We start from the raw sequence: 56,437 nt of genomic DNA on the forward strand, positions 1-56,437 counted from the left end.
CTGCCGGTGGAGCGGTTCGCGTCGTTCAACCTGCTGCACCGCAACTCGCTGCTGGAGAACGAGCCGCCCGCCCACACGCGGCTGCGGCGGGTGATCGCGGGCGCGTTCGGGCGCGGGCACGTCCAGCGGCTGCGGCCGATGGTCGCCGAGCTCGCGGACGGCATGGTCGCCCGCCTCGCCGCCGAGATCGCCGAAACCGGCTCGGCCGACCTGCTGGCGCATCTCGCGCAGCCGCTGCCGGTCGCGGTCATCGCGGAGCTGCTCGGCGTCCCGGTCGAGGACGGCCCGCGCATGGTGACCCTCTCGAACCACATCGTGAAGATGTACGAATACGGGCTCGCCGAGGAGAAGCGCGACGCCGCCGAGGCCGCGGCCTCGGAGTTCGTCGAATACCTGCGTGGCGTCGCGAAGCAGCGCGCGAACTCCCCCGGCGACGACATCGTCAGCGATCTTCTGCGCAGTGAGCTCACCGAGGACGAACTGGTCGCGACCGCCGTCCTGCTCCTGATGGCCGGGCACGAGGCGACGGTGAACGTCATCGGGAACGGCGTCAACGCGCTGCTGACCCACCGCGACCAGTGGGAGCGGCTGCTGGACTCCCCTGATCTGCTGGACCCGTGCGTCGAGGAGCTGATCCGCTTCGACGCGCCGCTCCAGCTCTTCGAGCGGACCGCGACCGCCGACGTCGAGATCGCCGGATTCCCGGTGGCCGAGGGCGAGAAGATCGGCGCGCTCCTCGGCGCCGCCGCACGGGACCCGAAGGTCTTCGACCGGCCCGGCACCCTCGACATCGGCCGCACACCGAACGCGCACCTCGGCTTCGGCATGGGCATCCACTACTGCGTCGGCGCCCCGCTCGCGCGCGTGGAGATCGCGGCCGCGCTGAGCTCCCTCGCCTCGAAGCTGCCGGGACTGGAACTCGCCGAAACCCCGGAGCGGCGGCCCGAATTCGTGATCCGGGGGCTGCGCTCGCTCCGGGTCACCACGCGCTAGGCCGTGTCCTGTAAGTCTGTCCGATGGGCTTCGTGATCCAGGTGGTTCCTGGCGGTTCGGCCTCGTACCGGGTTTGTACTCGGCTGAGCCGCCCGTGCCGTCAGGGGACGCCTGGGCACGAAGACCGCGGGCAGACTTGCAGGACACGGCCTAGGGGTACTCGACGACCACTTCGTAGAGCGCGGCGTTGGGCGTCGCGACCTCCGCCGCGCGTTCGGTCGACGCCTGGAACACCTGGTTCTTGCCTGCCGCCTCCCAGGCTTCCTTGCTGTCGTAGTGCGTGACGTTGACCAACTGGAAGCGTGAATCCGGCAGCAGAGCCCGATGGAGCTTGGCATCGCGGAAACCGGGCGCGTCCCGCATCAGCTTCGCGCGCTCTCGCCACGTCTCGACGAACTCGTCCACACGGTCCGCGGGGATCTCGAAGACATTGATGAAGGTGACGCCGTCGTCGCTCATGAGCGCAGTCTCGAACCTCCAGCGAGCTGGAGGTCAACGGTGACCTGGCTCACCCGGCGGCGACGGCAGCAAAGGTCCCTTGCTCTCTTTCGGCAGGTCAGCGCGCGGTTTCGGGCACCGGCGAGCCCTCGGACTGTCCACAAGGGACGTTTTTCGGCGATCGAATGTCCCTTGACGCTGGTATGTGCGGTTCGGCGCGGGGGTCGTGAGTGATAAAGAGCGTTAGAACGACCTTTATCACTCACGACCACCTCGAGAAGCCGTACAAACTGCCCAGATCAGGCGCTACCGGCTCGGAAACTGCCCCTTATGGACAGTCGAGCAGACCCGCAGGTCAGCGCACTGAAGAGGCCGGGCGCTCCCGCCGGTCCGGATCCGGCGCCCCCTCCACCTTCAGCACGCGAAGCAGCCGAAGGCGCTTCTCCGCCACAGGCGCGAGCAGGCCCGACATGCGCTTCACGAGCAGCGCCGTCACCACCGCCAGCCCGGCCGCGGCCAGGTCGGTCAGCGCGACCAGGACGACCCCGTCGGCCAAGGCCTGGACGCCGTCACGGAACCGCCAGACGATGACGAGCCCGAGCAGCACCCAGTTCAGCATCCAGACGCCCCACCAGATCAGCACGAGCCGCGACGGCTTCGGCCTGGTGTCCCGTGTCCGGCGCAGGACGGCGTGTTCGAGTTCGGCGACGATCGGCAGCACCATGATCAGGTTCACCACCGGCACCAGCACGAACGCCAGCACATGCCACTGCCGCCTCGGCGGCACCTCGTCGCGGGCGTCGGCGGCGGCGCGCCTGGCCACGAGCAGCCACCAAACGGTGAGCCCCGACGGCAGCAGCGAAAGGATCGTCGTGAGCAGGCCTGCGGTGATCACGAAGCTGTCGGACACCGAGACGACGGACGTCGACAACGCGGAGTCGCGGCTCTGCACGAGCAGGACGTAGCGCCAGATTTCGGCGGCCGAGGCGACGACGGCGAGAGCGGCGAAGGTCCACAGCACCGGCAGGAGGCTTCGCGTGATCACCCGCAGCCGTTCCCCAGCGGTGACCTCGCCGGAGGCCGTCCCGGGGACCGCGGTCGGCCGCCGCCAGACCAGGTTCGGGAAGCCCCAACGCGGCGGGACCGGATAGGACGGCGGACCGGAGTAGCGCTCGGCCACGGGATTGCGCCGCTGCGGCAAGGCGCCGGGCGGCGGCGACGCGACCCAGCGGACGCGATGACGCGTCGGCTGCCGCATCGGCGCGGGGCGCACCGGCGGCATCGGTGCTCTCGGCGGGTAGTGGCCTGGCTGCACGGTTACAGCACTTCGGGTTCGACGCCGGGATGATCGCCGACCATCGGGCGCCCCTCCTGCTTCCAGGAGCCCATCCCGCCGGCGACGTTCACCGCGTCCCAGCCGCTCGCGTTGAGCCACGCGGCGGCGCGCGCGGACCGGCCGCCGCTGCGGCAGATCACGTAGACCGGCTGGTCGTCGGGCAGGTCGTCGAGTTCGGCGACGCGCGCGGGCAGCTCACCCATCGGGATGTGCTTGGCACCCGGGGCATGCCCGGCGGCCCACTCGTCGTCCTCGCGGACGTCGAGTAGCGCGACACCGTCCTTCGGCAGGTCACGGACGGCGACGGTCGGGATGTCAGCAGGGCTCACCACAGTCCCATCCTCGCATCCCGTCCCGTTGCGCGCGCGTGAAGAGGCACTCAATGCCGGACGGCCTTTTCCGCACCGGCGCCGGTGAGCGAGCGGACCTCCATCTCGGCGTACTTCTTCTGGTCGTGCTCCTTGGACAGCACGGTGCCGAGCCAGCCGAGGAAGAAGGCGACCGGGATCGAGACGAGGCCCGGGTTGTCCAGCGGGAACCAGTGGAAGTCGACGCCCTGGATCATCGAGGCGCTCTTCCCGGTCTTCGGGTCGACGGGCTTACCCGAGACCGCCGGCGAGAAGACGATCAGGACGACGCACACGCTCAGGCCGCCGTAGATGCTCCACAGCGCGCCCTGGGTGTTGAACCGCTTCCAGAACAGCGAGTACAGGATCGTCGGCAGGTTCGCCGACGCCGCCACCGCGAACGCGAGCGCCACGAGGAACGCCACGTTCTGGTTTTTCGCGAGGATCCCGCCGACGATCGCGACCGCCCCGATCACCAGCGCGGTGATCCGCGCGACGCGGACCTCGCTGTCCGGGGCGGTCTTGCCCTTCTTGAGCACGTTGGCGTAGACGTCGTGCGCGAACGACGCCGACGCCGTGATCGTCAGGCCCGCGACGACCGCGAGGATCGTCGCGAACGCCACCGCCGCGATGAACCCGAGCAGGATCGGGCCGCCCAGTTCGAGCGCCAGCAGCGGGGCCGCCGAGTTGGTCGTCCCCGGCGCCTTCGCGATCACGTCCGGGCCGACGAGCGCGCCCGCCCCGTAGCCGAGCACGAGCGTGAACAGGTAGAAGATGCCGATCAGCGCGATCGCCCAGACCACCGAACGGCGCGCGTCCTTCGCGGTCGGCACCGTGTAGAAGCGCATGAGCACGTGCGGCAGGCCCGCGGTACCGAGCACCAGCGCGATACCCAGCGACAGGAAGTCGAGCTTCGTCGTGCCGGTCTTGCCGTACTGCTTGCCCGGCCCGAGCAGCGCTTCCCCGGTCTGCCCGCCCTTGTCGACGGCGGCTTGGAACAGGCTGGACAGGTTGAAGCCGTACTTCCCGAGCACCCACAACGTCATCGCGAACGTGCCGGCGATGAGCAGGACGGCCTTGATGATCTGGACCCAGGTGGTGCCCTTCATCCCGCCGATCAGCACGTACAGGATCATGATCACGCCGACGACGGCGATCACCAGGTCCTGGCCGAGATTCCCTTCGATGCCGAGCAACAGGTTCACCAGGCCGCCCGCCCCCGCCATCTGCGCGAGCAGGTAGAAGAACGAGACGGCCAGCGTGGAGATCGCGGCCGCCGCGCGGACCGGGCGCTGCTTCATCCGGAACGCCAGCACGTCTCCCATGGTGAACTTGCCGGTGTTGCGCAGCAGTTCCGCGACCAGCAGCAACGCCACCAGCCACGCGACGAGGAACCCGATCGAGTAGAGGAAACCGTCGTAACCGTTGATCGCGATCGCACCGGCGATACCCAGGAACGACGCCGCGGACAGATAGTCGCCCGAGATCGCGATACCGTTCTGCGGACCGGTGAACGCGCGGCCCGCAGCGTAGTAGTCGGACGCGGTCTTCGTATTCCGGCTCGCCCGGAAAACGATCACGAGCGTGATCGCGACGAAGATCGCGAAAATGGTGATGTTGAGCGCCGGATTGCTCCCCTGTACGCCCGCTGCCAGCATATTCACCGTTCAGTCCCTTCGACCTCGTGCCGGATCTTGTCGGCGAGCGGATCGAGTTTCCGGTTCGCGTACCGGACGTAGAGGCCGGTGATCACGAAGGTGGACACGAACTGCAGCAGGCCGAAGACCAGGCCGACGGTGATGTTGCCGAAGAGCTTGGTGCTCATGAACTCGGTCGCGTAGTCGGCGAGGAGCACGTAGAGCAGATACCAGAGGAGGAACAGGGCCGAGACCGGGAAAACGAATACCCGGAGCCTTCGTCGCAACTCGGCGAATTCGGGGCTCGCCTGCATTTTTTCCCAGTCGGATTCCGGATCGGACCCGAGACCTTGATCGGTATCGCTCACATCGGACCTCCCGTCTGCCGCGACCATTCGATGACTTCGTTGCCACGAAAGATCATGCCCCTCTTAGGGCGCGAAAGGAGCAATCCATTTGAGTGAACGGTACGACTCTGTGTAGACGCTCGCGACTCGAAAGAGTGACTTACTTCCGGTGGCGGCCTTTGCCGGTGGTCCGTGGCTTCTCTGTCTTCTCTTCGGCCTGCCCGAACCGGGCGACCGCACGATCACGCATGAACCCGAGCGGATCGGGCGCGTGCAGCCGCAGCATGACGCCGTGGACGTCGTCCGGCCGCCCGTATCCGGTCGCGCGGCTCACCACGTAGGTGGTCAGGAACGCCGCCGGCACGGTGATCAGCGCGGGCTGGTTCGAGAACCACGGCGCCCAGCCACCGCTGTACTTGCTGACGATGTTGACCACCAGCGCGGTCAGCACCAGCCCGCCGCCGACGAGCATCCCGGCCAGCGCGCCGGGCCAGCTGAGCTTGCGCCACCAGACCCCGAGCAGCAGCAGCGGGCTGAACGTCGACGCGGCCAGCGCGAACGACATCCCGACCGAAAGCGACAGGTCCTCCGCGGGCAGCAGAAGAGCCAGCCCGAACGGGATGGCCGCGACGATCGCCGTCGCGACCCGGAAATCGCGAACGCGGCCGGGCAGGACGTCGGTGGACACCACCCCGGACACGCTCACCAGCAGCCCGGAAGAACTCGACAGGAACGCGGCGAAGGCGCCTGCCGCCGTCACCGCGCCGAGGATCTGACCCCAGAGCCCGGGGAGAACGGCGGACGGCAGCAGCAGGACGGCGGCGTCGGTCTTGCCGGTCACCAGCAGTTCCGGGACGTACATCCGCGAGAGCGCGCCCAGCAGCGTCGGGAACAGGTAGAACAGCCCGAGCAGCAGCAGGACGTGCACCGTCGTGCGGCGCGCGGCCTTCCCGTCGGGGTTGGTGTAGAAGCGGACCAGGACGTGCGGCAGGCCCATGGTGCCGAGGAACGTCGCGAGGATCAGCGAATAGACCTGCAGCAGATCGGTGAGGCTGCCGGAACCGGGCCGGAGCCAGTCCCCATTGGACGTGGGCGCGTCGCTGACCACCGGCACCGGGGTGCCCGCGGTGAACTTCAACGTCGTGCCTTTGGCGACCTTGTGCCCGGCCTCCGGCGCCCACACCGCGAAACCGTTGGCACGCGCGCCTTCCACCTGTCCGTACGCCTCGAGCACGGTCACCGACGTGACCTTCAGCGTGACGTCGGCCTGCACCGAAACCGTGGTGTTCTCCGGGAACGTCGGCGGGGCGGGCTGCCCCAGCGGGCGCGCGCTGCCCGGCCCTCCGGAACCGAGGAACACGATGCACAGGATGAACGTCGGCACCGCGAGGGCGAACAGTTTCAGCCAGTACTGGAAGGCCTGGACGACGGTGATGGCGCGCATCCCGCCCGCGATCACGTTGAAGCCGACGACAAAGGTCACCAGGATCGCGCCGGCCCACGCGGGCACGGGCAGGATGGTCGCCAGCGTCAGGCCCGCGCCCTGCAGCTGCGGGACCATGTAGAGGATCCCGATGAACACCACGAACGCCGTCGAGACCCGGCGCAGCATCGTCGAACCCAGCCGCATCTCGACGAAGTCCGGCAGCGTGTACGCGCCGGACCGCCGCAGCGGCGCGGCGACGAACAGCATGAGCGCGAGATAGCCCGCGGTGAAGCCGATCGGGAACCACAGGGCGTCGGCGCCGTCCTTGAGCACGATGCCGGCGACGCCCATGAACGACGCGGCGGACAGGTACTCACCGGAGATCGCGGCCGCGTTGCGCCGGGACCGCACGGTGCGCCGGGCGACGAGGAAATCGTGCGTGCTGACGGCCGACCTCGAGGAGCGATGTCCGAGGTAGAAGGTCAGGACCGCTACCAGCACGATGCCGGCCATGGCCCACGGATTCAGCTGCACGGTGTGGATCCTCGCATGTGCAGCTCCGCGGTCAGTTCTCGATCATGTCGACGAAGTCGCGTTCATGCCGTTCGGCGAGCCGGTTGTACCAGAGGCCGATGCCGAACAGGAACGGGAAAGGCGCCACGCCGAGGATCAGCCAGGGCACCGGGATGCCGACGACGGTCACTCTGCCGAATGACGGGATCAGGTAGAAGAGCACCGGAAGCGAACAGAGGGTGACCATCACCAGCAGCGCCAGCAGGGAGGCCGTCCGCAACTGGATCTTCACCAGATCCCGGACCAGGAGTTTTCCCCAGCTGGTCTGTTCTTCGAGTTCGACCCTGGCCCGCAGGGTGCTGGTGGCCTGCCGCGGGTCGGCGAGGATCACCCGCTGCCGCTTGGGTTTCGCGTGATGTTCGGGTTTGGCCTGCTCGTGCTTCGGACCGGACGGCGCGCCGGGAACGGGTTCGACGGCGGCGCCCTCGGGCACCGCCGGTTTCCTGCTCTTGCCGAGCGTCGGGTCCGGTTCGCGGACGCCGTTGACGCGGCGGTAGTAGTCGTCGGTCACGTCGACCGGTTGGCGCCGACCAGCCTGTCCTTGAGGGCGCGCGTGTGGCGGCGGCTCACCGGCAGCACCTTCTCCTCGTTACCGATCACGACCTGATAGCCGCCCTGCCCCATGCGCAGCTCGGTGATCAGTGGCAGCGAGACCAGGAACGACCGGTGGATGCGGACGAAACCCGCCTTCTCCCAGCGTTCTTCGAGCTGGGCGAGCGGGATGCGGACCAGGTGGCTGCCGTCGGTGGTGAACAACCGGGCGTAGTCGCCTTGGGCCTCGACCCAGCGGACCGAAGACCGCGGGATGAGCTTCGTGGTGCCCGCGAGCTCCACCGGGATGACTTCGTCGTCGTTCTTGACCTGTCCAAGCCCGCCTTCCGGGCCGTACTTCGGCGCGGCGTTGGCGGCGAGTTTGTCCCTCACGCGCGTGATGGCGCGGTCGAGACGATCCTGCTGGTACGGCTTGAGCACGTAGTCGAGCGCGCCGAGGTCGAAGGCGTTGACGGCCTCTTCCGCGTGTCCTGTCACGAACACCAGCGCCGGCGACGGGCGCAGCGCGGCGAACACCCGCGACATCTCCATGCCGGACAGACCGGGCATGTCGATGTCGGCGAACACCGCGTCCACGATCGGCAGCCCGCGGGCCTTGCGGTCGGCCAGCCTCGGGTCGTCCGCGGACAGCAGGCGCAGCGCCTCCGAAGCGTCGATCGCCGGGTAGACCAGGGCGACGTGCGGGCTGTTGCGGAGACAGTGGACGAGTTCGTCTAGCCCTTTGGGCTCGTCGTCCACCGCCAGGACGATGAGCTTCCGGGTGTCATCGTGAGCACTCACAGTGAGACGCATCCTGCCCATTGCCGCGTTCCTTGTCCAGCCCGCTTCACGAAAGTCGAACGAAAAGGACGGCACCGGCACCCCCGCGCCTGGGGTGACCGGTGCCGTCATCTTTTCCGGTGACACGAACCGCCTCGCCGTGCCACATCTATCCCTTCACGATGTGAAGGTGAACCAGTTGACGCTCACGAAATCGGCGGGCTGTCCGCTCGTGAAGGTCAGGTAGACGTCGTGTTCGCCGGTGACGCCGCTGATATTCGCCGGGATGGTCCGCCAGCTCTGCCAGCCGCCGGTGTTCGCGACGGCGAAGCTGCCGACGGGCGGGTTGGAGCGGCTGTCGAGCCGGACTTCGACGAGTCCGCTGACGCCGCCCGCCGCTCCGGACGCGACGCGCGCCTGGAACTGTCCGGCCGTTCGCGTCCCGAAGTCGATGCCCGGATACAACGCCCAGTCACCGTTGCCCGCGGGGCCGATGTTCTGCCCACCGCCGGAATCGGACGTGGCCTGTTTGGCGATCCCGGCCGCCTGGCCGTACGACTCCGCCTGGATCGTGCCGTACGCGCTGCCACCGCCGGGACTTCCCGTGGTGGTCGTGGGCGTGGTGGGGGTCGTGCCGCCGCCGCGGGTCAGGACGGTGACGTAGTCGACGAGCATCGGGTGTCCCGGCACGATCCCCGGCCCCGGCGTGGTGGTGCCGGAGTTGTTATTCGGGAACGCGCCGCCGATGGCGACGTTCAGCAGCACGAAGTAGCCGGCGTGGTTCGTCATGTTGGCCCACGTCGTGGCGTCGACCTGGTTCTGGCTGACCGAATGGAACTGCTGGCCGTCCACCAGCCAGCGGAACACGTTGGGGCTGACGCTCGTGTCCCATTCGAAGGTGTAGGTGTGGAACGCGCTCTGACAGCTCGCGCCGGGGCAAGTGCGGCTGCCGACCAGTCCGGTGGTCTCGTTGCAGGGGCCGCCGGGGTTGACGCCGCAGTGCAGCACGCCCCAGACCGTGTTGATCCCGTTGACGTTCTCCATGATGTCGAACTCGCCGACGGCGGGCCAGTTCCAGTAGTTGCCGCGATAAGGCGAGCCCAGCGCCCAGAACGCGGGCCAGTAGCCGAGCGCGGCGGCGCCGGTGACGTTCGGCATCTGGATGCGGCCTTCGATCCGCAGCGCGCCGCCGGCGGGCGGTTTGAAGTTCGTGCGCTGTGTTTCGATCCGCGCCGAGGTCCAGTTGCCCGCGCCGTCACGCAGCGGCGTGATCCGCAGGTTCCCGGAGCCGTCCTGGGCGAGGTTCGCGGGGTTCGCCGTGTAGTTCTGGATCTCGCCGGTGCCCCAGTTGCCCGGGCCGCCGGGGTAGCCGTGGCCGGTGTCGATGATCCAGTTCGCGCTCGACGGGAGCGAACCCGCGGCGCCGGTGAAGTCGTCGGTGAACACGGTGGTCCAGCCGGCCGGGGGCGGCGGGACGGCGGCGGACGCGGGCAATGTCAGGGGGACCGTGATCAGAGCCGCGCCGGCGGTGGCGGCGAGCGCGATCTTCCAGCGGCTCGTTCGGGGAGAAGTAACGGACATCGGACCTCCTCGTCAACGCTGTCGAGGTTTGTTGCCGTTCACAACAAAGCGGTATGTCCGATATGAGACCTGGTCTGAACCACTTAGGCCTACCACCGTTCGGGTGAATCACTCCCTGCCGCAGGCGCAATGAAGGGGCCTTTCATCGCAAATTTTGCGATGNGGGCCCTTCATCGCAAATTTTGCGATGAAAGGCCCCTTCATTGCACGGGTCAGAGGCCGAAGCGGCTCCAGGCGGCCTTGGACTGGACGGCGTCCAGAAGCGCGCTCGCGGCGGCGGGCGCGCCGATACCGAGCCGCGCCAGCAGCGGCTTCTTCGGTTCGGCGATCGCGATCTCGGCGTCCGGGTACCGCTCGGTGATCACCTGACGAAGGCTGCCGACGCCGTCGATCAGGCCGAGTTCGACCGCACGGGCACCCAGCCAGACGTCCCCGGTGAACAGGTCCTCGGAGCCGGAAAGCCGGTCACCACGACGTTCGGTGACCCAGTCGACGAACAGTTCGTGGAGCTGGCCGTGCATCTTCTTCAGCCACTCGACGTCTTCCGGCTTCTCCGGGCTGAACGGGTCGAGCCGGGACTTGTTCGCGCCCGCGGTGTGCAGCCGCCGCTCGATGCCGAACCGCTCCAGCAGGCCGGTGAACCCGAACCCGCCGCTGATCACGCCGATGGAGCCGACCATCGACGTCCGGTGCGCGTAGATCTCGTCGGCGGCGCAGGCCAGCCAGTACCCGCCGGACGCGGCGACGTCCTCGGCGAAGGCCAGGACCGGCACGTTCTTCTCGTCGGCGAGCTGACGGATCCGCTCGGCGACCAGGCCCGACTGCGTCGGCGCGCCACCCGGCGAGTTGATCTGCAACGCGACGGCCTTCAGCCGCTCGTGCCCGAACGCGCGCGTCAGCGCCGATTCGACGGCGGCGAGGTTGATCGACCCCCTGGCCAGGGGTGACGGGGTCGGCGTGATCACCCCGTGCAGCTTCACCACGGCGACGACGTCCTTGCGTTCACCCCGATCGCCGATCATCGGGAGACGGGAGGTCAGCTTGTCCGCAACGCTCATACCGCCAGGCTACCGACGTTCAGGACGGCAGCACGCCGCTGCGCGAACCGCTCACCCCGCTGGACTCGTTCGGACCGCCCTGAGGCGGGACGGTCGCGCTGTCGGCGGAGAAGTCCGGCAGATTCGGCCGCACGCCGGGCATGAACTTCGGCACCCGCAGGGTGACCTTCATGCCGGCGCCGGGCGCCGTCTCGACCATGAGCGCGTAGTCGCGGCCGAACACCTGCTGCATCCGCTGGTTGATGTTGCCGAGACCGACGTGCGCACCCGTGCGGTGCTGGCTGCGGAGGTCCGCGAGCTTGGCGGGCTCCATGCCGATGCCGTCGTCCTCGACGCTGATCAGCGCTTCGGCGCCGTAGTCCTCGGCGATCACCGTGACGCAGCCGCCGGACGGCTTCGACGCGAGGCCGTGTTTGACGGCGTTCTCCACCAGCGGCTGGATGATCAGGAACGGCACGACCACCGAAAGCACCTCGGGCGCGATCTTCATCCGCACTTCGAGCCGTCCGCCGAAGCGGGCGTTCTCGATGGTCAGGTACCGGTCGATGTTCCGCAGTTCCTCGGCGAGCGACGTGAACATGCCCGACGTCCGGAACGAGTAGCGCGTGAAGTCCGCGAAGTCCTGAAGCAGCTCTCGCGCCTCCTCCGGGTCCGTCCGGATCAGCGACGAGATGGTGTTGAGCGCGTTGTAGACGAAGTGCGGGGAGATCTGCGCGCGCAGCGCCTTGATCTCCGCCTGCTGGAGCTGGTTCTTCGATTCGTCCAGCCGCGCCAGCTCGAACTGGGTGCAGACGAACTGCGCGACCGCGTCGGCCATCTGCACCAGCCGCCCGCGCGTACGCCCGACGACCAGCAGCGCCGCCTCGGTCTCGCCCTCGACGATCAGCGGCACGATCACCGCGGTCCGCATCCGGCAGGTGCCTCGGTGGTTGCACGGCATCTTGTCGTGCGCGACGACCTCGCGGCGGTGCTTGCGGATCGCGTTGCCGATGGCGTCGACGAGATCGACGTAGTGGTCGTTGGCCTCGCCGTCCCAGGACAGCAGCGTGCCTTCGCTGTCGGTGATGCCGACGGCGACGCAGTCGAGCATCTCCAGCAGCTGGCTGGTGATCTTGTCGGCGACCTGCTCGTCGAGCCCCTCGCGGAGATCCGGTGTCGCCTTCGACATGCGGTGGACGGCCTGCAGCACCGCGTTCTCCACGATGCTCGCGGGACGCCTCAGCTTGATCAGGAGGACGACGACGAGGATCGCGAGCAGCAGCGCCACACCCCAAGGGATGATCTGCGCGATCTCGAGCCCGGACACGGCGTCCATGCTCTGCGCTCGACCAACCGGGTGCAAGGTCTGCTCCCCACTTTCCGTTGAGTTGTGACAACTGAGGGTGGGGCCGACCCTACCCAAGACCGGGCCGTTGTCCCCATGGTCACTCCCCGTCGCGCCGGGAAGACTGTGCGCAGGCAATCGCTTCCGGGGGAGGAACACAATGCGCGGATCGGGGAAACTCGCGGCGGGGGTGCTGGCGGGGGTCCTGCTGGCGAGCGGGACGGCGGCCGCGGCCGGGGATCCGGTGCGCGCGGCCGTCGGCGACCTGGTCGGCGAAGGGGGTTTCCCGGGAGCGGTCGTCCAGGTCCGGACCGGTGAGGCGGTCTCGCGCTTCGGCGCCGGATACGCGAACCAGGCGACGCGCGAACCCGCGGGGCCGCATCACCGGTTCCGGATCGCCAGCAACACCAAGGCGTTCGTCGCCACGGTGGTGCTGCAACTGGCGGGCGAAGGCTCGCTTTCCCTCGACGATCCGGTGGAGCGAAGGCTGCCCGGTGTCGTGCGCGGGCCTGGCTACGAGCCGGAGAAGATCACGCTGCGCACGCTGCTGAACCACACCTCCGGCGTGCACGACCCCCTGGATCCGCATTTCTTCGACCCGTACCTCGTCCAGGGGAACCGGGCGCACGTCATCACGCCGTCGGAGGTGATCCGGCGGTCGCTCGCCGACCCGCCCTCGTTCGCGCCGGGCACCGGGGTGGAGTACTCGAACACCGGATATCTGTTGCTGGGCAAGGTGATCGAGCAGGTCACCCGCACCGGCGTCCGCGAGGAGATCCAGCGGCGGATCCTCGGTCCGCTCGGCCTCGGGCGGACGTACTTCCCGCTGTGGTCGCCGTTCCTGCGCGGTCCGCATCTGCACGGGTACGACATGCGCGGTGAGGACATGACGGTGTTCAGCCCGTCGTACGACTGGACCGCAGGCGCGATGGTGTCGACCGTCGACGACGTCGCGACGTTCCACCGCGCGTTGCTGGCGGGACGGCTCTTGGCACCCGCGCAGCAGGCAGAACTCAAGCGGCTCGTGCCGTACAGCGAATCGGGCGCGTACGGGGCCGGCGTCGAGACGCTCAACCTGCCGTGCGACGGGAGCACGAAGACGGTTTGGGGCAACACCGGTGCGGGGCCGGGGTTCTCCAGCGTTTCGATGAGCACCGCGGACGGCTCGAAGCAGATCGTGCTGGCGCTGAACGTGTACGACCTCGCCGCGGACGTGCACGGCGGGCAGCGGGTGCCGAAGCCGCCGATGCCCGCGGTGATGGCCGCCCTCTGCTGACCGCAGTGACGGGTCACTTGAGCAGGCGCGACATCCGCCGGTCGGCCAAGGGTTTCCCGCCGGTCTGGCAGGTCGGGCAGTACTGGAAGGACTTGTCCGCGAACGAGATCTCGCGGATCGTGTCGCCGCAGACCGGGCACGGCAGCCCGGTGCGCGCGTGCACCCGCAACCCGGACCGTTTCTCGCCCTTGAGCCGGGCCGCGGACTGGCCGACCGACCGCGTCACCGCACTGGTCAGCACTTCGCTGATGGCTTCGAAGAGCCCGTCGAGCGCCCCTTCGGACAGCTTTCCGGTTGTGGCGTAGGGAGAAAGCTTCGCCATGTGCATGATCTCGTCGGAGTAGGCGTTGCCGATCCCGGCGATCAGAGACTGATCGGTGAGCGCCGTCTTCAACCGTTCGGTGCGTCCGGCGAACAACTTCTCGAGCCCCGTGCGGTCCAGCGAGAGCGCGTCCGGCCCGAGCCGCGCGATACTCGCGACCTCCTTCTCCGGATCACGCACGATCCAGACGGCCAGCCCCTTCTTCGTCCCGGCCTCCGTGAGATCGAAGCCCGGACCGGCGGCCGCGTCGAGGTGGACGCGCAGCGAGATCGGCCCCTTGCCGGGTTTGAGCGGTGCCGGCGCCAACGCGTCGGACCAGCGCAGCCAGCCCGCCCGCGCCAGGTGGACGACCAGGTGGAGATCACCGGCGACGAGATCGAGGTGCTTGCCGAAGCGGCCGGCACCGGTGACCTCGCGGCCGTGCAGCTCCGTCCACGGCGGGGTCGCCGTCTTCAGCACGCTGAGGGACGCCACGTCGACACGGAAGATCGTCTTGCCCACCGCGTGTTCACGCAGGTGGTGGGCGAGCGCTTCGACCTCGGGTAACTCGGGCATGGCCCCAGTCTCGCGCGTTCAGGCCGCCGCGACTACTCCACCGGGTGCAAGGGGCCGTCGAAATCCGGCAGCGAGTGCTTCTGGATGGTCTTCGTGATCTTCGAGACCTCGCCGCGGACGGTGAACATGCCGCGGATGGTGCCGACCCAGCGCTCCGAGGGCCTGTCGCCCGCCAGGTCGCCCTCGGTCTCGGCGACCACGGTCCACGGGCGGCGCAGGATCCACCGCAACGGGAAGAACAACGCGACCAGCAAGAGCGCCAGCGGAACCCACGACGGGATTCTCACGTCGGCGGGGGTCCACATGATGAGCACGATCGCGAGCAGCGCCGTCACGGCGATCATCGCGATACCCGGGCCGTAGCTGCCCGCCACATCGTGCTCGAAATCGTCCGCTGTCGCGGGAGCACGCCATTCCATCTGGGCTCGGACCACCCAGTCACGGCCGTCCTCGCCGTGCACCAGCCGGTTCATTCAGTCGCCTCCCGCGCGGCCGCTCGCTCGTCGTGAGCGAGCTCCACCGTACCGTGACGGGAGCCGGATTCGCGAGAGTTCGAGGGCGATATGCCCGCTCGGGCGTTATGGGCACGTCGGGTAGTCGACACCCGGTTCCGGATAGTGGGAAGTCGGTTTCACCGGGCTCGGCTCGTCTTCCGACGGATCGTCGGACGGGGTCCCCGTCTCACTCTCGGGCGTGCCCGTCTCCGGCGAAGTGGACCCTTCCGGGTCAGTCGTCGACTCCGGCGTGTTCGACGGCTCCGTCTCGTCACGGGAGGTCGTCGTGGACGTCGGGCTCAGCGATCCCCCGGGAGGGATGTCGTCCCGTTTCGAGGTGGTCTGGTTCGTGCCGGTGCCCGGTTCCGGGACCTCGTTCCGCGGCGCGGTCTCCTCCTGCGCCGGATTCCGCCCGTCCGGTGGCCGCACGCCGTTATCAGCACCGCCATCGCCGGCCGCACCGTTATCACCGCCGCCGAGGTCCTTCCGGGACGTGCCCGCACCCGGCAGGCTCGGCAGGTCGGACACTCCGAGTTCCGCGCCCTGGCCCCGCCCGGTCACGGCGGGCCGATCGCCCTTGCCGTGCATCCGGTCCTCGGCGATCCGCTGGGGCGGGAGCTCCACCGGCTGACCTTGGACGGGCGGCGCCACCTGCGCCGGCAGCAACGCCAGCTCCGGCTGGCCGCCCCCGGACAGGCCGACGGTATGCGTCACGTCGGTGCCGAACACGGCCGGACCGGCGACGATCCCGACCGCGCCCGCGGCGGCCGTCGACGCCACCGCCAGGCCGACCTTCACCTTCGACCCGAGCAGAAGTCCCTTGACCGACGCGGCGAGCCCGGACAACGCTCCGCTCGCGTGGGCACCGGCGGCCGCCGGCACCAGCAAGGCGACGACACCGGCGTGCGCCCGCAGCGAGGAACAGACGTCACGCAGTTCGTCGTGCGTCGCCCGGCAGGACTGGCACCCGATCAGGTGGGTCTTGATCCGGCGGGCTTCGGCCCCGGTGACACTGCCCGCGGTGAACCCGCCCAGCTTCTCCACCACGGCCCGGCACGAATCCGGCCCGCGGTTCACCGACAGATGCGCTTGGAGGTACGCCGCCCGCAGCCCCTGCCGCGCCCGCCGGGCCAGCGCCGCCGTCGCGTTCGCGCTCAACCCGAAATGCGGCGCGACCATCGACGGCTGCTCGCCTTCGACCTCGGTCTGCCACAACACCGAACGCCACCGCTCCGGCAGACTCGTGAACGCCGTCGTGATCAGCGAATGTTCGGCCGTGCGGGCATGCGTGTCCGCGCCCGCCCCGGCCCGGAAGGTCAGCTCGTCGTCGCTCACCGGCACGTCACGACGCGCGCCGTGCCACTCCCACGAGACCCGGCGAGCCACCGTCAGCAGATACGCCCGGACGTAGTCCCGCGGCCCGGCGCCCCGGCGCAACGCCTGAAGCACCCGGAAGAAGGTCTCGGCCGTGATGTCCTCCGCCTCCGACCGGTCGGCGGCCAGACTGCGGGCCAGCCGGCGCACGGCGGCGGCGTGAAGTTCGAAAAGCTCCCCGAAGGCGGCGTCCTCCCCATCACGGAGACGCTGGAGCAATGCCTGCTCGTCGGATTCCGAGGCCGCCTGAAGCGGCACCGTGCCCTGCTCGGTCATCCGGCCAGGCACCTCCTCCCCAAAGGACTCACCATTCGGTCGAATGGGGACACCATACGGAGGTATGCAGCCGTCGTCACCCCTTGTACGCCAGGTGTGACACCGAAGCACCTGGAGGGGTGGGTGCGAACGGCTACAGACGGTCCGTGTATGGTGTGTCCACACTGCTTCAAACGAGTGTTGAAGCGCTGAGTGAAATGCGGATGTAGCGCAGCTGGTAGCGCATCACCTTGCCAAGGTGAGGGTCGCGGGTTCGAATCCCGTCATCCGCTCGCAGGTGGGTATTCGTGTCCAGGGAACGCCTGGACCAGGACCTGCTCACCATAATTCCCGGGGGCCCGAGCCCCCGGACCCCCGAGTTCCTTATAGCTCGCGTTGGCGAGTCGGTTGTCGGGCGCGTCGATCTTCTTCCTTCTTAGCGTCTCGTTCGCTCGTTCTGATGGTTACTAAGTGCTACAGGTTCGGTGAGTAGGGTCACACGACTGTAGTAATTCGGATTCGTGCATGGGTCGCCCCTGCTGACGGAGGCCCTCACCTGGGGGTTCGGTACTTTGTGACCGGATCTTCGAGTATGGGGGAACAAGCATGAGCGAGCGCACGTCGAGGGGCGACACCGCCACCGTCGAGCCCGCCGCCGACCGTCCGCGAGCTGCCCGGTTGCCCCGCCCCGGCGCCGTGGCACTGTGGCTCCTCCTGCTCGCCCCGATCGTGCTCGCGCTCGCCGAGGCCGTCAGGTCACCCCGGATGAACTACTGGGACTTCTGGCGCGTCATCGGCATCACCACCGACGCGAACGGCTCGCTCGACCCGGCGACCTTCACCGAGTTGTACAACGAACACCCGGTCGTCATCGTCGCGATGCTCTTCTGGGCCGACGCGAAACTCTTCGCCGGTTCCAACGCGGCCCTCGGCATCGCCACGTTCGTGCTGGCACTGGCCACCTACCTCGCGCTCTGGCGCATGCTCCCCGAGAAGCTCACCGGCCTTCCCCGGCTCGCCGTCCTGACCGCGCTTTCCCTGCTGGTCTTCTCTTCCGCCGGGACTGACTACTACGGCGCGGGCTGGATGGGCATCCAGTGGTTCGCCGGTATCGCCCCGGCCGTCGCGGCCATCGCGTTCGCCCATCGCGGTCACACCGTCCCCGCCACGATCCTCGCCGTCGTCGCCAGCCTCGGCCACGGCGCCGCCTTCCCGGTCTGGATCGCACTCGGCCTGATCGCGTGGCTTCGCCGGGACAGGCCGTGGAAGGTGCTCCTTCCCCTGGTTCTGGGCCTCGGCGTCCTCGTCCTGTGGCGCCTCGCGACCAGTAACGAGGCAGGCTCGCCACCCGCCATCCTGGGCGCGGACACCTACTTCGGCTCGGTCGTGACCGTCCTCGGCCGCACCTGGGCGGCTTCCACGGCCGACACCGCCATGGTCTGCGGTGTCGCCATGCTCGTGGCCATCGGGCTGGCCGTCACCGACGCGGTCAAACGACGTGGGACGGCGCCCGAACAGACGGATCAGGTGAACGATTCGGGCTGGGTCGGCCTCGGCCTCCACATGGCGCTGGCGGCGGTGCTGATCGGGCTCGGGCGTGGGCGGTACAGCAACATCGAGGGCCTCTCGGCCCGCTACGCGATCATCGGCCTGCTCGCCGTCGGCGCGCTCCTCGTCCTGCTGGCCGTCCGGGCACAAGGGCGCGTCCAGCGCTATCTCGTCCCGATCGCGCTCGTCGTCGGGCTCGGCACCTACGCCGTCGGCTCGTCGAGCGCGTACCTCCTCCGGAAGGACTATCCGACTCAGCCCGTCCTCGCGGTCGCCATGCAGACCGGCGCCGCGTCGGTCGTCAAGAAGATGAACGCCTACCCGGAGTTCCTCCCGAAGTACCGGCTGCTGGGCGTCTACCCCTTCACCCCCGACTTCACCCTCGGATGTGGTGCGGGCGNGAAGTACCGGCTGCTGGGCGTCTACCCCTTCACCCCCGACTTCACCCTCGGATGTGGTGCGGGCGGGCCGGAACTCGGGTCGCGGATCGACGTGGCCGCGACACCGGTGATCACCGGCGCGCCGAACGCCGAGCGGACCGCCGGATTCATCGAGAGCCCCGCGGTCACCGGCGACACCACTCTCACCGGCTGGGCCTTCCTCGGCGGCGAACAACCCGACTGCGTACTGGTCACCGACGCGGCGGGCACGGTCGTCGGTGGCGGTGCGGTGGGGTTGCCACGTCGCGACGTCGCGACGGAGTTCGGCACCATCACCGGCCGCGCCGGCTGGGAAGCGGTGGCGCGGCCGGGCCTCAAGGACGGTCTCGTGTTCGCGAGCCGGGAAGGCCGGCTCTACCGGCTGGCCCCCGGAGCCCCGGCCGGCTCATAGCGCGGGGGTTTTGAAGGGGTCGTGCTCGGCGAGGAGTTTGTCGACGCGGGCCTGGTCGACTCTGCTGACGACGGTGTTCTCGTCCTGCCGGTCACGAATGCATTTGGCGAGGGTGAACGCCGAGGTGGTCAGGAAGAGCATGCCGAGGGCGAGGAAGCCGCGGACCCAGCCGTCGACCGGCAGGTACCAGATGCCGATGACGACCGCGATCAGCGCCAGCCCGAACGAACACCCGGCCTGGACGAAGAACGCGACGGTGGTGGGCGGCACTGCGGAGGTTTTCGTCATGCGTACCAAGGTCGCGCCGAGCACCCCGCGATGTCTTGAGTACGGCTACTCAAGAAGGGTTGCGATTCAGATCTCGTAGCCGTCCATCACGGTCGGCGCGACCGGCGACAGGTGGTCGTCGCCGCGTTCGGAGACCAGGCCGCGGGCCATCCGGTACACCTTGAACTCGTTGTCGTGGTCGGGATCCTGGTCGTCCCAGACGTGGAGGAGACCGTAGGAGCCCGGCGCGAGATCGCCGACGCGGGTGAACAGGTCCACCAGCTCGGGCGCGATCGCGGTGCCGTGCTTGTCCATACCGCCCAGGTGGAGCACCGGCACCCCGGCGGCCCAGCGGAGGTCGAGCAGGTCGGCGTCGCCGAAGTCGCGGACGGCTCGGTGCACCCGCTCGACGATGCGCTCGAGCAGCGCGGCGTCGTCGTCACCGGAAGGGCTCGCTTGGATGGTCACCCACCCGTGGTATTCGAACACCCGCCTGAGTTTAGGCAGGTCCGCCCGCCATCACGGCCGGTGCCCCGTCACGCCGCAGCACGTTCTTGAAAATCTGTTCGCCGTGCTTCTCGAAGGCGGGCACGAGCCTCTCGCCGTACACGCACAACGTCCGCTCCCACGGGTGCCCGAGCGTGCCGAAGCGGAAGTCGTTCGCCAGGAACATGTGGTAGTCCGTGCGCGGGAACACCGGGACCGGCCACGGGTCGAGCGCGGCGTGCCGATGCGGATAGAAGCGGTACGACTGGTGCTGCCAATGCAGCACCCAGACCCACTCGTCCTCGGCGACGCAGTCCTTCAACGCCGCGAGCGCGACACGGGCGACGTCGTTCTGCTCGACGGCGTACGGGCCGAGCCGGAATTCCGGTGACGAACGGTCGAGACCTCCTGGCGCGAGATCCCACGCGACGGACGGAGCGGGTTCACGGAAACCGGGCCAGGCGTGCGCGTAGGTGCTCGGCCAGAACGCGAGCTTGTCGTAGACCCAGTACCAGGCGGGCTCATCTACGACCCTGGAGATGGCTTCCCAAGCGTTGTTCACGAGCGACCCTCGGTGGTTCGGCCGGTTAAGACTGGGAAAGCTTCGTGTTCAGGGCCCAAGTTGTCCAGCTCGTGGGCATTCTCCGCGAAACTGTCACCTGATCAGGTGTCTTGCGCCGTCGCCGGAACCGTGAGAATGACAGTGCGTGAACGGCGAGCCCACCGAACGCGGGCTCGCCGTCGTTCGCTCACGCGGCCGCCTCCCAAAGACTCATGAAGGCCGAGGCCTCACTCCGCACCCATGGCCGCACCTTGTCGCGATCGCGCGGCGACAACGCGAACTCCTTCGAGCGCCGGACGTCGATCACCAGCGGCCGCCCGCCCGGCCTCAGCTCGTCCATGGTCTGTTCGAGCAACCACAGCACCATCTGCGCGGCGTCCCGGCTCAACGGCTCCTCCTTGAAGTAGAGCCAGGTCACGTACACCGGCCCGTCTCCCTTGCGCAGGCCGAGATGAGGGTTGATCCCCACTTCGAGCGAGCCGAGCCGCCATCGCGACCGGCCGACCTCCGCCGGCCGCAGGTCACGCCGCCCGACGTAACGCAGCCAGCCATTGGCGATCTCGGTGTAGTGCGGCCGTGTGCGCTCGTCCGCGTTCTCGACCAGCGCGCGCAGTACCTCGCGATCCCGTCCGGAGATCCGCCCGGCACGGATCGCGTTCGCGGCGCGGAGGTAGAAGTTGAACCCGCCCCGGGCCGGGTCCTCGTACTGACGGCGCCAGCGCCGGACGAACGAGGAACGCGAGGGACCCGAGCTCGTGCTGTACCCCACGAACGTGGGCAGGGTGATGTAGGCCATCCGTGTCTGCCTTTCGCCGCTGTTCCTGCTGGACAACGACCATTTTAGAACACATGTACGACAGAAAACGGGGCTTTACGGGTGACGCGGCGAAGGAGGCCAAGGCCCTTCGAGCAGCTCGGCCGACTCCTCGAGGATCGGCACCTCGCAGACGTCCCTCGGGGTGAGGTCGGTCGGGATCCAGCCGTCGAGCATCGCCGACCAGCGCGCGATCCCGCGCAACGACGGCGGCGACCCGAGCAGCTCGCCGACCTCGCTGACCAGCGCGCCGCCTGCCGCGGGCGAGAGGCGGCCCTCGACCATCGCGGTGAGCCAGCCGTGGATCAGCAGCCAGCGGGCGGCCGTCGGATCGGTGGGCAGTTCGAGGCCGAGCTCGTCGACGACCTGGCCGAAAGCCTTGTCGACGGCGGCTTCGGCGGAGGATTCGAGCCCGGCGAGCAAGGCGAGGGACGGGGTGTCGAGTCCGGCGACGATCGCGTCCAGACCGGCCTCGACCAGATGGGAGGTGCGGACGTCACGTCCGGCGAGCCTGCCGATGGCCAGCTCGCGCAGCGCGCCGCGACACGCGTCGATTTCCGTCACCCGGCACTTCCCACGTCCGCCACCGTACCGGCGGGACCGCCCGATCGCCGCTGACCAGCCGAAAGAGCATCACCCCGATGGACCCGCGCCGTCGCCTCCGGACCGTGCTGGACCTGCGCCGAAACGGACGCAAGAATGGGAAAGACCAATATCAACCACCCGTCCGGGTCATGCGACACTGGCTGCCCACACCCGGCGGCAGGGGGCTATATGAGCTGGCAGGACGAGCTTCGGCAGCTGGATGTCGAGCTGGCCTCAGGCCGTATCGGGCACACCGAACACCGCAAGCGGCGCGACGAGCTCCTCGCGGAGGCGTCGGGGGGCGCGATGCCGTCACCGGTCGCCTCGCCGTTGCGTCATCCGGCCGGACCGTGGCACAGCACCAACCCCGCCGTCCGCCCGGCGGAACCGCGGACCGTCCCGGCCCCCTTGCCGGAACCGGCGGCCGAGCCGCCGTCTCCGCCGAAGCGGGAAATCCCCCGGATCGCGCACCACAAGACCACGGCGCCTTCGCCCGCCGACATCAATCCGACGGTCTATCTCCGCGCGGAACCGCCGCAGCAGCTCCGGCGCGGCACCGCCACCGTCGAGCAGGGCCTGCCGCTTCCGCCGCTGACACCCGAGCCAGGCCTCCGCCACAGTGCTCCCACCGACGATTACGCCGTCGTCGGCAAGAAGAAGCCGACGTGGCTCTTCCTCGGCGCCGGAGTGCTCCTCGTGCTGGCACTGATCATCGGCGGGACCCTGTGGCTCGGCTCGTCGTCTTCGAACACCGCCACGTCACCGCCCGAAACCGCCCAGCCGCCGGGCGGGCTGTCCGGGCTCGCACCGAGTGAACGGCCGGACAGCGCGCAGACGCCGCTGGAGGACCGGCTCCCCGCGTTGCCGGGGACGCCGTCCAAGGACAACTCCACGATGTCGGTCGCCAAAGGCGCCGAGCTGAAGCTCTATTCCCAGGCGGCGGCCGAATTCCTGAAGACCAAAGGGGTCACGTCGGTGACCTACAAGGGGTCTTCCGAAGGCGTGAACGGCTATCTCGTCCTGGTGATCCCCGCGAACGACGCGAAGGACGCGGACGCGATCGTCAAGTACTTCCGGCAGAATTCGATCAACGCCGGAATGCGCGAACAGCGCGTCGGTGATCAGCTCGCGCTCGTCGGCGCCAACAAGAACGGCCAGCTCAGCGGTCTCGGGTACACGTCCGGGACGATGGCCGTGACGGCGTGGGTGTCCCAGCCGCTCGGCGGCGATTCGAAGGCGCTCGACGAGCGTCTGGCGAAGACGGCCACCGCGCTGGGGGACGTGCTCCCGGCGGGCTGAATCGCCCAGATCGCGGGCAGATCACGATTCGACCCGCGAGAACACCATGGTGCCCGGCAGTGCAGAATGTGCGAGGTCACCGCTGTGGTGACAACGCGACGACCGGGCGCTCTCCGCGAGCCCGGCCATCAACGAAAAGGGGGCTGGTGGTGTCCTGGCAGGAAGAGCTGCGGAATCTGGACGAGGAGCTCGCATCCGGCCGCCTCTCGGCGGACGACTACCGCATCCGCCGCGACCAGGTGCTGTCCTCGGCCGTGGCCTATGGCGACGCGCCACAGCAGCCCGGCCAGCAGCCCGGCACCCCGCAGCCACCCGCCGGGCCACAGGGTCAGCCTCAGCAGCAGCCCGGCCAGCCCTCGGCCGATTCGACGCAGATCATCGCGCCGGTGAACCAGCCGCCGGGTGACGGCGCCGAGCGCACGCAGGTCGTCCCGGCCTGGCAGCAACAGCAGGCCCAGCAGCCCGCCGACCCGAACCGCACCCAGGTGGTCCCTCCGGTGGCTTCACCCCCCGGTGGCTTCCCCCAGCAGGGTCAGCCGTCGCCCGCGGGTGGCTTCCCCCAGCAACACGGCTACCAGCAGCAGCCGCAGCAGGGCTGGAACGCGCCCGAAGCGGACGCCGCACCGCCTTGGGGCGGCTCGGACTTCCCGCCGATCTCGCCGGTCGGCAGCACGGAATGGGTCAAGCAGGGCCCCGAACTCTTCGACGACAAGCCCCGCGGCAAGGGCGGGAAGATCGCCGTCATCGCGATCGTCGCCGTACTCGTGCTCGGCGGCCTCGGCGTCGGCGGGTACTTCCTCTTCTCCGGCGGTGGCGACCCGCAGGCGACCGACCCGAACACGCCTCCCCAGAGCCAGTCGCAGGCTCCGCCGCCTTCGTCCACGAAGGTGCTCACTCCCCAGGAGAAACTGCTGGAGAGGATCCCCGAGCAGTCGGGGACCCCGGACCCCAAGAGCGGCGTGATCAAGGTCGGCGAAGCCGCGTCGATCACCGGGATGGAGCAGGGCGAGATCGACCTCGTCACCGCCGAAGGGGTCAAGGAGGTCATCTACCGGGGCTCGGAGAAGCAGCCGGACGAGACCGGGCCGCAGAAGGCCAAGATCTCCATCACGATCATCCCGATGAACAACCCCGGTGGCGCGCAGGACCTGGTGAGCAAGCTCCGGCAGTACCAGACCAGCCACGGGTTCGTGCACATCACCGACACCGTGCTGCCCGGCATCCCGACCAAGGTGAACTTCCACAAGAAGGTCGAGGGTGACAGCGGCGACTACCGCGGCACCTGGGTCTCCGGCAACAACATCATCCGGGTGGACGTCGTCCAGAACCCGCTCGGCGGCGGTCCTGGCGAGGCTGCCTTGAGCGGCACCTACCAGCGTGCGGTGAAGCAGGGCCTGCTGGAAAACTTCCCCGCCACGAACTGAGTGGGGCAGATGGGGGTCGGCAGGCTGCTCTCGACGGTCCTTTCGCTCGCCGAGGATCTGGATTCCCTCAGCGACGAGCTGCACTTCGCCGGCCGGGACCTCGCCTGCCACGCGCCGCTCGACCACGGTGCGGCGAACGTGCTCCGGGCACTCACCCTGCCCGGGAACGCCAGGGTGCTCGAAATCGGCGCCGGTCTCGGGGCGCTGACGAGGTACCTCGGCGAGCGGGCCGAGGTCGTGCACGCGATCGAACCGGACGAGGACTGCGCGGAAGCGGTCCGGTCGCGGACCGGTGAACTGGGCACGGTCGAGGTGTTCACCGCCGATCCGGCGAGGTTTTCGAGCGATGTCGAGTACGACGTGGTGCTCGTCGCCCAGCCGTATGCGACCAGGGGCCTGCTCGATTCCGTCCGCCGACGGCTGCCGCCGCACGGCGCCGTGGTGGTGACGACGCGCTCGCGCGCGGTCGTGGGCACGCTCGCGGCCGCCGGGCTGGACGTCGTCCAGGAGCTCCTCTGCTCGCCAGGACACGAGATCGCCCGATCGGTGCGATCGGCGCGGCTCGACGCCGAAACGCCACGGCTGGCCGCGGCGATCGTGGACGAGCCCGCCAGTGGTCTGCTGCTCCTGGCCGGTCCCGGCGCGGGCGCGCTGTGGCCGCCGGACCGGCTCGCGACCTACTTCAACACCACCGACCGCGCCGCGTTCGCCTGCACCAGGGCCGACGTCGTCCGGACGGCGGACGGGGCCGAGGTACGGCGGGTGCCGCTGCGTCCGCCGACGACCGTCGCCGGGATCTCCGTCGGCCCGTGGACGGATCCGGTCTACGACGCCGCCACGATCTTCGAAGTCCTGCTGGCCGCCCCGGAACGAGCGGGCGAACTTCTGCCCGCCTGGCGCGAACTGCTGCGGACCGAGGCGGAACGGGGCGTGCGGGCGCTGTGGGATCTCGTACCGCACAACGTCGTCGTAGACGGCGGAGACCTGCGCCCGATCGACCTCGAATGGCGGCACAACGGCGCGGGCGTCGCCGAGGTGACCGAACGCGGAGTACTGGTGCTGGCTGACAAACTCGCCTCGGCGGGCTGGCCCGGAGCGGCCGAGGGCGGGACCACGCGCGAGCTGGCGGGCTGGCTCGGCGTGCTCGTCGGGCTCGATCCCTCCTTTGTGGACACTGCGGTCGAGCGCGAGATCGACTTCGCCACGATCGGATCGTGCGGCGCCGCGCGCGGCACCGCCGAGATCCGAGCGGCGATCTCGGACATCTGGCACGCGCGGCTGGAGAGAACGATCCACGCCGCCGGGTACGGTCGCCTCAGCGACGAGAACAAGGAAGCGAAGCCATGACGAGCCTCTACACCGCCGGCATCGTGACCCCGGGCCGGCCGGTCGGGCATCGATACGAGCTCCGCGGCTGGACCACCGGCGTCGGCGGCGCCGGCGAGATGTCCGTGAGCTTCGGCAGGGTGTCCACGACCGTCGTCCCGGACGACTGCCCGGACGCCCCCGAAGGCGCGTTCGGCTGGCGGGCGGTGCCGCACGGATGGCTTCCCGTCGGGCGGCACGATGTGGTCGTCTACGGCCCCGGCCAGCGTGTCCTGTCCACGGCGACCGTCCACATCGGAACGCTGCCCGGTGAGGAACCGTTGTGGATCGGTGAGATCACCACGCCGCCGTCAGGTCAGGTCACCGACGCCCAAGTCGTGTACGTGTCCGGCTGGGCGCTGCTGCAAGGGCGGGCGCCGAGCTTGATCGAAGTACAGGTCGAAGGCGGCGGCACCGTGCGCGCCCGCACCCGCCTTCCCCGCGAGGACGTGCACCCGGCGCTGCCCGGTTTCGTGGACGCCGAGGTGAGCGGGTTCGAGGCGTGGGTCCCGGTCGACCTGCCCGAGGGCACCGAGCGAACGCTGTCGCTCCGGGTCCGGTTCCGCACCGAAGGGATCGGCGAACACGTCTCCCCTCGCCACACCTTCACGCTTCGGCACGCCGAAGCGGACCCTGACGAAGCCGCGCTCGCCGACGAACTGACCACGGAAACCGCTCGCGTGCTGGCCAGGACCACGGTGCCGTCGGATCCGCGGCACGCACTGATCTTCACGCACAGCCTCGCCGTCGGCGGCGGGCAGCTGTGGCTGCAGGAACTGCTCGGCAGGCTCGTCCGCGACCATGGCTGGCGGGTCGACCTGGTGACCGCGGTGGACGGCCCGCTGCGGGCGGAATGCCGCGAACTCGGTGTGCCGGTGCACGTCACGACGCACTACCGCACGTCTTCGGTCCCCGAGTACGAAGGGCACGTCGCCGAGCTGGCCCGGTTCGCCAAGCTGTCCGGAGCGGGCGTCGCGCTGGTCAACACCCTCGGCGGATTCCCCGCCGCGGACGCGGCCAAACGCGCCGGGCTCCCGACCGCGTGGGTGATCCACGAGAGTTTCTCCTTGCCCACCTTCGCTTTTCACAACTGGGGCCCGAACAAACCGCCGTCCGCGGTTTGGCGGCGCTGGGAGTCCACCCTCGCCGAGACCGACATGCTGCTGTTCGTGGCCGACTCGACGCGGGAGATGTTCCTTCCCTACAGCAAGCCGGAACGGTGCCGGACGGTCCGCTACGGAACTCCGATGTGGACACTGGGCGGGCGGACTCCGGCCGAGACCCGCCGCCGGGCACGCTCGGACCTCGGTTACTCGCCGGACGACGTGGTGCTGGTGAACGTCGGGATCACGGAATCGCGCAAGGGCCAGGCCCCGCTGCTCTCCGCGATGCGCCGGATCCGCCGCGTCCACCCCGCGGTGAAGCTCAGCATCATCGGCCTGCACCCGACCCCGTACGGGCTGGCCATGCGGCGGACGGTCGAGCGGACCGGGCTCGGGAAGGCCGTCGATCTGGTGCCGATCCAGCCGGATCCGATGCGCTGGCTCCACGCGGCCGACCTCTTCGTCAACAATTCGGACGTCGAATCGCTGCCGCGGTCGATCCTCGAAGCCGTCAGCTGCGGGGTCCCGGTCGCGGCGACCGACGTGTTCGGCGCCAGGGAAATGCTCGTGGACGGGGAATCCGGCTGGCTGTTCGAGACCAACGACGTCGACGCCTTGACGGCGACGTTGCTCCGGGCGCTCGGCACACCTCCTGCCCGGCGACGCGAAATGGCGGAAGCCGCGTACGAGAAGCTCCTGCCGTGGCTCGATCCGGCGGGCTACGCACGCGAATACTCCGAAATCCTGACCGATCTCGCCCTCAGCGGGCGCCACAGTGCGGGGGGCGACCGTGCCTGACGAAAACTCCGAGTTCACCGGTCTGCCCGGCCGTGTGCAGGCCGAACTGACCCGGCTGCGGGCCGAACGGCAGATGTTCACCGCCGAACAGGACAGATTGAAGGCGAAGCTGACCGACACGGAGGAGGAACTGCGCGCGGTGAGCGTCGATGTCACGGCGATGAGTTCGCTGCGCGCGGAGCTCGCCGAAGTGGAGGAGCGCGCGGCCGCGGTGGAGGAGCGAGCGGCCGCGCTGCGGGAAGAGCTCGACGTCGCGAACGCCAGGACGACGGCGTTGGAGGGCGACGTGCTCTTCGCCAGGCAGCAGCGTGATTCGATGCGCGCCGAGCTCCTGTCGGCCCGCGAAGAGCGCGACAGGCTCCGGCTCGCCTTGCTGGACGCCGAACTCGTGCTGTCCGCGGGGGTCGTCGAGGCGGACATCCTGCCCGGTGGCGAACCGTCCGCCGAACGGCAGCGCATGCTGACCGCGGAACGGGTGGCCGCCGAGATGGCGAACGAGCTCGACGCGACGCGACGGACGCTCAGCTGGCGGGTCACCGCGCCACTGCGGCTGGTGCGCAGGAGGATGAACCGGCCGTGACCGATCTCTGTTTCGTGTCCGCCGAGGGTGGCTCGTCCTTCATGGAGGAACTGCTCGAAGTGGTCGCCGACGCGGTGCGTTCGGCGGGCGGGCGGGCGCGGACCGCCGTCGGCAAGTACCCCGAGGCGGGGCCGGACACCGTCTACGTCGTCGTCCCGCACGAGTACTTCGTCATCTGCCCGGACACCGACTTCCCCGACGCCGAACAGGTCCGGCGGACCATCGGGTTCTGTGTGGAGCATCCCGGCACCTCGACGTTCGAACGCACCGTGTCGCTCGTCCGCGCGCTGGGCGCCGCGGTCGACATCCACGTCGACGCCACCGCGGAACTGCGACGGCGCGGGGTGAAGGTCGAGCATTTCCAGCTCGGCTACACCCCGCTGTGGGATCTGTGGGGCGGCGATCTCGACAGCCCTCGCGACCTCGACGTGACGTACCTGGGCACGGCCGAACGCCGCCGGTCGGCACTGCTCGGCTCGTACGCACGGGACCTCGAAGGCCTGCGGACGCGGCTGCTGACCCCGCCGCACGAGCCGATGACCGCCGCCCGCGTCGACTTCCTGCCCGGCAAGGCGAAGTTCGAGCATCTCGCGCGGTCGCGGTTCCTGCTGAACCTGCACCGGGAGCAGAAGCAGACGCTGGAGTGGGTCCGCACCCTCGAAGCGATGACCAACGGCTGTGTCGTGATCAGCGAGACCTCGGCCGACATCGAGCCGCTGGTCCCCGGCGAACACCTGGTGATCACGCGAGCGGAGTCGCTGGGCACCGTCGCGGCGGCGCTGGCCGCCGAACCCGGACGTGAACGACGGCTCCGGGCCGCGGCGTACGAATTCGTGCGTTCCCTCGACATGGGGCCGTCGGCCCGGATGCTGATCGACGTGGCTTCGTCGCTCGCCAGCGGGGCCACCGCGGCGCCGGTGACGGACCTCGCCTCGATGCGGCGGTTCGCGTCGACCCTGCGCAGCCCGGCGAACGCGCTCGCGGTCGACACCGCGCCATTCGATGCGCGCTTCGCCGGGGACCGCTCGGTGCAAGGCGCCGCCTCGCCCGAAGGCCTGGTGGCTTCGGCGCAGATCATCCGGCAGGTCGAGGGTGCGCGACGGGTCGCCACACCACGCTGGGAACCCGCGGCGGCTTCCTTGCCGGCCACCGCCGACGTGGACGTGCTGATCGTGCGGCGGACCGGCGAAGCCGACCCGGACGAACTCGTGAACGACCTGCTCACCGGCAGCGTGACGCCGAAGCAGGTGCTCGTCGGTGAGGACGGCGTGCGCCCGTGGCGGCGCCCGCGCCCGTACGACGTCCTGCTGCACGACGCTCCGCTCGGCCGGGGGCTCACCCGGAACTCCCTGCTGGAGCGTTCGACGGCGTCGTGGCTGCTGGTGCTCGACGGCGGGACGCGTGCTTCGGAGTTCCTCCTGGAGCGGCTGCTGGCCGCTTCGGAGAGCGCCGACGTCGTGCACTGCCCGATCGCGGATCCGGTGGAAGGCCTGGTCGGCGCGCTGCCGCCGGAGGAGCGGCGCCTGCGGACGCTGCCGTACCTGGGCAGCGGCTACCTGGTGCGGCGGTCCCTCGTCGACGACTTCGGCGGGTGGACCACCGAGGTGCTGTTCGAAGGCCTGGAGGATCACCTGTTCTGGCGGCGGGTGGCCGCGGCGGACCGGCAGGCGGCGCTGGTGCAGGAGGTGCTGTTGCGGCGGCAGCGGCCCGATCCGGACTCACGGCCGATGGACCACGATCCGCATCGGGTGTGGGCGGCGGTCGAAAGCGCTCTGTAGGTGCCTCGTGTGCGATGAACCGAGGACTCGTTGCGCGCGGCGCGGCTCGTCGTCGACACCGGGNTCTTGAAGGGTCCTTTCCTTGCGAATTTCGCAAGGAAAGGACCCTTCATCGCACGGGAGTGGGCGCGGCGTTAGCCCGAAAGTGTGAGTTGGGCCGTGTCGATGAACGTCCTCCCCCGCTGATGCGCCTTATGGGCAGAGCATCGGTGAGTCCGGATGCCGGCCGAGAGGAGCCGCCATGGCCTGGGAAATCGCCCTGGTCGCCGCGCTGGCCGTCGTGTTCGTCATACGGCTCGCGCTTCAGCTGAAGCGCAGTTGACCCGGTTTGCGCGCACCCCGCGGCGCGGTGAATGAGGGGAACGGGGCTTTCCTCGAGGGTCTCACGAGAGAAGCCCCGTTCACCCCATCGCTATCCGTCTCATCCGTAGCTGCGGAATCTTCCGTGGGCCGATGAGGGCGGACGAGACGGCAGGGAAAAGCGGAGGGCCGTCCTCTCGCAGGCGTTCTTTCACGTGGATCGTCTTGTAACCGGTACTCAGGTAGCCCTCGCTCTTCAGTTTCGCCATCTCGGCATTGACCGACGCGGGTGAAGCGCCGATCGCAGAGGCTATGTCCGTATGGTTCAGTCCCACGTCGATGACGACGCCCGCATCGCCGGGAACCCCGTAGAGCGCCTGCAACCTCGTCAGGAACGCGGTCAGGCGGCTCCGGACCTTGGCCGTCGCGAAACCCAGCGCGACGTTCCGCAGCCGCAACCGGACGGCCATGTCCACTGCGATCAGGGCCATCACCCGATCGTCGTCGAGGAAGCCGTGGAAGGCGTTCCGCGGGACCTCCAGGGCACGAACCGGTTTCGTGGCGACGTACGAGAGATGACTCGGCCGTCTGGCCAGGCAGTCCTCGACGCCGAGCACGTCACCGGCACCGAGCAGGTCCACGATCGTCGGCGGCGTGTCGCTCTGGGCCGCACGCAGCGCCTTGACGAAGCCGGATCGCAGGATCAGCACCGGTGGCGCCGGATCGCCTTGATGGAGCAGCGTCGAGCCCGCCGTGTGGTCCACGTGCCTGCCGAGGTCGAGCAGCCGCTGCCGCTGCCGTTCGGTGACCGCGGCCAGGAAATCCCCGCCCATCAGCCGACCACCGCCGCGAACGCATAGAGGATCGCCGGGAGTCCGGCTACCAGCGCCGCCACCGATCCGATGACCTTCGCCGGCTGGGCGACCCTCTTCCCTAGCAGGAGCCGGATGAGGATCGCGGCGAAGACGATGTAGGCGAGAACGACGACGCCCGCGGTGACCACCAGAAGCGGGTCAGGTGTCTTTGTCGTCAATAGTGACTCCCCGTGAGAGAAAAAGTGAATCGAATTCTGGACCCGGCCGAGTGAGAATCGCGTCGGGTAGGTGACATCCCCCTTGCCGTTCAGCTGAAGACTAATGCTCAGCACCATTGCGACAAAGCAACACAGTGGGAGCCGACCCCGTCCAGGGAGCGATTTCGCGACGGAAAGTGACCGTCATTCCACGCGACGGCCGAAGAAAAAATCACCCACCGTACACGGATTTGAGCGGCAGCCTCACGCGATACTTCTATACTCGTCAGGAAATCAGGGCTTGCCGTACGTCCGTATTGTTTTCGCGTCGTCGTCTCGGATAGACCCGTCGCTTCCCCTCGCCCCCTGGTGGAGACGGAGATGAGGCCGAACCACCAAGAGTGCACGTGCAGATGCACGTCCTGTCCGAAGCTCGATGGCGAGCCAACGAGACGCGAATTTAACGGAGCGTCAGCATTGAGCCACTCTTCATGACTCCGCGTGGTCGTCCGAGTTTTTCCGGCAATGTCAGCATTTTGGGGGAACCTCAACCCCGGCGAGGGCTGACCAGGCCGGACTCGTACGCCAGCACCACCAGCTGCGCCCGGTCCCGCGCCCCGATCTTGGTCATGATGCGGCTGACGTGCGTGCGCGCGGTCGCCGTCGAAATCACCAGATGCGCGGCGATCTCGTCGTTCGACATACCGCCGGCGACCAGGCCGAGAACCTCGCGTTCGCGGTCGGTGATCTCACGGACGGCGCTCACGTCGATACGGCGGTTCTCCGGCCGGTCGACGAACTCCGCGATCAGCCGCCTGGTCACGGTCGGCGCCAGCAGGGCCTCGCCCGCGGCGACCACCTTCAGCGCCCGCAGCAACTCCACCGGATCGGTGTCCTTCAGCAGGAACCCGCTCGCGCCGGCGCGCAACGCCTCGTAGACGTACTCGTCGACGTCGAACGTGGTCAGAACCAGGACCTTCACCCCGGCCAGCTCGGGATTCGCGGTGATCCGCCGCGTCGCTTCGAGCCCGTCGACGCCGGGCATCCGGACGTCCATCACGACGATGTCCGGTTTGTGGTCGACGGCGGCCGCGACGGCCTGCTCGCCGTCCCCCGCCTCGGCACAGACCTCGAACCCGTCCTCGGTCTCCAGCAAAACCCGGAAACCGGCGCGGACCAGCACCTGGTCGTCGGCGAGAACCACCCGGATCGTCATCGTTCCCCCTCGATGGGCAGGTCCGCGCGGACCTGGAATCCGCCGTCCACCACGGATGTCGTGAGCGCGCCGCCCAGCGCGGCCGCCCGTTCGGACATCCCGCGCAGGCCGTGACCGGGCGCGGGATCGACGGCGCCACGGCCATCGTCGCGGACGAGCAGCGTCAGCGCACCGGTTTTCCGCTCGAATCTGACGTCGACACCCCGCGCCTGATGCGCGTGACGGACCACGTTCGTCAGCGATTCCTGCAGGATCCGGTACGCGGCGCCGTCGACGGGCGCGGGCAGCTCTCCCGGCGCACCGTCGACGCGGACCTCGAGCCCGGCGGCGCGGGCGTGCTCGAACAGCTCGTCGGCCTGGGCGAGGCTCGGCGCGGGCGCCTTGTCCTCGCCGGAACGCAGCACGGCCAACGTGGCGCGAAGGTCCTTCAGCGCCGAAGCGCTCGCCTCCTTGATGTTCAGCAACGCCTCTTTCGCCTGCTCAGGACGCCGGTCGGCGACGTGCGCGGCGACCCCGGCCTGGACGTTGATCATCGCGAGGCTGTGCGCGACGACGTCGTGCACCTCGCGGGCGATGGTGAGCCGCTCCTGCTCGGCCATCCGGTGCCGGTGCTCGTCGGCCTGCTCACGGCGGGCCCGCGCGGCCGCCATCCCATTGCGCACCGCCGTCCCGACCCCGACGACCGCGATCACCCAGACCAGGCCCAGCCCGGTCCGCAGATCGAAGCCGGCGAACCCGTGCCGGACGAACAACGCGATCCCCGCCGCCGCCAGGAGCGCTCCGCCGGTGCCCCCGGCGACGATCGGCCCGCGGATCTTGGTGAGCAGGAACAGCGCGATGGTCGGCAGCACGATCGCCGGCCCGCCCGGGTTGCCGGACGCGTAGTAGCCGAGCGTCAGTGCGGAGGTGAGCAGGAAGATCGTCATCGGGAAGCGGTGGACGATCAGCAGCGGTACCGCGATGGCGACCAACCACAGCACGCCGGACGTGGTCAGCTGCGGCGAGTCCGGCTGCCAGCGTGAGGCGCCGCTCGTGGCGCCGAGGACGAACCCCAGCGGAAGCACCACGCGCAGCACGCGGCCCACCCAGGGGCTCCACGGAAACCGTTCTTTCAGCAGCACAGGGCGAAAGCTACCCGGGGCGGAGACGGATCGCGTCCGTTGAAAAGCGGCTTCCCGGCTACGCCGCCCGCGGTAGGCGCCGCAGGACCGAGATCATCATCAGCACGCCGCCGATCACCTGGACGGCCAGCACCGCCACGCGCCCGGTGGATCCCATGGTGAACGCGCTGAACAAAGCCCATGCCCCCGTGCCGGCCATCGCCCCGGCGCCGGTCCACACCAGCACCAGCCGCGGCCAGAACCGTCCTCGCGACACGTTCGCCAGCGCGATCGCGGCGAGGACGCCGAGCACCGCGATCACGACGTCCTGGCCGCGGGCCGCGATACCGCCGGTCCCGAACGCCCAGATCGTGTGGCCGATCGCCGTGACGAGCGCGGCGACGATGCCGAGCAGGCCCGCCACACCGATCGTGCCCGGCTTCACGGTGCCGGTGACGACGAACCACCAGCGATCGCGGGCGTACAGCACGAACGCGGTCAGCAGCAGGATGCCCTGCCAGGCGAAGCCGCCGTAGACGACGGCCCAGACCCAGTTCTCCAGCGGCATTTCGGTCAGTCGCGCCGTGGACAGTTCGGCGATGATCACCGGGAGGTCCAGCACGATCGGCGCGAGCAGCCCGGTGCCGATCCAGATCGGGAACAGGACCAGCGGCGCGGGGATCCGGCGGCCCCAGGAGTAGGTGAACGCCAGCGCGAGGAGCACCGCGACGACGTCCATCCCGCCGGTGACCAGGTTCGCGAACATCATCAGGTCGGAGTCCACAAAGGACGGATCACGCAGGCCGAGGCTGCCGCCGGTGACCCAGGACGCCTTGAGGGTCAGGTACGGGAGCGTGCCCAGGATCGCGGCGTAGCAGACGATCAGGCGAGCACTGGAGATCTTGGGGGGAGCCATCGCTACGGTCATGCTCACCAGCGTCGGCGTTCGCGCCGCGGAAAGGCTCCCTCGCGAGCCTCGTCCGCCTCCCCCTTCAGAAGGAGCTGGGCAGTTTCGCCGCGGTCTCCTCGTCCGCCGGGGTCAGCGTCGCCAGGGAGATCTCGGAACGCCGTCCGAGGTACAGGTACGAGAATTCGAAGCGCAGCAGGCCGACGTCCGGGTGCAGGTAGCGCTTGACCACGATCCGTTCGGTGGAGACGTCGTGTTCCTTCCACATCCGTTCGAAGAGCTCGGACTCCTGTCGCAGGCGTTTGACCAGGTTCTTCCACGCCGGCTCGGCGATGTGTTCGGCCATCGCGGCGCGGAAACCGGCGACCACCCGGGGCAGGTTGAGCTCCCAGTCCGGGAGCCTGCGGCGCCACTCGGGATTGGTCAGGCACTGGATCAGCGTGTTGCGCTCCTCGAACGGGATGTCGTCGAGGCCGCCCATCAGCCAGTCGTAGGCCCGGTTGTAGGCGAGGATGTCGCACCGCGCGTTGCGCACGCAGACCGGGAACGGCTCCAGTTTGTTCATCATCCGGTGGATGTTCTGGCTGAGGAGTTTGCAGTCCTTCTCCAGCGGCGGCTCGGGCGCGCCGGCGAGGGTGAACAGGTGCGTGTGCTCGTGCGGGTCGAGCCGCAAGGTGCGGGAGATCGCGTCCAGCACCTGCTCGGACGCGTTGATGTCGCGTCCTTGTTCGAGCCACGTGTACCAGGTGACCCCGACCCCGGCCAGCTGCGCGACCTCCTCGCGGCGCAGTCCCGGCGTGCGGCGCCTGCCGCTGATCGGCAGGCCGACCTGGTCCGGGGTGATGCGCTCGCGGCGGCTGCGCAGGAAGGCCGCCAGTTCGTGCCGTCGCACCTCGGCCACTCGCGAATCGGCGGTCATGGTCACCTCATCAGGTTCGCAAAGCTCGAAGCCGGTTACCAGGTAGTGGCGGTACCAGGATAAACACACTCCTGGTACCAGGGTCGAGATCGGCTGATCGTGGTACTCATGACTTCCACGCAAGTTCCGGCGACGCCTGCCCGCGTCGCCGCCGGACCGGCCCTGACCTCGGCGGGCCTGGTCACCGTGCTGCTGGGGGCGGCACTTCCGCTCATCGACTTCTTCATCGTCAACATCGCCCTGCCCGCGATCGGTTCGGACCTCCACACCTCGTCCGCCACCTTGGAACTGGTGGTCGCGGCCTACGGGATCGCCTACGCCGTCCTGCTCGTGGTCGGCGGACGGCTCGGTGACGCCTTCGGCCGCCGCAAGCTGTTCCTGATCGGGCTCGCCTCGTTCACCTTCACCTCCCTGCTCTGCGGGATCGCGCCGACGGCGTTGACGTTGGTGCTGGCACGGGCCGCGCAGGGGGCGGCGGCCGCGCTGATGCTGCCGCAGGTGCTGTCGATCATCCAGGCGACCACGACCGGCGAACGCAGGGCCAAGGCTCTGGGTCTCTACGGCGCGACAGCGGGGCTTTCGATGGTGCTCGGCCAGTTCCTCGGCGGGGCGCTGGTGGCCGCCGATCTCTGGGGCACCGGCTGGCGGCCGATCTTCCTGGTCAACGTGCCCGTCGGGATCGCCGGTCTGCTGGTCGCGCGGCGGCTCGTTCCGGAGAGCCGCTCGCGGAACCCGCTCGGCGTCGACCGTCCCGGCACGATCTTCCTGGCGATCGCGTTGGTTTCGCTGCTGCTCCCCCTGGCGGAAGGACCGGTGCTGGACTGGCCACTGTGGACGATCGCGCTGCTCGTCGTCTTCCCGTTCGCCGCGGCCGGATTCGTCCATGTCGAGCGCCGGATGGAACGCCAGGGCGGGGTCCCGCTGCTGCCGCCATCGGTGATGCGGCTGCCGAGCGTGCGGCAAGGGCTGCTGGTCGGGGTGCCGTTCTTCGTCGGGTTCAGCGCGTTCATGTTCGTGTTCGCGGTGACGCTGCAGGACGGGCTGCACCTCGGCCCGCTGGGATCCGGTCTGGTGACGGCGCCACTTTCGCTCGCGTTCTTCGCGATGTGCCTGGTCAGCAGCCGCCTGGTGACGCGGTTCGGGCAGCGGGTGGTGGCTGCCGGTCTCTCGGTGCAGCTGCTCGGGCTGCTGGTGCTGATCGGCACCGTGCTGCTGGAGTGGCCGGACCTGGGAGTGCTCGATTTCGTGCCGGGGATGCTGCTGTGCGGTCTCGGTCAGGGACTGGCGATGACGACGGTGTTCCGGATCGTCCTGTCGAAGGTGCCGCCGGAGATCGCCGGGGTCGGCAGCGGGATGCTGACGACGTCACAGCAGGCCGCGATGGCGTTGGGCGTGGCGACGCTGGGAACGTTGTTCGCCTCCGCCGGCGCCGGGCCGCTCGGGATGAAGGGCGCGTTCGTGCTGGTCATCGGGATTCAGGCGGTGCTGACGGCCGGGGTGATCACGGTGGCCCGGCGGCTGCCGGATCCACGGGGCTGAGAAAGTTCGAGTTCACCCGTCGGAGTTGTGGCTCCCCGAGCGACGATGGGGATGTGACGGAACCACGGGTGCATCGGGACCCGGCCTTCGCGCTGCTTTCGCTCTACGAGACGGCGTTGCCGGAGGTCTACGGGTACCTGCTGTCCCGGTGCGGTGATCGCACCCTCGCCGAGGAGCTGACGTCCGAGACGTTCCTCGGCGCGGTGAGGGCCTGTCGCAAGGAGTTCGCACCCCCAGTGAGCACCGGGTGGCTGATCGGCGTCGCCCGGCACAAGCTCGCCGATCACTGGCGGCGCAAAGCACGTGAGGAACGCGGGCTGCGGCTCGTCCACGAGGAGGAGTACACCGATCCGTGGGACGAACGGCTGGACGCGCTGCTGGCACGAGAGGTGCTCGCGTCGCTCGGGGCGCATCATCAAGCCGCGTTGACGCTTCGCTACGTCGACGGCCTCCCGGTCGCGGAGGTCGCCGAGCATCTCGAGCGCACGGTGCACGCCACGGAGGCGTTGCTCGTGCGGGCCCGTTCCGCGTTCCGGCGTGCTTACCAGGAGAAGGAGGGTCGCGATGCCTGATCCGTTCGACGCGCTTCGCGCGCCCTCCGAGCCTGTCGAGCCTGACCCGCTCTTCGCCGCCGACCTGCGCGACAACCTTCGTCGCGCCGTCCTGAACGGAGCCGAGATGACACTCGATACCGATGCCGAAGTCCGCTCTTTGACGCCGTACCTCGTGGTGACGGACGCCCGCGCCGCGCTCGACTTCTATGTCGAGGTGTTCGGGGCACGGCGGCGGTCCGATCCGATCGTGATGGAGGACGGCCGGGTCGGCCACGCGGAACTGGCCATCGGGGACAGCGTGCTGATGTTCGCGGAGGAATTTCCCGAACTGGGCATCGTCGTGGCGCCCGCCGGTGGCCCGCTGATCCGGGTCGAGGTCGCGGACGTCCATGCGGCGGCCGCGCGGGCCGTGGAGCTGGGCGGGGAACTGCGACGTCCCGTCGCGGACGAAGGCCACGGGCTGAGCGGGGAGATCAAGGACCCGTACGGCCAGCGGTGGCTCGTCGCGCAGGCTGCGTCTCGGCCCGCTTCGGGCACTACGCCGATCCGGCACGGCGAAGCGGGTTACTTCACTTTCCAGGTGCCCGACGACGAACGCGCGAAGGCGTTCTACGGAGCCGTTCTGGGCTGGCAGTTCTCGCCCGGGCGGGTCGAAGGCGGCTGGGGCGTCGAAGGTTCCGGCCTGCAGGGCGGACTCTGGGGTGGCCCGGGACGGCAGGTGGGCTGGAAACTCATGTACGCCGTCGACGATCTCGCCGCCGCCCTCGACCGTGTCCGCGCCCAAGGCGGCCAGGCAGGCGAAACCGAACAGCAGCCCTACGGCCTGAGCGCCGAGTGCGTGGACAACCAGGGCATCGAATTCTGGCTCTGGGAACAGCCGCGCTCCTGACCTCAGCGACCGGCCGCGTAACCCTGCATGCCGCGCGCGTTGGCGGCGGCGCGAAGCACGCCGCCGGACCGCGACACGGCCGAAAGCCGCCCGAGCGCCCAAGGTCCCGCGTCGACCACGGCGTGCCCGCGCGCGGCGAGAGCGTCCATTGTGGACTGACCGAGCCGCGACTCGACCACGAGTTCCCGCGGCGTCCACGAACGCGGATAGAACGAACTCGGGAACGCGGTCGTATGCCACGCGGGCGAGTCGATCGACTCCTGCAGGTTCAGCCCGCCGAGCGTGTGCGCCAGCCAGAAACACAGCTGCCACTGGTCCTGCTGGTCGCCGCCGGGGGTCCCGAACGCGAGCACCGGCTCGCCGTCACGCAGGCCCATCGACGGCGAAAGCGTGATCCGCGGCCGCTTCCGAGGTGCCAGCGAGTTCGGCAAACCCTGTTCCAGCCAGAACATCTGCCCACGCGAGTCGAGACAGAAACCGAGTTCCGGGATCGTCGGGCTCGACTGCAGCCAGCCACCCGACGGCGTCACCGAGATCATGTTCCCTGCCGCGTCGACGACGTCGATGTGCACGGTGTCGCCGCGAGTCTCGCCCAGCGGTCCGACCGTCGGCTCCCCTGTCGCACCGGAGCCGGATTCCAGTCCGCGCAGCTTTTCGAGGATCGCGGGCAGCCTCGGCGAAGGACCACCGGGCCGGAGTTCGGCGGACGCTTCTTCGGTGATCAACGCGCGGCGGACGTCCGCGTACTCGCGGGAGATCAGCAACTCGATCGGCACGTCGGGCGAATCCCCGTACCAAGCCTCACGGTCCGCGAACGCCAGTTTCGTCGCCTCGACGGCCAAGTGGATCGTGCGTTCCGTCGGAATACCATCCACATAGGACAGTTCGTCGCGCAGCCCGTCCAGCAACCGCGCCTGCTGCAGCAACGCCGGGCCCTGCGTCCAGGCGCCCATCTTCACCAGGCCCCAGTCACCGAAGTCGACCTGCAGCGCATCCTCGTACGTCGCCTCCCAGCCCGCGATATCCTCGCCGGTGAGCAGACCGGCGTGATCGCGCCCGGAATCGTCACGGAAAGCCTTGCGGCTGAACGCTTCGATCGCCTCGGCGACGAAACCTTGCGACCACGCGCGGCGTCCGGCGTCGATCTGTGCCTCCCGGCCACTGACCGACTCGGCCTCGGCGACCAGCCGTTCCCAGGTGTCCGCGAGGGCCGGGTTGCGGTGCAGCCCTTCGGCGGGCTTGCCATCCGGCAACCAGAGTGCCGCCGACGTCGGCCAATGCTCGGTGAAGAGGTCTTGTACCGCGCGGATCGTGTCACCGACCCGGCTGACCAGCGGAATCCCGTTGCGCGCGTACGAGATCGCGTAGCCGAGCACGTCACGCAACGACTTCGTGCCGTGATCCCGCAGGAGCAGCAGCCAACCGTCCCAGGCCCCCGGGACGGTCGCGGGGAGCAAACCGCTTCCGGGAATCAGGTCGAGCCCGAGATCCGCGAAGTACTCCGGCGTCGCGGCCGCGGGCGAGACCCCCTGACCTGCGAGAGCTCGCGGAGTCCGATCCTCGGCGGTGACGAAGATGCCGGGGACCTGCCCCGCCGGGCCGCACAGATGCGGCTCGGCGACCTGCAGGACGAACCCGGCCGCTACCGCCGCGTCGAAGGCGTTGCCGCCGTTTTCGAGCACCGCCATGCCGGTGGCCGAGGCCAGCCAGTGCGTCGATGCCACCATGCCGTGGGTGCCGGCCAGTTCCGGCCTGGTCGTGAACACGAGGCCGATACTACGCTTTGCTAACTACTTTTTCAGTCCCAGTGGTTGAAGAGGGCCTCGCCGAGGTTGTCAGGCCGCCAGTACCTGACGTCGTCTTCATCGACCCAAGGCCACTCGGCCTGGTCAAGCGGCCCCTCGAGCTCGGCACGGGTGAAGATCCGGCAGGCGGGGAGCAGTTCTTTCAAGACGGCCAGCAGACCCGGCTCGTCGATGAAGGTGAGCGAACCGGATTCCACCGGCGTCGCGGCGATGCCGAGCCCGTGCCAGGTCGCGTTCTTGCCCCAGTCCCGCGTCCACAGCACGGCGACGGTGCGGTGGGGATAAGCGATGTGGCACTGGTCGAAATTCGGCACGTAATAGGAGTACTGGAACTCCTTCACATCACCGGCCGTCCGCCGGGCAGCCTCGTAGCAGGCCCGGCGGAATTCCTTCTGGTCCATCACCCACCGAAACTATCCCCGCGCGATCACCGGGGCGTCATAGTTTTCGAGCGTCGCCGCGTTCGCCGCCCGCGAGGTGATCCACGTGAACACCTTCGTCATCGGCCGCGAACCCAGTACCCGGTACAGGAAGTTCCGGTAGCCGACCATGAACCGGGTCTTCGGCGCGAGGAACGTGCCGATCCCGGCCGCCTGCTTCTGCGAGACCTTCACCGGACCGCGCAGTTTATCTTCGTAGCGCGCGAAAGCGACTTCGTGATCGCCCTGCGCGGCGGCGAGTTCCCCGGCCAGGATGTACGCGCCCATCATCGCGAGCCCGGTGCCCGAACCGCCGGGACCCGCGCACCACGCCGCGTCGCCGAGCAGCACGACCCGGCCCTGCGACCACTTGTCGAGGTGGATCTGGCTGAGTGAATCGAAATACAGCGCGTCGACGTCGCCAAGGCCTTCCAGCAGCGTCGGGGCTTCCCAGCCGAAGTCGGCGTAGCGCTCGGCGAGGACCTTCTTCTGCGCCTCGACGTCGCGTCGCCGCACCTCCAGCGACTCCGACGCGAAGACAAGACTGACGTTGAGCGCCGCACGGTCATGACCGCTGGCGACCATGACCGTCCGGCCGGGGACGCTGCAGATCTGGCCGAGATGGTCGAGGCCGAGGTGGTTCGGCACGGTGAAGCCCGCGGTGTGGAAGCCGAGGTCGGTGCGGAATCGCTCTTCGTCGCCGAACGTCAGCCGCCGCACGCCCGAGTGCAGCCCGTCCGCGCCGACGACCAGGTCGAATCTGCGTGACTCGCCGTGGGCGAAGCCGACGTCGACGCCGTCCGCGACCTCGTCCAGCCCGGTGATCCAGTCGCCGAAGACGTACTCGACGTCGTTTTTCGTGTGGTCGTAGAGGATGCGCGTCAGGTCTCCGCGCTCGATCTCGACTTCGCCGCTGAAGAAGACGGACGGCATCTGCGCGACCTTCTTGCCTCGCGTGTCGACGATGACCTGCGCGCCCATCGCGGTCTCCTTCGCGCGGATGTCTTCAAGGATCCTCATGCGCTTGAGCAGGGTCATCTGCTCGCCGCGGAAGTCGACCGCGCTGCCGCCTTCGCGCAGGGCCGGGGCGCGTTCGACGACGGTCGGCGCGAAACCGCGCTTCCGCAGCCAGAAGGCGAGGGCCGGGCCCGCGATGCCGGCGCCGGAGATCAGAACGGTGGTCGTCATGGCTGCTCCCTGGGTTCGTGATGCCGGGAACGACCGTACGGCAGATTTGCACGCTTGGTCAAGCCGCTTGGTTAAACCAAGTGGATAAACCGCGTGGTCTAGGATCCGGGCATGGGTAATCGCGAGGACCTGATGGCGGGCGCCATCCAGTGCTTGAAGGAAAAAGGCTGGTCACGCACGACGGTGCGGGACATCGCGACGGCGGCCGGGGTCAGCCACGCGGCGATCGGCTATCACTTCGGATCGCGCGAAGCCCTGCTGTTGACGGCGTTCTCGCAGGCGATGGACGACTGGGGCCGAGAGATCCAGATCGAGATGCGGAGTGCCGTCGACCCCGACGCGTCGCCCTCGGAGCAGTACGCGGCGTCCTGGCGCGCGATGATCGACTCCTACGGGCGCAACCGGCAGCTGTGGATTGCCTCGATCGAGGCGTTCGTGCAGTCCGAACACCACCCTGAGCTACGTAAACAGCTCGCCGCCGCGCAACGCGAGGGCCGCCGGGGAATGGCCGCCGGCATCCTCGGGATCGACGAGGACACCCTCACCGAGGCGGACGAGCGCCGGATCGGCGCGGTCGCCACGGCCCTGAATTCGGGCGTGATGCTGCAGCACATGCTCGACCCGGAGAACGGCCCGACGGCCGAGGAGGTCGTGGACGGGCTGCTCAACCTCGTCTCCCTGGTGCGATGAGGCAGGTGGGTCAGGAGACGGCGACCGTCCGCCGCAGCGCCGCCCGCGGCCGCCCGACGCCCTGCCACGACAGGCCGACGTCCAGGATCCGTTGCGGGTCGAGGAGATTGCGCGTGTCGACGACCGCGTCGCCGTCCATCTGCTCGGCCATGTAGGTCCAGTCGAGCCGCTTGAACTCGTCCCATTCCGTCAGCACGACGACGGCGTCGGCCGCCTTCGCGACCTGGTACGGGTCGTCGACGACGGTCATGCCGTCGATGTGGCCGCCGACGGCGGGGTCGTAGGCGGTCAGTTCCGCGCCGAGCGCGCCCAGCACCGAAGCGACCGCGAGGGCTGGCGAGTCGCGCAGGTCGTTCGTCCCGGCTTTGAACGCCAGCCCGAGGACGCCGATCCGCGAACCGGCCAGCGTGCCGCCGACGGCGCCGGCGATCTTCGCGACGATCCGGTCCCGTTGCGCGATGTTCTCCTCGATCGCCGAGGTGAGCAGCGTGAAGTCGTACTGCACCGACTCGGCGACCCGGACCAGCGCGCTGGTGTCCTTCGGCAGGCACGAGCCGCCCCAGCCGGGGCCGGGCTTGAGGAACGAGCGGCCGATGCGCCGGTCGTAACCCATGCCCTCGGTGACCAGGTCGATGTCCGCGCCGAGGCGTTCGCACAGTTCGGCGATCGAGTTCACGTAGGACAGTTTCATCGCGAGGAAGCAGTTCGCCGCGTACTTCACCAGTTCCGCGCTGGCCGCGTCGGCGACGACGACGGGGGCGGCGAGATCGGCGTAGAGATCGCCGACCCAGCGGGCGGCCGCGACGTCGTCCGAACCGACGACGATCCGGTCGGGGCCGAGGAAGTCCTCCACCGCGGTGCCTTCACGCAGGAACTCCGGGTTCGACACGACCGGCACGTCCGTGCGGCCGAGCATCGCCTGGATGCGCTTCGACGTCCCCACCGGAACGGTCGATTTGGTGACCAGCGCGCACCCCGGCGGGATGACGTCGCCGATCTCTGTGGTCACGGCCTCGACGGCCCGCAGGTCCGCCGAGCCGCCCGCGCCCATCGGCGTCGGCACACAAAGGAAAACGGCCTCCGCGTCATGAACCGCGTCGCGCGCGCCGACCACGAATTCGAGTCTTCCGCTGGTCAGTCCCCTCGACACCAGCTCGGACAATCCCGGCTCCAGGATGTCCACCCGTCCGGCGGAGAGCCTTGCGACCTTCGCCTGGTCGACATCGACGCAAGTGACTCGATGCCCCAGGCCGGCCAAGCAGGCTCCCGTGGTCAATCCGACGTAACCCGTCCCCACCACCACGATCCGAGCAGCGCTCATGGTGCTGAAGGTGACAGCCGGAGTTGACCTCCGAGCGAACGGAATGCTTCAGGTCCGAATACTCCTCACGACATGCTGCGCACCCGGAGTGAGCCATCCCACCCAGGCCCGATGCGAACGAGCGTTAACCTATGAACGGTTGTCGACGAAAGGGAGAACATGCAGATCACCGATACCGCGGCGCTCGTCACGGGTGGCGCGTCCGGGCTCGGCGGCGCGACCGCGAAGGCGCTCGCCGCGAAGGGCGCGCGGGTCTTCGCGCTGGACCTCGCCGGTGCCATCGCGAACGCCGAGCAGATCGAGAACGTCACCTACGTCGAGGCCGATGTCACCGACCCGGAGCAGGTGCGGGCGGCGGTCTCGACCGCCGCCGAGTCCGGGGTGCCGCTGCGGACCGTGGTGAACTGCGCCGGGATCGGACCGTCCGCGCGGATCCTTTCGAAGAAGGGCCCGCACGACCTCGCCCTGTACGCGAAGGTCGTCCAGATCAACCTGATCGGCTCCTTCAACGTGCTGACGCTGGCCGCCGAGGCCATCGCCAAGACCGAGCCGCTGGCCGACAACGCGCGCGGCGTCATCATCAACACCGCGTCGGTCGCCGCCTTCGACGGCCAGATCGGGCAGGTCGCGTACTCGTCGTCCAAGGGCGGCATCGTCGGGATGACCCTGCCCGCCGCGCGCGACCTCGCGTCGCACGGCATCCGCGTGCTGACCATCGCGCCGGGCATCGTCGACACCCCGATGCTGGCGACGGTGAGCGAGGAGTTCCGCGCTTCGCTGGCCGAGGGCGTTCCGTTCCCGAAGCGGCTCGCGCGGCCGGACGAGTACGCGCAGCTCGCGCTGTCGCTGATCGACCACGACTACCTGAACGGCGAGGTCATCCGGATGGACGGCTCGCTGCGCATGGCCCCTCGCTGAGCCTCCCCCACGTGACATGAAGGACTCCTTCATCGCGAAATTTGCGATGAAGGAGTCCTTCATGTCAGATCAGGGGCGGGTGAGGCGGACGTCCAGGCCGATCCCAGCGGTGGTGACCGCACAGGTCCGGAAAGAGGTTTCGGCGACCAGCCCGCTGAAATCGACAGGCGTGTAAGCGCGCCGCCGCAGTTGGCCGANAGAGGTTTCGGCGACCAGCCCGCTGAAATCGACAGGCGTGTAAGCGCGCCGCCGCAGTTGGCCGAGTGTCTGCCGGGTCGCCAGCGCGGCCAGCTTGCCGAGCTTCATGCTCGCGACCTCACGCACGATGTCACCGTCGGTCGCGTCCCGGTTCATGTCCTGCACCACCGCCGTGCCACCCGGGCGCAGCACGCGGTACATCTCGTCGAGCGACTTCACCGGCCACACGAAGTTCTTGAACGCGGCCTGGCAGACGACGAAGTCGAACGTCTCGTCGTCGAACGGCATCGCCGCGACGTCACCCTCGCGGAACGAAACCTCGACGCCTTCGGCCCGCGCGTACTCGCTCGCGATCTCCACGAACGTTGGCGCGACGTCCAGTCCGGTGACGGAAAACCCGAGCCGCGCCAGTTCGACGGCGAAGTAGCCGGGGCCGAAGGCGACCTCGAGGATCTTCGCGCCTTCCGGCAGGTTCGCGGTGAGTTCCCGCGCCTGCGTCCGCCAGAGTTCGATCTGCGGTTCGGTGCCGCGCTGCCGGGCGTAGTTCCGCGCCAGCGCGCCGCCCATCTCCGGGATGAGCTTGAACCGCTTCCTGTCCTTGATGTTCGTCATGGTCACTCCAGGTTGGTTTCCCGGAGCCCGGTTATCCTCGAAGTGCCGTCTCGTGGCCGGGTTCCGGTTGCGGGATCGTCACCCCGGCGGGGTGCTGCAACACCTCGCCGGGGTTCTTTCGGCTAGCCGGTGCTCCCCCTTTCGGCCAACAGGGCCCGCCATTCGGCGAGACCGGGCATCGAGCCGGAAGTCAGTTCCCCGAGGATCGAGCGGACCCATTCGGCTTCCGCCACTCGGATCGCCAGGTGGTATTCGAGTTCGAGCAGCACCAGCCGCGGGATCTCCTCCAGCAGCCGCGCCAGTTCGGCCCGGGTCGAGGCGATGTCTTCGTCCAGTGCGGCCAGCCGGGTGCGGAACAGGGCGATCACCTCGTCCGGCCCGAGCCAGCCCAGCACCGACAGCCCGGCGACGAACTTCGGCTCCTCCGGCGCGAGTCCGGCCAGCAGTTCACGCAGCCAGTCGAGCATCTCGTCACGGCCGGCGTCGGTGATCCGGTACACCGTGCGCTCGGGGCGGGCACCGTCGCGACCGCTCTCGGCGGCCTCGATGAAGCCGTGTTTCCGCAGGTTGCCGACGACCGTGTAGAACGAGCCCCATTTGATCCCCATGTCGCGGTCCTTGCCGCGGCTCTTCAGGATCGAGGCCATTTCGTACGGATGCATCGGCCGCTCGTTCAGCGTGGACAGGATCGCCAGCGCCAGCAGATTCCCGACCTTCCGCCGCTTCAACACGCCTCCTCGTTGACGAATACTCGTCTACGAGTATCCGCAGGGACGCGCGTGATCGCAAGCTTCCCGGCGACCGGGTGCTCAGAGGTCGTTCATGTACGGTACGGACGTCTGCGCGTGGTCGGTCATCCAGTTACGCAGCGCGTGCGTCGCCAGGACGTCGTCCTCGTTGTAGCGCAGCAGGCGCTCCCGCTGGGCGGCGTCCGGGAGTCCGCCGTCCATGCCGACGGCGTCGCGGTACCACCTCATCGACGCCTCACCGCCCGCTTCCGGGTCGCGCCAGTCGAATCCGGCGACCGGCGCGATCACCTTGAGCCCCTTGCCCTGCGAGCAGAGGAACTGGTCGGTGACGCTGCGAAAGAGATCGATCCACTCCTCGGAGTCCACAAAGGACGCGATCTCGGCCTTCTTCGGAACGCCGGGGTACTCGCCGAACCGGTCGGCGGAGCCGAAGAGCCAGCGGTTCTCGGCGAGCGCGTTGTAGCAGTAGGCGCGGAAGGTCAGGCCCGCGGCGAGCGTGCGCTCGCGGACTTCGGTGAACCAGGCCCAGAACTCGGCGAACGACCGGGCCTCGTCCGCGGTCGGCAGCGGCTCCCACGTCGCGAACGCGCGATAGCCCTGCTCCATCCCGATGTCGGCGCCCGTCAGCAGCGAACCCCACAGGTACGCGCCGGAATCGCCGAAGCTCTCCATGTCGACGTCGACCTCGACGTCACCGCGCGGGACCTCGACGCGGTCGACCTTGCGCACCATCGTGAGATCGGCGAGCCAGGCGCGCGCGAGGATGATCGCGTCGGCGAACGTGCCGCCGGTCCAGTTCATCGGCGGCGGTTCGTCGGCCGGATCGAGCGCGGCCAACTTGTCCACTGTGGACACCCCGGCGCGGCGGAGCTCCATCGCGTCCTCGCCGCGGACGACCAGGCTGACGTCACGGGTTTCGGTGAGCACGACCTCGCACGTCGGCCACCACGGGCAGCGCCGGCATTCGAGAACGCGGGACGGCTCGGCGAGCGGCTCCTCGCCCTCGGCGGCGGCGCTCGCGATGGCGAGCCTGTCGACGAAGCGGCTCTGGTACTCCGTCAGCGCGCTTCGGCCGCCCGGCCAGGTGGCCGCGGACAGGTCGTGCCAGACGACGACGTCCGCGTCGAGCCCGATGACGCCGCCGACGGCGCGGTGCCCTTCGTGCTTTCCGAGCGCTTCGAGCATCCGGTAGAGGTGCGCGAGCCGCATCTGGTCCCGCGGCTGCGAGCGGACCTTTCGCGCCGGATCGGGCAGCCGGTTCGCCGGATCGAGGTCGGTCATCACCGTGGTCGGCGCGCCCGCGCCGCGATCGGTGATGCGGTGCCGCACGACCAGCACCGGCACGTATCCGTCACCGGTGTGGACCAGGAGTTCGGAGCCACCACGCCGGTGACCGGCGCGATCCACCGGGAGCAGCGCGCCCCAGACGTAGCGCGCTTCGGCGGCGAAGGCCTCTTCGGTGAGCTGCACGCGCTCGGCGGCCGGGAGGTCTCGGGGGATCTTGACCCAGGTCGCGTCGGGTCCCGTCGCCTCCATGAGGCGCTGCACGATCGCCTCGCGATGCGCTGACGCGTCGGCGATCCGCTGCTGCGCGGCGGGGTCGGGCGGGGCGAGCGGGACCTCGCGCATCGCCGGATCGTGTTCCAGGTGCACGCGACGCCGGCAGCGGCTCACCGCTCCCGCGTCCAGTAGCACCTCGTTACTCACAGGCAACACTCTAGAAGGCGTCCGGCAAGCCGACATGCCCGCCACATCGGGGACCAGTAAGTTCGTCTGTGACACAGCGTGGGAGGTGCCATGGCGCGCAAGGCCAAAGCCGTCGAGGGCGAAGGCAGGTTTACCCCGAAGAAGGCGAAGAACGCCGTCGCGGTGGCCAAAGTGCTCGGACCGGCCGTACTGCCGGTGATCGCGCCGTACGCCGTTCGAGCGGCGGGTGCCGCGCGAGAGCTATACGACCGTTATCAAGCGAAGAAGCTCGGCGTCGCCATCGACCAGCTCGGCGAGTACAGCGGACGCGGTGCCGCGCTGCACGCGCGGATCGCGGGGCTGACGCAGGGACTCGCGGAGCTGAAGAGGTCGGCGAAGGCGACCGACGCCGACGCGGCCTTCGCGAAGGACACCCAGGGGACGCTGGAGCAGCTTTCGGCGACCGTTCGCGCTTCGGAGCGGATGCCCGCCGCACGGCGGAAGGCGGCGCATCGGGCCGTGGCCGGGGAGCTGGACCAGCTGGAGGGAAAGCTGCTGCACCGCCTCGGGATCTGAGCGAGCTGAAGGGAGCTTTCCCCGCATGAGATGCGAGGAAAGCTCCCTTCGCCGCGTGTGATGCGGGGAAAGTCCCCTTCAGCCCCCGGCTAGGAGATGAACCCCTTCTTCTTCATCCACTCGTAGGCGACCTCGCCCTGGTCACGACCGTCGACGTCGACCTGCTTGCACAGCTCGATCATCTGCTCGTTGTCGAGGGCCGCGGCGACGGCTTCTAGCGGTCCCCGCAGTTCCGGGTGCTGCTTCAGGAATTCCGTCCGCAGCGTCGGCACGGCGTTGTACTGCGGGAACGCCTTCTTGTCGTCTTCGAGGACGCGAAGGTTGAGCCCGGCGATCCGGCCGTCGGTCGTGAAGATCTCGCCGATCGGGCAGGTCCCGCTCGCCACGGCCGAGTAGATCGTGCCGATGCCGAAGTTCTTGATCACCGGGTTCTGGAACCCGTACGCCCGCACGGCGGCGGGGAAACCGTCCTGGCGGCTGGTGAATTCGGTCTCCAGGCAGAACACGTTCTGATCGGGCTTCCGCTTCAGGAATTCCGCCAGGTCCGACGTCGTCTTCAGGTCGTTCGCCGCGCCATAGGCTTCGGTGACAGCGAAGGCGTACTGGTCGTTGAGCGGCGAGTAGTTCAGCCAGGTGACGCCGAACTTCGCCTCGTCCGCCGCCTTCGTGGCTTCGTACTGGGCTTGTTCCCCGCCGGGGACGGGGAGTTCGTTGCCCTGGTAGTTGATCCAGCCGGTGCCGGTGTACTCCCACGTGACGTCGGTCTGGCCGGCGAGCAGCGCCTGCCGCGACGAGTTCGAGCCCTTGATGTCGGTCAGGTCGACGACGTCCGCGCCCGCCGCGGAAAGCGCCATCTCGGCCATGTAGCCCAGGATGATGTTCTCGGTGAAGTCCTTCGAGCCCACCGTCACCTTGACGCCCTTGAGCGACTCGATGGGCTGGATCGAACCGGGTTCGATCTTGTACGGCAGCGCGGTGTTGACCTCCAGCCCGCACGCGGAAAGCGTGCCGCACAACAGGACCGCACCGAAGATCGCCTTGAGTCGCATGTCAGCGCAGTCCCTTCGGTCCGAAGAACTGTTCCGCCACCGCGCCGAGCCAGTCGACCAGCAGCGCCAGCGCGACGGCGAGCACCGAGCCGGTGATCAGCACCTTCGTCAGGTTGAGCTTGTAACCGGTGTCGATCAGCAGGCCGAAACCACCGGCGTTCACGAACATGCCGAAGGTCGCCGTGCCGACGGCCAGCACCAGCGAGGTCCGCAGACCGGCCAAGATCAACGGGATGGCCAGCGGGAACTCCACCCGCCACAGCACGCCGGACGCCGACATGCCGATACCGCGGCCGGCGTCGATCAGCGCGGGCTCGACCTGCTGCAGGCCGACCATCGTGTTCCGCAGCACCGGAAGCAGCGAATAGAACGCCAGCGGCAGCGCCGCCACCCACAGCCCGCCGGTGGCGCCGGTGACGATGAACCACAGCACCAGCACACCGAGCGCGGGCGCGGCCTGGCCGATGTTCGCGACCGCCAGGAAGACCGGCGCCGCCCATTTCGCCCACGGCCGCGTGACGAGCACGCCGAGCGGCACCGCCACGGCGACCACGATCGCGGTGACCACGACGGTCATCGCCAGGTGGTCGCGCAGCGCGGCCAGCAGCCCGGCGGCGTTGAGCGTTTCCTTCTCCGTCGCGGTGAGGTCACTGGCGAAGACCCAGATCAGCACCCCGGCGACGATCAGCAGCACCGCGGCGGGCTGGGCGAACAACCGGACCCGTTCGGCGCTTCTCGACGAGGACTCGGTGGAGAAGCCGGTATCGACGGTGGCCGTCATGCGGTCACACCTTCCGCCGGGCTGTCGTCGGAGTGCTCCTCGCGCAGCTGCTGGATCGTCGAGATGACGGTGTCGAGTTCGATCGTCCCGGCGTACTCGCCGCGCGCGCCGGTCACCGGGACGCTGCCGCCCTCGGCGAGCATGGCTTCGAGCGCGTCCTGCAGGGTCGACTGGAGGCTGACGTAGTCGCGCAGCGGTTTGCCCGCGGTCGACAGCGACGTCGCCTTGGTCAGCTCGCGGACGTGCACCCACCGCATCGGACGGCGGCGCTGGTCGAGCACCAGCACGAAATGCTTGCGCTGCTGAGTCAGCTTCTCGCGCACCGAGGACGGCGACTCGCTCACCGTCGCCGTCAGCGCGTCCTGCTTCAGCTCGACGTCACGGACCCGCAGCAGCGTCAGCTGCTTCAGCGAGGCGCCGGCACCGACGAAGCCGGCGACGGTGTCGTCGGCCGGGTTCGCGAGGATCGCGTCCGGGGTGTCGTACTGCAGGATCTTCGACTGGTTGCCGAGCACCGCGATCTTGTCGCCGAGCTTCACGGCCTCGTCGAAGTCGTGGGTGACGAAGACGATGGTCTTCTTCAGGTCGGTCTGGAGCCGCAGCAGTTCGTCCTGCAGGTTGCCGCGGGTGATCGGGTCGACCGCGCCGAACGGCTCGTCCATCAGCAGCACCGGCGGATCCGCCGCGAGCGCCCGCGCGACGCCGACGCGCTGCTGCTGTCCACCGGACAGCTGACGCGGGAACCGGTCGCGGAAATCGGCCGGGTCCAGCCCGACCAGGTCCATCATCTCCTCGACCCGGTCGTTGACCTTCTTCTTGTCCCAGCCGAGCAGCCCCGGCACCACGGCGATGTTCTGCGCGACGGTGAAATGCGGGAACAGCCCGGCCTGCTGGATCGCGTAGCCGATGCGACGGCGCAGGGTGTCGACGTCGAGCTTCAGCGCGTCGTCGCCGCCGATGGTGATCCGGCCCGACGTCGGCTCGATCAGCCGGTTGATCATCCGCATGGTCGTGGTCTTGCCGCAGCCGGACGGGCCGACGAAGACCACGATCTTGCCGGCGGGCACCACCATCGAGAAGTCGTCGACCGCGGGCTCACGGGTGCCGGAGTAGCGCTTCGTGACGTTCTCCAGCTCGATTTCGACGCCGGATACGGTTTCAGGAGACTCAGCCACGGACACCCCTAGAGACGGTCAAACGGTTGATCAGTACGTAAACGGCGTCGAGGACCAGTGCGAGGACGACCACCCCGAGCGTCCCGGTCAGTGCCTGGTTGAGGGAGTTCGTGCTCCCCGCGTTGGTGAGGCCGGAGAAGACCTCCGAGCCGAGGCCCGGTCCCTTCGCGTAGGCCGCGATGACCGCGATACCCATGAGCATCTGCGTCGCGACCCGCATACCGGCGAGGATCGCGGGCCAGGCGAGCCGCAGCTCCACCTTGGTCAGCACGCCGAAGCGGCTCATGCCGATCCCGCGCGCCGCGTCGCTGACCGCCGGATCCACGCCGCTCAGCCCGACGATCGTGTTCCGCACGATCGGCAGCAGCGCGTAGAGCACGAGGGCGATGACCGTGGTGTTCGCGCCGAGGCCGAACACGGGAATGAGAAGCCCCAGGAGAGCGAAGGAGGGGACGGTGAGGATCGTGCTCGCCAGCGCCGTGGCCACGGCCGACCCGATCGGGCTGCGGTAGACGGCGACGCCGATCACCACGCCGAGGACGGCGGCCAGGATCGTGCACTGCACGACCGCGCTGACATGGAGGAGCCCTTGGAGGGCGAGTCTGTCCCACCGATCCGAGATGTACTCGAAGAGATTCATCGCGTGCTGGTTCTCCCGCCGCCTCTGGGTGAGACTCCTCACCCATTCGGAGTAGCTGTATCGGGAGCCTGACTACCCAAAAGCCGCGCGGTCAAACCCCTGTTTACCGCCTTTTATCCCGTCAACCTTCCCCATTCGGCCTAAATGGGCAAACGCACGCGCTGGTCCGGCGGTGTCTTTCCCACTGCTCACCAGCCGGGAGGAGATCGACCACTCGGACGTACGTCGAATACCCTTCACCCGTGAGTAAAGGCAGCCATCACCGAAGCGCGTTACGCGCTGTGCGTGGTGGCTTGCTCGGCGTGAGTTCCGCGGCGCTGGCCGTGACCGCGCACATGATCGGGGACGGCGATCTCCCCGATACGGCGATGACGTTGTTGCTCACCGTGCTGATCGGCTGGAACGCCGCCGCGCTCGCCGAGAAGGCGCGCGGGCCGCTGGCCACCATCGTCGACCTAGGCGCCGGTCAGGTCGTGATGCACCTCGTGCTCAGCTCGTTGAGCAGCCACGAACCGCACGGCGAACCCGCACTCCTGTCGGGCGGCCTCGCGATGACCGTCGCGCACGTCGTCGCCACGCTGATCACCGCGTTGCTGCTGGCCAAGGCCGACGGACTGCTGCTCGGCGTCCTCGCCTGCCTGCGCGCGCTGGTCCCGTTCATCCTCAACGCACTCCCGGTACCCGCCGCGATGGCGTCCCCGGTGCTCGCCCGTCCGGCCGGACCCGGGCACCTCGTCCGCGTGGACCTCCGCCGCGTCCACGGCAGGCGTGGCCCACCACTGTTCTCCTGAACCCCAGCTCATCCCCCGTAATCGGCGCGGTCCCCGAACCCGCCGTCTCATTCACGTTCAGGAGTTCTTCGTGTCCAAGCACGTCTTCAAGCGCGCCGGTTTCCTGGCCGCCACCGTCGGCATCGCCGGCCTGCTCTCGGCCGGGGTCGCCTCGGCCCACGTCACCGCCAACGTCTACGGCCCCCAGCCGTCGAAGGGCGGCTACGGATCGATCTTCTTCCGCGTCCCCAACGAGGAGAAGGACGCCGGCACCATCAAGGTCGAGATCACCGTCAAGCCCGAGTACGCGCTCAGCTCCGTGCGCGCCAAGCCGCTTCCCGGCTGGAAGGCCGAGGTCGTCAAGTCGAAGCTGCCCGCCCCGGTGACCACCGACTCCGGCACGCAGATCACCGAGGCCGTCACCAAGGTCTCCTGGACCGCGGAGCCCGGCACCAAGATCGCCGCCGGATCGACCGAGTTCCAGGAGTTCCAGATCAGCGCGGGTAAGTTCCCGACCAACGTCGACGCGATCGAGTTCCCCGCCACCCAGACCTACGAGAACGGCAAGGTCGTCGAGTGGAACCAGCCGACCCCGGCCTCCGGTGAGGAGCCCGAGCACCCCGCGCCGACGGTGAAGCTCGCCGAGAAGAGCGCTGACGGACACGGTGGCGGCCACGGCACCGACACCAAGGCCACGTCCGAGGAGTCGCACGCCGCGTCGTCCTCTTCCGACAACACCGCCCGCTGGCTCGGCGGCGCCGGACTGGTCGTCGGCGCGCTCGGCCTCGGCGTCGGCGCCGGTGCCACCCTGCGCGCCCGCCGCGCCACCGCCGCTTCCGGCACCAGCGACACCGAGGGAACCAAGTAAATGCGTAAAGCGATCGTCGCGCTGGCGATCACCGGGGTGGCGTGGCTCGCCACCGCCACCCCGGCGCTGGCGCACAACGTCCTGATCTCCTCGGACCCGGCGAAGGGCGCTTCGATCGCCGCCGGGCCCGCGAAGATCACGCTCACGTTCGACCAGTACGTCCAGAACGCGAACGTCAACCAGATCGCGGTCATCGGACCGGGCGGCGGCCAGTGGGCCGAAGGCCAGGTCGAGGTCCGCGACAGCGTCGTGACCGTGCCGCTGCGGCCGCTCGGCCCGGCGGGCGAGTACAAGATCGGCTACCGGATCCTGTCCGCGGACGGGCACGCCGTGACCGGCGAGGTGCCGTTCACGCTCACCGCCGCGGGCACCGGGACCCCGGCGAGCGCCGACGCGGCGCGCAGCAACGCGGGCCAGACCGAGACGGCCCCGGCGACCGGCGGCGAAGGCTCGTCCGGGGTGCCGATCTGGGTGTGGATCGCGGGCGCCGTCGTGCTGCTCGCCGTCGGACTGACCGTCGCGCTGCGCACCGGCGCGGGTGACAAGGAGAAGAGCGGCTCATGACCCAGGCCGAGACCACCTCGCGTGCCCGCGTCGCCGTCCTGTTCTGCGTGGTGACGGCGGGTATCGTCGGCGCCCTGATCGGTGTCGCGCTGACGGCCACCGCCCCGGTCCCCGGGGTCGCGCAGGTCAGCGAGGTGGTCTCGGTCTCGATCCCGATCGTGCGGGTGCTGCTGGACATCTCGGCGGTCGCCACGATCGGGCTGGCGCTGCTTTCGGTGCTGGTCGGCTACGACCGGCCGAAGCTCTCCGAGCCGATCATGCGGATCGCGCGGCCCGCGAGTGTCGCGGCCGCGCTGGTCTGGGCGACCACCGCGCTCGTCGCGCTGATCCTGCAGACCGCCGAATACCGCCCGGGTTCCAGCACGCTGTCGATGTCGGACGTCGGCGGCTACATCGCCGACGTCGGCGCCGGGAAGGCGCTGCTGATCGTGGCGGTGCTGGCCCTGCTGCACGCGGGACTCGGCGTCCTCGCCCTGAAACACGGCGAGAAGGTGCCCGCCGAGGTCCGCGTCGGGCTCGGCCTGTTCGCGCTGCTGCCGCTGCCGGTCACCGGGCACGCGTCGAACTGGAACTACCACGACTACACGATGATCTCGATGGAACTGCACGTGATGAGCGCCGTCGCCTGGACCGGCGGGCTCGGCGCGATGGCGGTGCTGCTCGTCGGGAACCGGACCCTGCTGGCGCACGCCCTGCCGCGGTTCTCCAAACTCGCGACGCTGTGCCTGATCCTCGGCGCGGCGACCGGGCTGTTCAACGGGTTGATCGAGATCTCGCTCAACCCGTCGCTCGGCTTCTGGGAAGGCGTCTTCACCACACCTTACGGGCAACTGGTGCTGCTCAAACTGTTGTGCACCGGCGTGATCGCGAGCCTCGGCGCGTACACGCGCTGGAAGCTGATGCCCCAGATCGTCCGGCACAACCGGACGGCGCTGGCCGCGTGGGCGACGCTCGAACTGACCGTGATGGGGCTCGCGTTCGGCTTCGCCGTCGTCCTCACGCGAGCCCCTGTCGTGCCGACCACCTAGTTCGCCGGTGGTTCGCCACGACCCTCAACTGTCCACAAGGGACACCAAGTCTGCCCCGTGTGCCCGATATGAGTGCTTTGCCCAGGGTTCGCGAGTGGCGATGATCGTTCTAACCCTCTTTGCCACTCACGACCCCGAAGCCGAACTGTACATATCAGAATAAATCGGGCATTCAAGCGGCGCGGGATGTCCCTTGTGGACTCTCTGAGCAGGACAGGATCACCGGCCGGGCCGAAACCACGCCACCCCCGGACACCTCATCCCCTAGTGAAGCCGGCCGACACAGCCTGCACGACCGGGGTCCGATCACGCCGTATTCGCCTCACCCCTCAGTTCTCCACCGCGTATCGCAGAAGCACGACGCCGTTCTCGAACGCGGTGACCTCGATCGGCTTCAGCTCCCGCCGGTCCTGGAAGACACGCGTCCCCTCGCCGCGAGTCACCGGGCAGACCATCAGCCGGATCTCGTCGACGAGGCCCGCGTCCAGCAGCGACCTCATGAGGGTCGAGCTTCCCCACAGCCACAGGTCCTTGCCGCGCTGTTCCTTGAGCTCGCGACGGTGGCGGCGGGGTCGCGCGTTACGGTCGCGGCGGGGAAACCGCCCCAAGGGGCGTCGTCCAGCTTGGACGACGCGACGAACTTGGTGAGGTTGTCGAGCTTCTCGCCGTACTCGCCCTGCTCTTGGGCGTGCGGCCAGTAGTCCTTGGACATCGCGTAGGTGTTCGCTCCCAGGATCATCGTGTCGACCGAGGCCGCAGTCCTCCTCCGCGGCGATGTTGTCGACGGTGACCCACTGCTGAACGATGAGCTTGCGCATGTCCGTCCCTCCGGTTCGCGCGGCCACTCCGGCCGCGTCCGCCCCGGGGACGAAGCCGT

56 protein-coding genes and 1 tRNA gene (1 of these 57 only partly in view) are annotated in these 56,437 nt (G+C 69.0%); 19 read left to right on the top strand and 38 right to left on the bottom strand.

The genetic code is table 11. The annotated features are described in order from the left end of the window. Nucleotides 1-993, top strand: the 3' portion of a protein-coding gene (locus LCL61_RS06255) for a cytochrome P450 (RefSeq protein ID WP_340685966.1). The gene continues 177 nt to the left of window position 1, outside the view; the window shows 993 of its 1,170 coding nt (coding positions 178-1,170); its start codon lies off the left edge, out of view; its stop codon occupies nucleotides 991-993. Nucleotides 994-1,143: 150 nt separating this feature from the next. Here the strand turns inward: LCL61_RS06255 and LCL61_RS06260 are convergent, their stop codons facing one another. From LCL61_RS06260 to LCL61_RS06310, 11 genes are all read right to left on the bottom strand, one after another. Continuing rightward, nucleotides 1,144-1,452, bottom strand: a complete 309-nt coding sequence (locus tag LCL61_RS06260; RefSeq protein ID WP_340685967.1) for an antibiotic biosynthesis monooxygenase family protein — start codon at nucleotides 1,450-1,452, stop codon at nucleotides 1,144-1,146. Between the two features lie 334 nt (nucleotides 1,453-1,786). After that, nucleotides 1,787-2,713: a DUF4328 domain-containing protein gene (locus LCL61_RS06265; protein WP_340685968.1), complete on the bottom strand. Its 927-nt coding sequence runs from the start codon at nucleotides 2,711-2,713 to the stop codon at nucleotides 1,787-1,789. Nucleotides 2,714-2,748: 35 nt separating this feature from the next. Next, on the bottom strand, nucleotides 2,749-3,099 hold the full coding sequence (locus LCL61_RS06270) for a rhodanese-like domain-containing protein (protein WP_125679193.1): 351 nt from the start codon (nucleotides 3,097-3,099) through the stop codon (nucleotides 2,749-2,751). A gap of 47 nt (nucleotides 3,100-3,146) precedes the next feature. After that, nucleotides 3,147-4,778: a cation acetate symporter gene (locus LCL61_RS06275; protein ID WP_340685969.1), complete on the bottom strand. Its 1,632-nt coding sequence runs from the start codon at nucleotides 4,776-4,778 to the stop codon at nucleotides 3,147-3,149. Beyond that, nucleotides 4,775-5,119, bottom strand: coding sequence for a DUF485 domain-containing protein (locus LCL61_RS06280; RefSeq protein ID WP_340685970.1), 345 nt, complete (start codon nucleotides 5,117-5,119; stop codon nucleotides 4,775-4,777). Before LCL61_RS06280 ends, LCL61_RS06275 begins: the two co-directional genes overlap by 4 nt. Nucleotides 5,120-5,258: 139 nt before the next feature. Next, the gene (locus LCL61_RS06285; protein WP_340685971.1) at nucleotides 5,259-7,058 is read right to left on the bottom strand and encodes a cation acetate symporter; all 1,800 of its coding nucleotides are present in this window, start codon (nucleotides 7,056-7,058) and stop codon (nucleotides 5,259-5,261) included. 31 nt (nucleotides 7,059-7,089) lie between these two features. Next, nucleotides 7,090-7,608, bottom strand: a complete 519-nt coding sequence (locus LCL61_RS06290) for a hypothetical protein (protein ID WP_340685972.1) — start codon at nucleotides 7,606-7,608, stop codon at nucleotides 7,090-7,092. Further along, nucleotides 7,605-8,441 (bottom strand): LytTR family DNA-binding domain-containing protein, encoded by an 837-nt coding sequence (locus LCL61_RS06295; protein ID WP_340688505.1) that lies wholly within the window; start codon nucleotides 8,439-8,441, stop codon nucleotides 7,605-7,607. The genes LCL61_RS06290 and LCL61_RS06295 overlap by 4 nt, the downstream gene beginning before the upstream one ends. A 144-nt stretch (nucleotides 8,442-8,585) precedes the next feature. Next, the gene (locus LCL61_RS06300; RefSeq protein WP_340685973.1) at nucleotides 8,586-9,989 is read right to left on the bottom strand and encodes a glycoside hydrolase family 16 protein; all 1,404 of its coding nucleotides are present in this window, start codon (nucleotides 9,987-9,989) and stop codon (nucleotides 8,586-8,588) included. Between the two features lie 212 nt (nucleotides 9,990-10,201). Continuing rightward, on the bottom strand, nucleotides 10,202-11,047 hold the full coding sequence (locus LCL61_RS06305) for a S49 family peptidase (protein ID WP_340685974.1): 846 nt from the start codon (nucleotides 11,045-11,047) through the stop codon (nucleotides 10,202-10,204). 19 nt (nucleotides 11,048-11,066) lie between these two features. Next, nucleotides 11,067-12,362, bottom strand: coding sequence for a histidine kinase (locus tag LCL61_RS06310; protein WP_125679199.1), 1,296 nt, complete (start codon nucleotides 12,360-12,362; stop codon nucleotides 11,067-11,069). A 169-nt stretch (nucleotides 12,363-12,531) separates the two neighbouring features. On the opposite strand from LCL61_RS06310, the gene LCL61_RS06315 reads away from it, so the two are divergent. Continuing rightward, a complete protein-coding gene (locus LCL61_RS06315; RefSeq protein ID WP_340685975.1) occupies nucleotides 12,532-13,647 on the top strand; it encodes a serine hydrolase domain-containing protein in 1,116 nt (371 codons plus the stop codon). Between the two features lie 13 nt (nucleotides 13,648-13,660). Here LCL61_RS06315 and LCL61_RS06320 read toward each other — a convergent pair whose 3' ends face one another. From LCL61_RS06320 to LCL61_RS06330, 3 genes are all read right to left on the bottom strand, one after another. Continuing rightward, nucleotides 13,661-14,524, bottom strand: a complete 864-nt coding sequence (locus LCL61_RS06320) for an Fpg/Nei family DNA glycosylase (protein WP_340685976.1) — start codon at nucleotides 14,522-14,524, stop codon at nucleotides 13,661-13,663. Between the two features lie 32 nt (nucleotides 14,525-14,556). Continuing rightward, a complete protein-coding gene (locus LCL61_RS06325; protein WP_125679202.1) occupies nucleotides 14,557-14,997 on the bottom strand; it encodes a DUF983 domain-containing protein in 441 nt (146 codons plus the stop codon). A gap of 105 nt (nucleotides 14,998-15,102) precedes the next feature. Beyond that, nucleotides 15,103-16,668: a sigma-70 family RNA polymerase sigma factor gene (locus tag LCL61_RS06330; RefSeq protein WP_340685977.1), complete on the bottom strand. Its 1,566-nt coding sequence runs from the start codon at nucleotides 16,666-16,668 to the stop codon at nucleotides 15,103-15,105. A 199-nt stretch (nucleotides 16,669-16,867) separates the two neighbouring features. Here LCL61_RS06330 and LCL61_RS06335 point away from each other — a divergent pair. Further along, nucleotides 16,868-16,940, top strand: a tRNA-Gly gene (locus tag LCL61_RS06335). A gap of 2,080 nt (nucleotides 16,941-19,020) precedes the next feature. Here the strand turns inward: LCL61_RS06335 and LCL61_RS06340 are convergent. From LCL61_RS06340 to LCL61_RS06360, 5 genes are all read right to left on the bottom strand, one after another. After that, complete coding sequence (locus LCL61_RS06340; RefSeq protein ID WP_340685978.1) at nucleotides 19,021-19,314, bottom strand: YiaA/YiaB family inner membrane protein; 294 nt, start codon at nucleotides 19,312-19,314, stop codon at nucleotides 19,021-19,023. Nucleotides 19,315-19,380: 66 nt separating this feature from the next. Continuing rightward, nucleotides 19,381-19,782 carry an immunity 7 family protein gene (locus LCL61_RS06345; protein ID WP_340685979.1) on the bottom strand — a complete coding sequence of 134 codons (402 nt, stop codon included), beginning with the start codon at nucleotides 19,780-19,782 and terminating at the stop codon, nucleotides 19,381-19,383. A gap of 10 nt (nucleotides 19,783-19,792) precedes the next feature. Beyond that, nucleotides 19,793-20,341, bottom strand: coding sequence for a DUF2716 domain-containing protein (locus LCL61_RS06350; protein WP_340685980.1), 549 nt, complete (start codon nucleotides 20,339-20,341; stop codon nucleotides 19,793-19,795). 187 nt (nucleotides 20,342-20,528) lie between these two features. Further along, nucleotides 20,529-21,137, bottom strand: a complete 609-nt coding sequence (locus tag LCL61_RS06355; protein WP_340685981.1) for a hypothetical protein — start codon at nucleotides 21,135-21,137, stop codon at nucleotides 20,529-20,531. A 75-nt stretch (nucleotides 21,138-21,212) separates the two neighbouring features. Beyond that, complete coding sequence (locus tag LCL61_RS06360; protein WP_340685982.1) at nucleotides 21,213-21,719, bottom strand: hypothetical protein; 507 nt, start codon at nucleotides 21,717-21,719, stop codon at nucleotides 21,213-21,215. 210 nt (nucleotides 21,720-21,929) lie between these two features. On the opposite strand from LCL61_RS06360, the gene LCL61_RS06365 reads away from it, so the two are divergent. The 6 genes from LCL61_RS06365 (at nucleotide 21,930) to LCL61_RS06390 (ending at nucleotide 30,087) form a co-directional block, all read left to right on the top strand. Continuing rightward, entirely contained in the window at nucleotides 21,930-23,039 is a 1,110-nt protein-coding gene (locus LCL61_RS06365; RefSeq protein WP_340685983.1) for a hypothetical protein, read from the top strand. A 146-nt stretch (nucleotides 23,040-23,185) separates the two neighbouring features. Continuing rightward, a complete protein-coding gene (locus tag LCL61_RS06370) occupies nucleotides 23,186-24,463 on the top strand; it encodes a flagellar basal body-associated protein FliL (RefSeq protein WP_340685984.1) in 1,278 nt (425 codons plus the stop codon). A gap of 9 nt (nucleotides 24,464-24,472) precedes the next feature. Beyond that, nucleotides 24,473-25,810 carry an rRNA adenine N-6-methyltransferase family protein gene (locus LCL61_RS06375; protein WP_340685985.1) on the top strand — a complete coding sequence of 446 codons (1,338 nt, stop codon included), beginning with the start codon at nucleotides 24,473-24,475 and terminating at the stop codon, nucleotides 25,808-25,810. Then, entirely contained in the window at nucleotides 25,807-27,729 is a 1,923-nt protein-coding gene (locus LCL61_RS06380) for a glycosyltransferase family 4 protein (RefSeq protein WP_340685986.1), read from the top strand. The genes LCL61_RS06375 and LCL61_RS06380 overlap by 4 nt, the downstream gene beginning before the upstream one ends. Continuing rightward, nucleotides 27,722-28,309 carry a hypothetical protein gene (locus LCL61_RS06385; RefSeq protein WP_340685987.1) on the top strand — a complete coding sequence of 196 codons (588 nt, stop codon included), beginning with the start codon at nucleotides 27,722-27,724 and terminating at the stop codon, nucleotides 28,307-28,309. Before LCL61_RS06380 ends, LCL61_RS06385 begins: the two co-directional genes overlap by 8 nt. After that, nucleotides 28,306-30,087, top strand: coding sequence for a glycosyltransferase family protein (locus tag LCL61_RS06390; RefSeq protein WP_340685988.1), 1,782 nt, complete (start codon nucleotides 28,306-28,308; stop codon nucleotides 30,085-30,087). Before LCL61_RS06385 ends, LCL61_RS06390 begins: the two co-directional genes overlap by 4 nt. A gap of 401 nt (nucleotides 30,088-30,488) precedes the next feature. On the opposite strand, the gene LCL61_RS06395 is transcribed toward LCL61_RS06390, so the two are convergent. The 6 genes from LCL61_RS06395 to LCL61_RS06420 form a co-directional block, all read right to left on the bottom strand. Further along, nucleotides 30,489-31,220: a Crp/Fnr family transcriptional regulator gene (locus LCL61_RS06395; RefSeq protein ID WP_340685989.1), complete on the bottom strand. Its 732-nt coding sequence runs from the start codon at nucleotides 31,218-31,220 to the stop codon at nucleotides 30,489-30,491. After that, the gene (locus LCL61_RS06400; RefSeq protein WP_340685990.1) at nucleotides 31,220-31,420 is read right to left on the bottom strand and encodes a hypothetical protein; all 201 of its coding nucleotides are present in this window, start codon (nucleotides 31,418-31,420) and stop codon (nucleotides 31,220-31,222) included. The genes LCL61_RS06395 and LCL61_RS06400 overlap by 1 nt, the downstream gene beginning before the upstream one ends. A gap of 526 nt (nucleotides 31,421-31,946) precedes the next feature. Next, on the bottom strand, nucleotides 31,947-32,615 hold the full coding sequence (locus LCL61_RS06405; protein WP_340685991.1) for a response regulator transcription factor: 669 nt from the start codon (nucleotides 32,613-32,615) through the stop codon (nucleotides 31,947-31,949). After that, nucleotides 32,612-33,736: a sensor histidine kinase gene (locus LCL61_RS06410; protein ID WP_340685992.1), complete on the bottom strand. Its 1,125-nt coding sequence runs from the start codon at nucleotides 33,734-33,736 to the stop codon at nucleotides 32,612-32,614. The genes LCL61_RS06405 and LCL61_RS06410 overlap by 4 nt, the downstream gene beginning before the upstream one ends. Before the next feature lie 58 nt (nucleotides 33,737-33,794). Continuing rightward, the gene (locus LCL61_RS06415) at nucleotides 33,795-34,643 is read right to left on the bottom strand and encodes a hypothetical protein (protein WP_340685993.1); all 849 of its coding nucleotides are present in this window, start codon (nucleotides 34,641-34,643) and stop codon (nucleotides 33,795-33,797) included. 64 nt (nucleotides 34,644-34,707) lie between these two features. After that, complete coding sequence (locus LCL61_RS06420; RefSeq protein WP_340685994.1) at nucleotides 34,708-35,541, bottom strand: helix-turn-helix transcriptional regulator; 834 nt, start codon at nucleotides 35,539-35,541, stop codon at nucleotides 34,708-34,710. A 108-nt stretch (nucleotides 35,542-35,649) separates the two neighbouring features. Between LCL61_RS06420 and LCL61_RS06425 the strand changes: the two genes are divergently transcribed. From LCL61_RS06425 to LCL61_RS06435, 3 genes are read left to right on the top strand one after another with little or no spacing between them, the layout of a single operon-like run. Further along, nucleotides 35,650-37,080 (top strand): MFS transporter, encoded by a 1,431-nt coding sequence (locus LCL61_RS06425; protein ID WP_340685995.1) that lies wholly within the window; start codon nucleotides 35,650-35,652, stop codon nucleotides 37,078-37,080. Nucleotides 37,081-37,133: 53 nt separating this feature from the next. Further along, nucleotides 37,134-37,652, top strand: a complete 519-nt coding sequence (locus LCL61_RS06430; protein ID WP_340685996.1) for a sigma-70 family RNA polymerase sigma factor — start codon at nucleotides 37,134-37,136, stop codon at nucleotides 37,650-37,652. Continuing rightward, the gene (locus LCL61_RS06435; protein WP_340685997.1) at nucleotides 37,645-38,523 is read left to right on the top strand and encodes a VOC family protein; all 879 of its coding nucleotides are present in this window, start codon (nucleotides 37,645-37,647) and stop codon (nucleotides 38,521-38,523) included. The genes LCL61_RS06430 and LCL61_RS06435 overlap by 8 nt, the downstream gene beginning before the upstream one ends. A gap of 2 nt (nucleotides 38,524-38,525) precedes the next feature. Here the strand turns inward: LCL61_RS06435 and LCL61_RS06440 are convergent, their stop codons facing one another. From LCL61_RS06440 to LCL61_RS06450, 3 genes are read right to left on the bottom strand one after another with little or no spacing between them, the layout of a single operon-like run. After that, nucleotides 38,526-40,289 carry a gamma-glutamyltransferase family protein gene (locus LCL61_RS06440; RefSeq protein WP_340685998.1) on the bottom strand — a complete coding sequence of 588 codons (1,764 nt, stop codon included), beginning with the start codon at nucleotides 40,287-40,289 and terminating at the stop codon, nucleotides 38,526-38,528. Nucleotides 40,290-40,321: 32 nt separating this feature from the next. Further along, entirely contained in the window at nucleotides 40,322-40,729 is a 408-nt protein-coding gene (locus tag LCL61_RS06445; RefSeq protein ID WP_340688506.1) for a hypothetical protein, read from the bottom strand. A 12-nt stretch (nucleotides 40,730-40,741) separates the two neighbouring features. Then, nucleotides 40,742-41,935, bottom strand: coding sequence for an FAD-dependent monooxygenase (locus LCL61_RS06450; RefSeq protein WP_340685999.1), 1,194 nt, complete (start codon nucleotides 41,933-41,935; stop codon nucleotides 40,742-40,744). Between the two features lie 111 nt (nucleotides 41,936-42,046). Between LCL61_RS06450 and LCL61_RS06455 the strand changes: the two genes are divergently transcribed. After that, nucleotides 42,047-42,625, top strand: a complete 579-nt coding sequence (locus tag LCL61_RS06455) for a TetR/AcrR family transcriptional regulator (RefSeq protein WP_340686000.1) — start codon at nucleotides 42,047-42,049, stop codon at nucleotides 42,623-42,625. Nucleotides 42,626-42,635: 10 nt separating this feature from the next. Here the strand turns inward: LCL61_RS06455 and LCL61_RS06460 are convergent, their stop codons facing one another. Continuing rightward, nucleotides 42,636-43,946, bottom strand: a complete 1,311-nt coding sequence (locus LCL61_RS06460; RefSeq protein WP_340686001.1) for a UDP-glucose/GDP-mannose dehydrogenase family protein — start codon at nucleotides 43,944-43,946, stop codon at nucleotides 42,636-42,638. 159 nt (nucleotides 43,947-44,105) lie between these two features. Between LCL61_RS06460 and LCL61_RS06465 the strand changes: the two genes are divergently transcribed. Then, entirely contained in the window at nucleotides 44,106-44,864 is a 759-nt protein-coding gene (locus LCL61_RS06465; RefSeq protein ID WP_340686002.1) for an SDR family NAD(P)-dependent oxidoreductase, read from the top strand. A 69-nt stretch (nucleotides 44,865-44,933) separates the two neighbouring features. Here the strand turns inward: LCL61_RS06465 and LCL61_RS06470 are convergent, their stop codons facing one another. From LCL61_RS06470 to LCL61_RS06480, 3 genes are all read right to left on the bottom strand, one after another. After that, nucleotides 44,934-45,674 (bottom strand): class I SAM-dependent methyltransferase, encoded by a 741-nt coding sequence (locus tag LCL61_RS06470; RefSeq protein ID WP_340686003.1) that lies wholly within the window; start codon nucleotides 45,672-45,674, stop codon nucleotides 44,934-44,936. 122 nt (nucleotides 45,675-45,796) lie between these two features. Further along, nucleotides 45,797-46,402, bottom strand: coding sequence for a PadR family transcriptional regulator (locus LCL61_RS06475; protein WP_340686004.1), 606 nt, complete (start codon nucleotides 46,400-46,402; stop codon nucleotides 45,797-45,799). Between the two features lie 81 nt (nucleotides 46,403-46,483). Continuing rightward, on the bottom strand, nucleotides 46,484-48,130 hold the full coding sequence (locus LCL61_RS06480) for a TM0106 family RecB-like putative nuclease (protein WP_340686005.1): 1,647 nt from the start codon (nucleotides 48,128-48,130) through the stop codon (nucleotides 46,484-46,486). Nucleotides 48,131-48,220: 90 nt separating this feature from the next. On the opposite strand from LCL61_RS06480, the gene LCL61_RS06485 reads away from it, so the two are divergent. Next, a complete protein-coding gene (locus LCL61_RS06485) occupies nucleotides 48,221-48,685 on the top strand; it encodes a DUF6474 family protein (RefSeq protein WP_340686006.1) in 465 nt (154 codons plus the stop codon). 89 nt (nucleotides 48,686-48,774) lie between these two features. Here LCL61_RS06485 and LCL61_RS06490 read toward each other — a convergent pair whose 3' ends face one another. From LCL61_RS06490 to LCL61_RS06505, 4 genes are read right to left on the bottom strand one after another with little or no spacing between them, the layout of a single operon-like run. Then, entirely contained in the window at nucleotides 48,775-49,734 is a 960-nt protein-coding gene (locus LCL61_RS06490; RefSeq protein ID WP_340686007.1) for a glycine betaine ABC transporter substrate-binding protein, read from the bottom strand. A 1-nt stretch (nucleotide 49,735) separates the two neighbouring features. After that, the gene (locus tag LCL61_RS06495) at nucleotides 49,736-50,515 is read right to left on the bottom strand and encodes an ABC transporter permease (protein ID WP_340686008.1); all 780 of its coding nucleotides are present in this window, start codon (nucleotides 50,513-50,515) and stop codon (nucleotides 49,736-49,738) included. After that, on the bottom strand, nucleotides 50,512-51,696 hold the full coding sequence (locus tag LCL61_RS06500) for an ABC transporter ATP-binding protein (protein WP_425341982.1): 1,185 nt from the start codon (nucleotides 51,694-51,696) through the stop codon (nucleotides 50,512-50,514). The genes LCL61_RS06495 and LCL61_RS06500 overlap by 4 nt, the downstream gene beginning before the upstream one ends. After that, a complete protein-coding gene (locus LCL61_RS06505) occupies nucleotides 51,683-52,330 on the bottom strand; it encodes an ABC transporter permease (RefSeq protein WP_340686010.1) in 648 nt (215 codons plus the stop codon). Before LCL61_RS06505 ends, LCL61_RS06500 begins: the two co-directional genes overlap by 14 nt. Nucleotides 52,331-52,632: 302 nt before the next feature. Between LCL61_RS06505 and LCL61_RS06510 the strand changes: the two genes are divergently transcribed. The 4 genes from LCL61_RS06510 (at nucleotide 52,633) to LCL61_RS06525 (ending at nucleotide 55,560) form a co-directional block, all read left to right on the top strand. Next, entirely contained in the window at nucleotides 52,633-53,121 is a 489-nt protein-coding gene (locus tag LCL61_RS06510) for a hypothetical protein (protein ID WP_340688507.1), read from the top strand. A gap of 70 nt (nucleotides 53,122-53,191) precedes the next feature. Next, nucleotides 53,192-53,968 (top strand): YcnI family protein, encoded by a 777-nt coding sequence (locus LCL61_RS06515; RefSeq protein ID WP_340686011.1) that lies wholly within the window; start codon nucleotides 53,192-53,194, stop codon nucleotides 53,966-53,968. Then, complete coding sequence (locus LCL61_RS06520; protein ID WP_340686012.1) at nucleotides 53,969-54,532, top strand: copper resistance CopC family protein; 564 nt, start codon at nucleotides 53,969-53,971, stop codon at nucleotides 54,530-54,532. It abuts the gene before it with no gap. Continuing rightward, a complete protein-coding gene (locus tag LCL61_RS06525) occupies nucleotides 54,529-55,560 on the top strand; it encodes a copper resistance D family protein (protein WP_340686013.1) in 1,032 nt (343 codons plus the stop codon). Before LCL61_RS06520 ends, LCL61_RS06525 begins: the two co-directional genes overlap by 4 nt. A 329-nt stretch (nucleotides 55,561-55,889) precedes the next feature. On the opposite strand, the gene LCL61_RS06530 is transcribed toward LCL61_RS06525, so the two are convergent. Further along, nucleotides 55,890-56,060: a dihydrofolate reductase family protein gene (locus LCL61_RS06530; RefSeq protein WP_340686014.1), complete on the bottom strand. Its 171-nt coding sequence runs from the start codon at nucleotides 56,058-56,060 to the stop codon at nucleotides 55,890-55,892. Further along, nucleotides 56,057-56,299, bottom strand: coding sequence for a hypothetical protein (locus LCL61_RS06535; protein WP_340686015.1), 243 nt, complete (start codon nucleotides 56,297-56,299; stop codon nucleotides 56,057-56,059). The genes LCL61_RS06530 and LCL61_RS06535 overlap by 4 nt, the downstream gene beginning before the upstream one ends. Nucleotides 56,300-56,437 lie beyond the last annotated feature (138 nt).

It is taken from the genome of Amycolatopsis coloradensis (assembly GCF_037997115.1).
GTDB lineage: Bacteria > Actinomycetota > Actinomycetes > Mycobacteriales > Pseudonocardiaceae > Amycolatopsis > Amycolatopsis coloradensis_A.

Coding starts and splice junctions, on each gene's coding strand:
- LCL61_RS06315 (WP_340685975.1), top strand. CDS start 12,532: ATGCGCGGATCGGGGAAACTCGCGGCGGGGGTGCTGGCGGGGGTCCTG.
- LCL61_RS06325 (WP_125679202.1), bottom strand. CDS start 14,997: ATGAACCGGCTGGTGCACGGCGAGGACGGCCGTGACTGGGTGGTCCGA.
- LCL61_RS06460 (WP_340686001.1), bottom strand. CDS start 43,946: ATGAGCGCTGCTCGGATCGTGGTGGTGGGGACGGGTTACGTCGGATTG.
- LCL61_RS06415 (WP_340685993.1), bottom strand. CDS start 34,643: ATGACCGTAGCGATGGCTCCCCCCAAGATCTCCAGTGCTCGCCTGATC.
- LCL61_RS06520 (WP_340686012.1), top strand. CDS start 53,969: ATGCGTAAAGCGATCGTCGCGCTGGCGATCACCGGGGTGGCGTGGCTC.
- LCL61_RS06300 (WP_340685973.1), bottom strand. CDS start 9,989: ATGTCCGTTACTTCTCCCCGAACGAGCCGCTGGAAGATCGCGCTCGCC.
- LCL61_RS06465 (WP_340686002.1), top strand. CDS start 44,106: ATGCAGATCACCGATACCGCGGCGCTCGTCACGGGTGGCGCGTCCGGG.
- LCL61_RS06380 (WP_340685986.1), top strand. CDS start 25,807: ATGACGAGCCTCTACACCGCCGGCATCGTGACCCCGGGCCGGCCGGTC.
- LCL61_RS06310 (WP_125679199.1), bottom strand. CDS start 12,362: ATGGACGCCGTGTCCGGGCTCGAGATCGCGCAGATCATCCCTTGGGGT.
- LCL61_RS06505 (WP_340686010.1), bottom strand. CDS start 52,330: ATGAATCTCTTCGAGTACATCTCGGATCGGTGGGACAGACTCGCCCTC.
- LCL61_RS06365 (WP_340685983.1), top strand. CDS start 21,930: ATGAGCTGGCAGGACGAGCTTCGGCAGCTGGATGTCGAGCTGGCCTCA.
- LCL61_RS06435 (WP_340685997.1), top strand. CDS start 37,645: ATGCCTGATCCGTTCGACGCGCTTCGCGCGCCCTCCGAGCCTGTCGAG.
- LCL61_RS06455 (WP_340686000.1), top strand. CDS start 42,047: ATGGGTAATCGCGAGGACCTGATGGCGGGCGCCATCCAGTGCTTGAAG.
- LCL61_RS06525 (WP_340686013.1), top strand. CDS start 54,529: ATGACCCAGGCCGAGACCACCTCGCGTGCCCGCGTCGCCGTCCTGTTC.
- LCL61_RS06445 (WP_340688506.1), bottom strand. CDS start 40,729: ATGGACCAGAAGGAATTCCGCCGGGCCTGCTACGAGGCTGCCCGGCGG.
- LCL61_RS06395 (WP_340685989.1), bottom strand. CDS start 31,220: ATGGGCGGGGATTTCCTGGCCGCGGTCACCGAACGGCAGCGGCAGCGG.
- LCL61_RS06405 (WP_340685991.1), bottom strand. CDS start 32,615: ATGACGATCCGGGTGGTTCTCGCCGACGACCAGGTGCTGGTCCGCGCC.
- LCL61_RS06340 (WP_340685978.1), bottom strand. CDS start 19,314: ATGACGAAAACCTCCGCAGTGCCGCCCACCACCGTCGCGTTCTTCGTC.
- LCL61_RS06535 (WP_340686015.1), bottom strand. CDS start 56,299: ATGATCCTGGGAGCGAACACCTACGCGATGTCCAAGGACTACTGGCCG.
- LCL61_RS06320 (WP_340685976.1), bottom strand. CDS start 14,524: ATGCCCGAGTTACCCGAGGTCGAAGCGCTCGCCCACCACCTGCGTGAA.
- LCL61_RS06305 (WP_340685974.1), bottom strand. CDS start 11,047: ATGAGCGTTGCGGACAAGCTGACCTCCCGTCTCCCGATGATCGGCGAT.
- LCL61_RS06450 (WP_340685999.1), bottom strand. CDS start 41,935: ATGACGACCACCGTTCTGATCTCCGGCGCCGGCATCGCGGGCCCGGCC.
- LCL61_RS06425 (WP_340685995.1), top strand. CDS start 35,650: ATGACTTCCACGCAAGTTCCGGCGACGCCTGCCCGCGTCGCCGCCGGA.
- LCL61_RS06260 (WP_340685967.1), bottom strand. CDS start 1,452: ATGAGCGACGACGGCGTCACCTTCATCAATGTCTTCGAGATCCCCGCG.
- LCL61_RS06420 (WP_340685994.1), bottom strand. CDS start 35,541: ATGACCGCCGATTCGCGAGTGGCCGAGGTGCGACGGCACGAACTGGCG.
- LCL61_RS06330 (WP_340685977.1), bottom strand. CDS start 16,668: ATGACCGAGCAGGGCACGGTGCCGCTTCAGGCGGCCTCGGAATCCGAC.
- LCL61_RS06295 (WP_340688505.1), bottom strand. CDS start 8,441: ATGCGTCTCACTGTGAGTGCTCACGATGACACCCGGAAGCTCATCGTC.
- LCL61_RS06355 (WP_340685981.1), bottom strand. CDS start 21,137: ATGGCCTACATCACCCTGCCCACGTTCGTGGGGTACAGCACGAGCTCG.
- LCL61_RS06375 (WP_340685985.1), top strand. CDS start 24,473: ATGGGGGTCGGCAGGCTGCTCTCGACGGTCCTTTCGCTCGCCGAGGAT.
- LCL61_RS06490 (WP_340686007.1), bottom strand. CDS start 49,734: ATGCGACTCAAGGCGATCTTCGGTGCGGTCCTGTTGTGCGGCACGCTT.
- LCL61_RS06495 (WP_340686008.1), bottom strand. CDS start 50,515: ATGACGGCCACCGTCGATACCGGCTTCTCCACCGAGTCCTCGTCGAGA.
- LCL61_RS06265 (WP_340685968.1), bottom strand. CDS start 2,713: ATGCCGCCGGTGCGCCCCGCGCCGATGCGGCAGCCGACGCGTCATCGC.
- LCL61_RS06485 (WP_340686006.1), top strand. CDS start 48,221: ATGGCGCGCAAGGCCAAAGCCGTCGAGGGCGAAGGCAGGTTTACCCCG.
- LCL61_RS06530 (WP_340686014.1), bottom strand. CDS start 56,060: ATGAGGTCGCTGCTGGACGCGGGCCTCGTCGACGAGATCCGGCTGATG.